Here is a 57,671-nt window from a genome sequence, read left to right as displayed (position 1 = left end):
TTCACAAGTGGTTAGAAGAATATCAGGAGAAATTAAATTATTGATCCCCAGATAGTTTTAAGTTAGTGTGTAAAAAAAAATAACCCTGTTTCTACTATATTTATAGTTAATAATTTATAGCTTAAGGGAATATTTAATCAGATATCTAAAAACGGAAAACGAAATTATTATGGCACAAAAAGAATACACGCTGAACGAACTCATAAAGGAATCAGCAGAAAACCCGGCAGAAAACGATTTTTTTGAATTGGAAAAACCCGCCATGCTCGAAGTTAACCTGAAAAACCAAAAGATTTTGGCCAAAGCAGGCTCAATGGTGGCATATATTGGTAATATCGATTTTAAAAGAGAAGGTTTATTAAGCAAGGGCTTGGGCGGCTTATTAAAGAAAGCCATCTCTGGTGAAGGAACATCACTGATGCACGCAACCGGAACCGGTAAATTGTACCTGGCTGATGAAGGCAAAAAGGTTAAAATCATTAAACTTCAAAACGAATCGGTTTTTGTAAACGGAAATGATGTTTTAGCATTGGAAGAAAACATAAAAAACGAAATTAAAATGCTCAAAAGCATCGCCGGAATGATGAGCGGCGGTCTATTTCAGGTGAAATTATCTGGAAGCGGTTATATTGCCATTACCACGCATGGCGAACCGATTTTATTGAGGGTTACAGCTAATCAACCGGTTTATACCGATCCTAACGCTACGGTGGCCTGGTCTGAAAACCTTACCCCAAACATTAAAACCAATTTAACTTTCGGTTCTTTTATTGGCAGGGGAAGCGGCGAATCGTTCCAACTGGAATTTTTTGGAGAGGGCTGGGTGCTGGTGCAGCCTTATGAAGAAGTGAAATACGCTGCGAAATCTTAATTACCGAATCGTCATCTCGACCGAAACACAGTGGAGCGGAGAGATCTTTATAGTAAGGTCTCTCTGCATGTGTTAATTATGTATTGCGCTTCTTTCAGTAAAAAAATATTTATCCGCTTTTTTGGAAAGCACATACAGAAGCATTTAGACAACGACAGTCCTGCCATTCGCTTTACCTCTTTGCGTTCGGTGTTCGCTGCTGTCAGGTTTAAGTGGCACGGGCCGTACAACTATTGAGGGTTGCAGGGCGCAGCACAGCGGTTAAATGGCCAGGAGCCATACACATCAATTCCTAAACCCGGTAGTAACGAAAATCCTTTTTATTGCCTGAGTAATATTAAAATAAACCCTTTGCCTGGTAGCAATATTAGCAATAAAAAGATTGGAGTGAATAACGGGACTACAGCACCTACGGAGCTTTAAATGATCATTTTCTAATATAAATGCGCAGCTTTAACTACCTTTATTAGGAAATTTTCGAATGTTTTACCCTACTGTTAGATTTCTCCGTTTCGCTGCGCTTCAATCGAAATAACATTCAAGCAGGAAGGAAACAAAAAATCCCAACATTATCAATGCCGGGATTTTAATATGTTGATTAAATAACTTCTGATTATACACCGCCCATTACGGTTAATTTATCCATGGTTGGGTTAACGCTTCCGCCCATAGGCTCTAAGGTTACGGCAAAGGCCTGTGCCTCCTCAATGGTCTGCATTTTTACAAGTGCTTCGTTATTGGTCGAATCAGTTTTACCGAATACGCCTAAACTTACCGGTTTTCCATTTACCAAAGCCCATAACTGATATTCGTGTTCTGCATCGGTTTTAGGTAAATCCATCGCCACATAATTAATCAGTACACTTTTATCTTTTTTGTTCCAGTACACCTTCATTTTAGAAGTTGGGCTAAAAGCCTGTCCTGCCATTCTGATGGTTGCCCATTCTTTGCTATCGGCCATGGCAGCCATATTATCTAAGCCCTGGTTTTCAAACTCCAGTTTGCTTACTACGCCGGCAAACTTTTGCTTATCCAGGTTTAAACTTGCAATCTGATCATGAGCAGCATTCAGCTTGTTATAAGTAATAAACAATGCCGCTGTACTTACTACCAATAAAGTTATACAAGCAACTAAGGCGTAACGTAAAGTTCTCACTTTGGCATCACTTCCATCTAAACGTATAATTCTTGGTTCTTCTGTATAAATTGGTTCGGGTTGAACATTCACATTCTCTTCAACTTCACTTAATCCCAACTTTTCGAATAATCTTGTTTCTACATCTGCAGATGGTTCTACAGCATTTTGCATAGCATATTGCTCCATAGCCTGCTCAATGGCAGCTATTTCATCTCTTACCTCGGAGCTTTGAGATGCCATTTCCTCAACCTGCAACGCTTCTTCAGGTGATAAATCACCTAAAACGTACAGTTCAAGTACTCCAGATTCGATATATGCTTTTAAATTTTCCACGCTCAATTAAAATTCCTTCTCAATTCAATAATAGCCAACCGGATCCGGGTTTTCACCGTACCTAATGGCAGATCTAACTTTTCTGCGGCTTCCACATGAGTGAAACCCTTGTAATAAACTAAATCAAGAACTGCTTGTAAATCCGGTTTAAGGTTGTCTACAAGTTGCTTAACACCAAGAACATCAGGATTAAACGTAACCTTGTTTTGTTCATCAACGAAACTTACGTTATTTTCTATATCTTGGTTTTTGAGTGAATTCTTAAAATCTTTAGAACGGAGTTTGTCGATCGATAAATTGCGGGCAATATTCATCATCCACGTAAACAAACGTCCTTTTGTATGATCATAGTGTGTTGCAGACTGCCAGATTTTTACAAAAGTTTCTTGTAATACATCCTCTGCAAGCTCTGTGTGGGTAATAATGCGTGAAATAACGCCATAAAGTGCTGACGAATACATGCTGTACAGTGTTTTTAGTACCGCCGGATCTTTCGATTGCAGTGCTTGAACAAGTTCAGGCTCAGATAGGGTTAATTTTTTTAATGCAGTCACTATTGGTCACTAAGATACAATACAGAACACCAAAAGCAAAAAAATGTTTTAAAAATGCATTCCGTCTGAGAGTGCGATTTTTAAAACATTGCAGATCTATTTCTAAGAAATAGAATTATGCTATCCCTTCAATCGGGAAAAGGTGTTTTTCGGCATGGTAAGATGAACGTACCAGCGGACCACTTTCTACATATTTTAATCCTTTTGCCAAACCAGCTTCTTTGTACATGGCAAAAGTATCAGGGTGGATCCAGTCTACCACAGGGTGGTGGTTGCGGGTTGGCTGTAAATATTGACCTAAGGTTAGGATGTGCACGCCATTGGCCACTAAATCGTCCATGGCTTCGAAAATATCTTCTTCAGTTTCGCCAAGGCCAAGCATAATACCTGTTTTGGTTCTTAAACCAAATTCTGAAATTCTTTTTAAAGCCTCTAAACTTCTGTCGTATTTAGCCTGGATACGTACCTGTCTGGTTAAACGCTTAACGGTTTCCATATTATGCGATACCACCTCAGGGCGTTCTTCTAAAACGCGGTATAAATTATCCCACTGACCTTTAAAATCGGGAATTAAAGTTTCTAAAGTAGTTATCGGGCTTTCTCTGCGGATGGCCTGTAGGGTTTCAGCCCAGATAATTGAACCGCCATCTTTTAAATCATCGCGGTCTACCGAAGTAATTACGCAGTGTTTTACACCCATTAACCTTACCGAATCGGCAATGCGGTTAGGCTCGTCAACATCAACTGCTAAGGGGCGCCCCGTTGCCACGGCACAGAAAGAGCAGCTGCGGGTACAGATGTTCCCTAAAATCATGAAAGTTGCCGTACCTGCACCCCAACACTCGCCCATATTCGGGCAGTTTCCGCTTTCGCAGATGGTATGCAGCTTATGCGTGTCTACTAAACTGCGAACTTGTGCATATTCTTTACCAACGGGCAATTTTACGCGTAACCAATCTGGTTTGCGTTTAACTTCAGTTACAGCAGGTACTACCGGTAAATCAATCATGGTACAAAGTTAATGAATAGGATTGAATTGTTGCAATGCCGAAATGTTTGAGGGTTGTAATAATAGTTGGGTTCGTCAGGTTAACTGTAACTATATATGAGGTCTAAATCAGATCCATTTCAAATGCAATCTGCCGTTTGTTCTCTGTAAAACCAATTCGCTCGTAAAACTGATGGCTTTCGGTGCGTTTGGTATTGCACCTCACTTTTAATTTTTTTACTTGTTGCTGTTTTGCCCAAAGTTTTACACGATCAATTAACTGTTTCCCGATTTTTAGGTTGCGGTATTCAGCATCAACAACTAATCCTCCGATTTCGACAAAAGGATCTGATTCTATCCTTAAAGTATAAAAGCCATGGATCCAGCCCACCACTTTACTATTGTGCAGGGCAACATAACCGCAATTTTCGTTATTGTTACTGATTTGCCTGATCCTGAGCAGTGTTTGTTCGATATTGCTTTGGTAACCCAATTGTGTGGATAGCCCGGCCACACTTTCTGCATCTTTTTCGGTTATTGCCCTGAATTCGACCATTGTTGAAAATTTATTATGTTAAGCTAAATTAGGATTAAAAAATTATTCATCCCTCAGATGGTAACATCTGACGGCACGGATGCTTGCTGGTTATCTTCCTAAAAGCACCAGCCCGTGCCACCTAAACCCTATTGGAGCGGCAGCCTGAGCCTCTTCGGCGAAGCTACAGCGGAAAGAGGGACTGCTGTAACCGATGAGCACTAAAGCAGCTTTCCGAATAATAAACTGGCAATAAAACAATATAGCAATCAAACAATCCAACAGTATCAAATAATCATTCTGCCCAGTGGATAAATGTTAGCTAAAAATCATAAGCCAAACATTACCATTTTAAAGGTTTTAACTTTCTAACTAAATCTTACATTTGCAATATGGATACTGGCTTACAGCTTTACAATACGCTTTCACGCAAAAAAGAACTTTTTCAACCCTTAAATGCACCCAATGTTGGGATGTATGTTTGCGGTCCGACCGTTTATAGCGATGTGCACCTGGGCAACTGTCGCACTTTCATCTCTTTCGATTTAATTTTCAGATACCTTAAATATGCTGGTTATAAGGTGCGGTATGTGCGCAATATTACCGATGCCGGCCATTTGGAGGGCGACAGGGATGAAGGTGATGATAAATTTGCAAAGCGTGCAAAATTGGAACAGCTGGAGCCGATGGAAATTGTACAGAAATATACTTTGGGTTTCCATGATGTATTACGCATGTTCAATACGCAACCACCCAGTATCGAACCTACGGCTACCGGTCACATCATCGAACAGATAGAAATGATCAAGGTGATTATTGCGAATGGTTATGGTTATGAGGTGGACGGTAACGTATATTTTGATGTAGAAAAATACAGTAAGGAATATAATTACACCATTTTAACCAACCGCAACCTCGAAGACATGCTGAACAATACCCGAGAACTGGGTGGACAGGATGAGAAACGCGGCAGGCTGGATTTTGCCCTTTGGATAAAAGCCAAACCTGAAACTTTAATGCAATGGCAATCGCCATGGGGTATGGGCTTTCCGGGCTGGCATATTGAATGTTCGGCCATGAGCGCTAAATATTTAGGTGCAGAGTTTGATATCCACGGCGGTGGAATGGATTTAGCGGCAACACATCATACCAACGAAATTGCACAATCGGAAGCCTGCAGCCACAAACAGCCTGCGCGCTACTGGATGCATACCAATATGCTTACGGTAAATGGTACACGCATGTCTAAATCGGCAGGAAATGGCTTTCTTCCTTTAGAGTTGTTTACGGGCGACCACCCTTTACTGAAAAAAGGTTATAGCCCGATGACGGTGAAATTTTTCATGTTGCAGGCACATTACCGCAGTACTTTAGATTTTTCTAACGATGCTCTGGATGCTTCGGAAAAAGGATTTCGCCGTTTAATGTCGGCAATTGGCCTTTTAAATAAACTATCGGTTTCTGAGCAAAACGATTTTGATATTGATGCATTGAAAGGGAAATGCATTGCAGCCATGAATGACGATTTTAACAGTCCGATTTTAGTTGCAGAGCTTTTTGAAGCCGTTCGCATTATCAATACCGTTTACGATGGTAAAGGGAAAATCTCAGCCGAAGCTTTAGCAAAATTAAAACAACTGATTAACGATTTCGTATTCGATATTTTAGGTTTGAAGGATGAAGATGCCGGAGGAAACGATTTAAACGGCGTTTTAGATATGGTGATTAACTTAAGGACTGAAGCAAAAGCCAATAAAGATTATGCAACTTCAGACCGTATCCGTATCGGATTGCAGGAATTGGGTATTCAGCTTAAAGATGGTAAAGAAGGAACAACCTGGAGTAAGGCTTAATCAGTTTGCAGTTGTGAGTTTGCAGTTTTGAGCTGTTATTAAATAAATAATGATAAAAAATTGTTAGCTGGCATTAACTGGATAGCGACAATAGATATTACCGATTCATAAATGAAGGTGTAAAAAAAGGTCCTGATGAAATTTCATCAGGACCTTTTTTAGTTATTGATTTTATGCTGTTTCCGCTACCCTTGCAACGTTGCGGTAAGGAAATTCGTTAAAAATATGTCTGCGGGCGAAACGTCCCGGAGAATCGGCATTTACCAGTTTCACATAAATTGCTTTTGGCACATCGAAATATTCGTAAGCACTTCCATCAAAAAACTGGATATTTAATACCTGTTGTTTGTATTCGAAATCCTGAATGTTAGATAAAGTAGTGGTTTGTGTGTACGTTTCGATATTTTGCTCACGGGTTTCAGGCGCAATACTTACTAAGAAATGGTAAGCTTCGATAATTTCTTTACTTCTTGCTTCTGCATCCAATTTCTCTTCTTCCTGCTGAAATTTATCAGGGTGACAATCTTTCATCAATGTACGGTACACCGATTTAAGCTCTTTTAACTCAGCATTTTTATCTACGTTCAAAAGCTTTCTGTAATCAACTATTTTTTTCATTTGGGCTAACCTCTTTTTTAATTTTGGTAAAACGACCTTAGCAATTCTATCCGCCAAACCGTTTCAAGGCCGCAAAGATACGATTTATAATCATTTGATTTTGAGAAAGTTTTGTTTTTTCAAATATTAACAATAACCTAACCTAATGGTAAAATTGGGTACAAAAAAAGTTTTGCAGCATTTACACTGCAAAACTTCATATTATAAAACGCAATAAGCGGTTAATATTTAGCTTGTAAAGAGTTTTCTATTACTTCTTTATAATAATTGATATATTCCGGAAGGATTTTTTTCAGATCGAAATCCTGTGCTCTTGTAAAAGCATTTTCTTTAAAACGGTTCAATGTTTCATCATCTTTCAGTATTTCCATGGCATGGGCGGCCATGGCGTCAACATCACCAACATTGCTCATGTAACCGCAAAAACCATCTACATTAAGTTCCGGTAAACCACCGGCATTGGTGGTAATTATCGGTACTTTGCAAGCCATGGCTTCCAGTGCAGCTAATCCGAAACTTTCTGATTCTGAAGGCATTAAGAACAGATCTGATACTGATAAAATTTCCTCTACGGCATCCTGTTTACCTAAAAAGCGCACATTTTCGCAGATGTTAAGCGACCGGCAAAGTTGTTCGTTATACACACGTTCTGGTCCATCGCCAACCATTAACAGTTTTGATGGAATTACCGCCTGTACCTTTTCGAAAATTTTGATTACATCTTCTGTACGTTTTACCTTTCTGAAATTGCTGGTGTGGATTAGAATCCGTTCGTTATTTGGGGCAATTGCTTTTTTAAAGTGATCTTTTGCCTGTAAACTGAACCGACTAAAATCTATAAAGTTAGGGATGACTTTAATTTCTTTTGTAATTTCGAAGTGGCGATAGGTATCTTCTTTTAAATCTTCCGAAACGGTGGTTACGCCATCGCTTTGGTTAATAGAGAAAGTTACCACAGGTTTATAGGTTGGATCTTTACCCACCAAAGTAATATCAGTACCGTGCAATGTGGTTACCACCGGGATATGAAGGCCATAACTGGCTAAAATCTGCTTCGCCATAAAAGCAGCAGAAGCATGTGGAATGGCATAATGAACATGCAATACATCCAGTTGCTCAAAACGGACAACATCTACCAGTTTGCTGGCCAATGCCGATTCGTAAGGAGCATAATCAAAAAGCGGGTAATTCCTTACCGAAACCTCGTGATAAAAAAGGTTTGCAGAAAAGAAATCGAGCCTGGCCGGCTGACTATATGTGATAAAGTGAACCTGATGACCCTCGTTAGCAAGCGCCTTACCAAGTTCTGTTGCAACTACTCCACTACCGCCAAAAGTGGGGTAGCAAACAATTCCTATCTTCATTATAAACGTATTGTTGTTACCGCAAATGTACCCGATTTTAATCTATAATGCGTGTCGGCCTATTGCAATAATAAAGACTAGATAATAAGTAGAGATTTTACCAATAAAAAGAGATTGACTATTTGAGGTTTCTCATTTCCTCTTTGATCACCAAAAACAGTTCATTAGGACGTTGTGTGCCTATGAAATATTCTAAACCATCACGATCGGTTAATACAACCGCATCTTTACCCGATGAGTAAAAACGGATAGTGCCTTTGGTATGGAGGTTATAAACAGGATTGTTAAAAAAATAACGGCTATAGGTTGCCTTGCGCACATCAACAATGCTGTTTAAATCTATTTTAACGCGTTTTGTTGTCCAGAGCCCATCCAGTACCATGCTGCCATTATCTACAACAATTTTATACTGGATCAGAAATAACAGGAGCATAGAAACACCAATAATCCCGAAGCCTACCACCAGAAAAAGGTCCTGAGTATTATCGCGGTCGCGCTCATATACGTAGGCCGCAAAACAGAAAGCAGCCATAATTAACCGAATAAAAATGCGGACATAATCGCGGCCGATGTATTGTTTTTCGATATAGGCGTATCTGCTTTCCACTTATTTAATTTTGAGTTCGAATATAGCAACTTTTTTTGTTGCAGTAGTTAATTTATATCGGTTATCCTGTCGCATACCTGCAATCCAAACAATTTCGCCGTTTCCATTTACCAAAATTGGAGTTGTGCTTTTCAAATGTAGCGGAACTTTCCCGTCAATAAAATAATCACTTACTTTTTTCAGGCTTCTCATACCCAGTGGGATAAATTTATCCCCGTTTTGCCAGTTCCTCAATACCAATGGAAAAATTAACTTACCGGCATTTATATAGGCTTTATTCGGGTTCGATTCGAATTTTATTTCTTCTGTAAATTTTAATACTATTTCGTGATCTCCGAAAACAATGCCTTCGGTAGCCGGGTGGATAAACTGATTGGCATTAACCGAAGCACTTTTTTCAACAATTACCAGGTCATTTCTATTGATAATGGCCTGATGGGTTGAACTAAAAAAATGTGTTCCGCTAAGTGCCTTTAAACTATCCAGAATTTCCTGTATTACATTCTCACCAAAGCCAAAAGGCTTAAGCAATTCGTAAAGTAATAGCTTTTGAGGTTTTAATCGTGTAATTTCTGCTAAAGGAATATAAATGCCATCAATCCTTTTGTTTAAAATTTTATCTGCCAGTTTTTGAACCTGAACATTTAACAAAGTCTCCATCTCAGCAAAACGGGCAATATTTTCGGCAAAGGTTTTTTCCAGGTTTGGGTTAATTTCCTTTAAATGTGGTACAACCTGTAACCTGATCTTATTCCGCGTATAATGGGTGCTGGCGTTCGAGCTATCCTCCACAAAATCGATGTTGTTGTCGGTCACCAATTCTTCAATCTGTTGCCGGTTTAAGAACAGCAAAGGCCTGATCAACCGGTCGCGCTTAGGCAAAATGCCATGCAATCCGCTAATTCCTGTGCCACGGGTAAGGTTAATCAATACGGTTTCAACCGCATCATTCTGGTGCTGTGCTAAGGCAATGTAATCGTACTGCTCTGAAAGCCTGATTTTTTCAAACCATTGGTAGCGGAGATCACGGGCGGCCATCTGCGTCGAAATTTTATTTTCAGCTGCATATTTTTTGGTGTCAAAATGCGTTACATAAAAAGGTAACCCTAAATTTTTGGCCAGTAATGCAACAAAACTTTCATCACGTTGTGCCTCACCGGCTCTTAAATTAAAATTACAATGTGCAACACCAACATCAACGCCTATCGCTTTAAATAAATGCAACATTAATACCGAATCTTTGCCTCCGCTAACGGCCAAAAGAATCCTGTTACCCTGAACAAATAATTGCTGCTGTTCAATAAAATCCTGAAATTGCTGTACGGGTAACATCCATCAAAAATATTTAATTTTAACTGGTATTCCGAACGTTCGGAACAAAAAACTAACTTTGTAGTGTGCAAAAACTATTTGTCTTTTTATTTCTTTTAATCAGTCCGGTATTTTTATTTGGTCAGCAACCCGCTTCGAAGATCAAGATTGTTTCTTACCGGCATATCTCAGGTGACACTAAAAAGAAAGCGACGTATCTGAATTTTGTTGTTTTCCAGCAAGATAACGCCACTTTAGCCTGCGATAGTGCTGTGTTTTACAGCGAGCGGAATTATTTTGAAGCTTATAAAAACGTGCACATCAACCAGCTTACCACCGATATTTATTCAGACCAGCTGGAATACGACGGAAATAAAAAGCAGGCGCATTTAACGGGAAATGTGAGGATGATCGATCCAACATCAGTTTTAACCACCAATATTTTAGATTACAATACACTCAGCAAAATAGGCACTTATACCAGCGGCGGTAAAATTGTAAACAAAGAAGTAACACTCACCAGTAAAAACGGCTATTACTTTAGTAATTCAAACGATGCTTATTTTAGGTACGATGTGGTGGTGGTTACGCCGCAATCGGTAATTAAATCAGATACAATGAGTTACAACACTCAAAGTAAATGGACTTTCTTTTATGGCCCAACCAACATCAAAGGAAAAGACGATAACCTCTACACAGAAAATGGCCAGTATAATACCATGACGGAAGATGCTTTTTTCGGCAAGAAAAATCTTTACACACAGGGTACACGATCGTTAAAAGGGGATAGTTTATATTATTACGGCAAAAAAGGAATTGGCAAGGCAGTTAAAAACATCGTTTTTTCTGACACAAAGGATAAGATGAAAATGTTCGGCGATTTAGGTTATTATTATAAGCTTGATCAGCGTACGCTTGTAACCCGGAATGCCTATCTGGGTATTGGTACTGAAGATTCGGTAATGGTGAAAAATAAAAAAAGGCCTGATAGTTTATGGATGGGTGCCGATACCTTAGAAACACAAATGGTATTGCAAAAAACTTTAAAACTGATTCCCAAAATTTCGATTAAAGCCGATAACCAGGTTGGAGAGGACGATGAAGATGGCGGTGGGAAAAAGGAAAAGGGAGAACCAAAAGTGAAACCGGAAATCCAGCCTACCCAAAAAGAAGACAGGAGTAAACGAAGGGCAGACAAAAAGAAAAAAGGTAAAGGCGATGCTGAAACGGAAGATTTGCTCAACCTGAAAGATAAAAGTACCGATAGTTTAAAATCGAAAGTAGATTCACTCAACAGAGGGCTATCCACCATTAACCCCGATAGCCTGCAAAAGAGTAATGTGTTAAAAAACAAGGCCGATTCTTTGATTAAAAACCTGCCTAAGCTTAAAACAGATAGCCTGCAAAAGAAAATAACGGATAAAACCGGCTTAAATGTAAAAGATCTTTCAAAAACGAAGATCGACAGCATGCAGAAAAAGATTACAAACAAATCAGCGCTGATTACTAAGGATGTTTCAAAAACAAAAATTGATAGTCTGCAAAATAAGGTAACTAAATCTGGCATTAAAGACAGTTTAACAAAAGCGATTGGAAATCTAAAGCCTGGCAAAGCGACCGATACTGCTAAGTTTAACCCTGCTGATACTGTTCAGGCGCGTATTATTAAGGCTTACCATGGTGTTAAAATCTTTAAAACAAATATTCAGGCCAAAACCGATAGTCTTTTTTATACCAGTGCCGATTCTACCTTACGCTGTTACAGTAACCCGATTATCTGGTCGGAAGGCTCGCAACAGGTAGGCGATACCATTTATGTGCAGTTCAAAAACAAAAAGCTGAATAATTTACAGGCTATTAAAAATGCATTTCTGGTTAATACACCAAAAGATTCGTTAAGATTTAACCAAATAAAAGGAAGGTTAATGACTGGTTTCTTTTATAACGGAAAATTGAAGAATCTTTATGTAGATGGAAACGCCGAAAGTATTTATTATACCCAGGATGACAGTACAAAAGTGTACAAAGAAATGAACCAAACGCTAAGCAGCAGGATCAAGTTTATTTTTAAGAATACGGAAAATGCAATTGAAGATATCGTGTACATCAAAGGGGTTGAAGGTGCACTAAACCCTGAAAATACCATAGCAAAAGATCATGCTTTAAAGGGTTTTTCGTGGAAACCTAGCGAGCGGCCAAAATCAAAGAAAGATGCCATTGGTTCGTCAGGGAAGCCTAAGCCCAAGGCAAAAGCAAAAACCGTGGCAGGTAAACCTGTTGTTGCAGGTGCAAAAACAGCTGTTCCGGCAGGTAAATCTGCCAGTAACGTGCCTATTGCTAAACCAAAAATTGTACCGGGAAAAGACAGTTTAAATGTGGATAAGAAACTGCCGGTTAGCAAGCAGGCAGATACCGCTAACTTTGGTATTAAACCCATTTTACCAAAAAAGGATAGTGTTCAGGTGAAAAAAGATACTTTACAGGTAAAAAAGCCAGCTGGTAAAATGTAATTAGTATTGTCGTCATTTCGACTGGAACGCAGTGAAATGGAGAAATCTAAAAGAAAAATTTAAGTATGCAGATTTCTCCCCAACTGGTAAAATGTAGTTGTTATTCGGCAAATTAATGTTTAAATTTATTTATGGATTTACAATCAGAAAAATTAAATGTACTTCAGCAGATTATCAACTCTGATGATGAGAGTTTGATCAGAGATATCAAATCTTTAATCACTGCAAGAGATTTTGATTGGTTTGATGGATTAAATAGCAGCCAGCAAAATGATGTTATGGAAGGAATTAATCAACTGGATCGTGGAGAAAGTTTTAGCCATGAAGAGGCGAAAAGCAGATTTGAGATGTAATGGATATTATATGGTCTAAAAGGGCGGGTGAAACTTTTCAGAAAAATATTGATTATCTAAAAGAAAATTGGACAGATGTTGAGGTGAAAAAGTTTGTTACAAGGGTATTTAACTACCTCGAAACACTGTCTAAAGAACCTTTTATTTCTAGAAAAACATATAAAACAAAGAATACCCATATAGGTGTCATTATTCCCCATATATCTGTTGTTTACAGGATTAAACCGAGAACAAAAATTTTAGAAATTGTAACTTTTATCGACAATCGACAAAGTGGAAAAAAGAAAAAAAAATTTCTATAATATTCTATCCCCTTAAAAAATCAATCATTTTCTTTAGTGCAATGGCCCTGTGGCTGATTTTGTTTTTCTCTGCCATATCCATTTCAGCAAAGGTGATATCATAGCCGTCCGGTTGAAAAATTGGATCATAACCAAAACCCTTCGAACCAGATAATGTGGTTCTGATGGTTCCTTCAATAACACCTTCAAAAATATGATTCTCGCCATTCTGCATCAGTGAAATTACCGTTTTAAACCTGGCTCTCCTGTTGCTGTTTCCTTCAAGTTTTTTTAAAACAAGCTGAATGTTTTCTGCGCTGTCGCGACTTCCCGAATACCTTGCAGAGTACACACCCGGTTCGTTATTTAAGGCCGCTACTTCCAAACCGCTATCATCTGCAAAACAGTCTAAATTGAAATTTTCTACCACGTAACCGCTTTTTAAACTTGCATTACCTTCAAAAGTATCTGCCGTTTCAGGTATGTCAACAAAACAGCCAATGTCTTCCAGGTTCAGTACTTCATATTTACCTTCAAGTGCAGCGCGTATTTCTTCTGTTTTGTGTTGATTGTTGGTGGCAAAAACGAGTTTTTTCATTTTAAAATGTTGGATGGTTGGAAGGTTAAAAAGTTGAAATGTTGAAAAGTTGGAATGTTGAAAGGTTAGGTTTCCACGTAAAGGCTATGATACCACATCTTGATACTTGATGCTAATAGACTGGTAATAATGACTTTATACTACTTTATACTCCATTCCCAAGCTATTTAATTTTCTGCAGGTGGCCCCAAAGCGTTTTCTTCGCAGTTAAATCACTATCCAGATGATGAAGGTTTGGTGCAAAGATGATTTTGGTGCTTTCGTGTATGATAATTTCGTTCTGCCAGGTGAGGTTTAATTTTAGTTCTGCAATTTCTACCCCGAACGATAACATGATAACGGGTTTAAAAAAGCGGTGCAGTTCTACATATTCTGTTCCTTTGTAATTTGCATAGTTTAGTACTGCAAAATCAGGTGTACCCAGATCAACCGCTTTTACAATTTTACGAAGCAGTTCCCTGCCTTGTTCCGTACTTACATCATGCTGCTGATCATTTACCAATATCAGTACCGATTTTTTATTTCCACCTAAAAATTTAAACGTTTTTTCAGGTAGTGGTTCGGCCACAATAGGCGGAATTTCAGGAGCTTGTGGATAAACTTTTGGTGTTTCTGTAGGTTTAATTGCCGGAATTTGAATGGTTTCTGCCTTTAAAACCGTTTCTTTTTCTTCAACAACAGAAACTTTTTCCGAAAAAAAAACTGGCTCAGGATTGCGCAAAGGCCGAATTTCTACACTTTCATCCTTCACCACGAAAACTTCGTCAGTAAAAAATAAACGTAAAGCGTTTGCATTGTTGGTAACCTGGTTTTCCATTCGTATTTTTGTAGGATAATAATTTCTGTTAAAATTAGTTAAATATCTTATAATAGCGTCGCTAATTGTTACTTTTATCCCTTAAAATTTATAGAGTGCTCTGTGTGAGGAAAGCTTACTGCCTATTTATTTTTAGCTTTATTTATAGCCTGTCGTTTGCACAAAACGTGGCTGTTGTAAATGGTAAATCAATCAGTGCCAGGGAGTTTATGTGGGCATACAAAAAAAGCCACAATGGAAACATCAGTGCTGCTTACGATACCTTACAAGCTTATTTAAACCTGTATATAAATTTTAAACTCAAAGTTTTGGATGCCCGCGATATGGGACTGGATAAAAGTGCCAGCTATCAGGAAGAAGTTAAAACATATGAGGACGCATTAATAACGCATAAAAAAGTTGGTGGTAGTAATAAAGACCGCGATTTTTTATTAAATGAATACCGCGAAGGTGTTTTAATGTTTAACGTTTCGGAACAAAAAATCTGGAACAAGGCACAGGAAGATGACCAGGCGATAAATGATTTTTACAATAAAAACCAACAAAACTATAACAAACCCCTGAGCGAAGTTAGGGGCGAGGTAATTGCCGATTATCAGCTGAGTTTAGAGGATAAATGGCTGAAAAGCCTTAAACAAAAATATCAGGTTAAGATTAACGATAATGAGCTTAAAAAGCTTGCTAAGCCATAACCAGAATTGATTTAGAGTGAGCATAAATATTAAATTTGCAAAATATAACAAATAGAATGAAGAAAGTTTTTTTAGTAGCAACCGCTTTAATTTGCCTGTTTTTAAACAGTTATGCGCAAAAGCATACTGTAGATAAAGTTGCTGCTGTGGTAGGAAATAACATTATCCTGCTATCGGATTTAAACCAACAATACACCCAATACCTTTATCAGGGTAACCCGGCCAATGATGAGATTAAATGTAAAATTTTACAGCAAACCTTAACCCAGAAACTCCTTAAACAACAGGCCGAAATCGATTCGGTAATGGTAGAAGATGGCGCGGTTGATGATGAGGTAAATAAACGCATGCGTTACAGTATGCAGCGTGCGGGTGGACAAGAGCGTTTAGAACAGTTTTTGAACAAATCGGTTCTGCAATATAAGGATGAAATCAGACCATCGGTAAAAGATGAATTGATTGCACAGAAAATGCAGCAAAAAATTACCGAAAACATCAACGTTACCCCAATGGAGGTTGAAAAATATTTCAAATCATTGGGCGATAGCATTCCCGAATTTAACACTGAAGTAGAAGTTGGTGAGGTGATTTTAAATCCTCAGTTAACCAGGGCCGAGAAACAAAAATTCCGCGATAAAATCGAAGCGCTGCGTTTAAGGGTTAAAGCAGGCGAAGATATGGGCGTATTGGCTAAAACCTATTCGGAAGATCCGGGTTCTGCTGCCGACGGTGGTGATTATGGTTTTATCGATAGAAACACCATGGTTAAAGAATTTACCGCATGGGCTTTTAAATTGAAGGCTGGTGAAATTTCACCGGTTTTCGAAACAGATTACGGTTTTCACTTTTTACAGGTATTAGAGCGCAGGGGCGAGCAGGTGCACGTAAGGCACATTTTAATTATGCCTAAAACCACACCAGAAAGTTTAACACGTTTAAAACTTCACGCAGATAGTATCTACAATAACATTATCGGTAAAAAAATAAGTTTTGCGGCTGCTGCTAACCTGTATTCAGATAATAAAGAAACCAAATACAATGGTGGTATGATGCTTAATGCCGAAAACGTTCAGGCAAGAAGTACTTTTATTCCGGTTGATAAATTAGATCCATCTGTGTTTTTGGTAATCGATAGCATGAAAATTGGAGGTGTTTCTAAACCTGATTTATTTACAGCTCCTGATGGAAAACAAGGTTACCGCATTCTTTATTTAAAATCTAAAATTCCGCCACACAAAGCAAACCTGAAACAGGATTTTCCAAAAATCAGGGATGCTGCACAAAGTGATAAAATTAATCGTACTTTAAGCGAATGGTTTGAGAAACGTCGCGAAAGCACTTATATCAAAATCGACGACGAATTTAATACCTGTGATGAATTAAAAATCTGGACTAAAACCACAGCCGCAAAATAACACCAATGCAGTATAAGAACGAAGTAGAAGCTGTTGATGCACTTCACCAATCTTTCAACAACATTAAAGCCGAAATAAGTAAGGTAGTAGTTGGACAGGATGACATCATAAAATCTGTTTTAATCGCCATTTTCAGTAACGGACATTGTCTGTTGGTCGGCGTACCCGGATTAGCCAAAACTTTACTTGTACAAACTGTGGCTTCTGTTTTAGACCTCGATTTCAACAGAATCCAGTTTACACCCGATTTAATGCCGAGCGATATTATCGGTGCAGAGATTTTAGGAGAAGACAGGCACTTTAAATTTATTAAAGGGCCTGTTTTTTCTAATATTATCCTCGCTGATGAGATTAACCGTACTCCTCCAAAAACACAGGCTGCATTGTTAGAAGCCATGCAGGAGAAATCGGTAACCGCCGCCGGCCAAACCCATACTTTGCCAAAACCATTTTTTGTTCTGGCTACACAAAACCCGATTGAGCAGGAAGGGACTTACCCTTTACCCGAGGCTCAACTGGATCGTTTCATGTTCAATATTCAGTTAAATTATCCTGCTTTTGCAGATGAACTGAACATTGTTAAAAATACCACCAGTAACAAAACTACGCAGCTGCAGAAAATTATCCATGCAGATGATATCCAATATTTCCAGAAACTGATCCGCGATATTCCCATTACAGATAATGTTTTGGAATATGCCGTTAAGCTGGCTGCTAAAACCCGTCCAAATAGCGAATTTGCTACCGATGCTGTGAATAAATACATTAGCTGGGGTGCAGGTCCGCGTGCTTCGCAATTTTTAGTGCTGGGCGCAAAATGCCACGCAGCAGTTACCGGAAAATATTCTCCTGATATTGAAGATGTAAAAGCCGTAGCAGAACCTATCTTACGTCACCGTATTGTGCGTAATTACAGGGCCGAAGCCGAAGGTTTATCAATCGAAAAAATCATTAAAGATTTATTGTAATAGAATCGTCATCTCGACTGAAACGCAATGAAACGGAGAGATCTATCAAGATAGATTTCTCGACTTCGCTGTGCTCCGCTCGAAATGACGGTAACTTTTAGGAGTTATTTACGTTAACGTGTCTGTCGCTCATATTGATTTTTATGCGAATAAATTATTCCGTTAGTCGGGATTTGTAATCCCGTCTAACGAACTAAGGATTTGAAATCCTTTTATACACCGGTCGGGATTACAAATCCCGACCAACATAAAAGTCTCAGGCAAACAATTACATTTGTTTAACGATGGAAGCCAATAACTTTACTGGTGCAATTGCTGCACTTATGGATGAATATAAAAAAGCGGTTGATGAGCTGATTGAAATAATTAAGCCAATCAGCCAGCAGCAGCTAATACAAACTATCGAGCCAAAGAGTTCAAATCCTGATTGCACCTCAATCCAGACCATTTTAACGCATGTTAACGCTTCAATGTTCAGTTATGCGGTTTACATCGAAAACTCCATTGGATTGGAAACTATCAGGCCAGAGCGCCTACAATTTGATCAGGTGGCGCCTTATATTGCAAGACTTCGGGAAGCATATAAATATAATGAGGATTTTTTTATCAGAAATCCCAATATTACAATGGAGGAGTTCGATCAATCCAAAAAAATCAATACCAGGTGGGGGCAACAGTATGATGTAGAACAGATGCTCGAACATGCCATTGTTCATATTTTAAGGCACCGGCGGCAGATTAAAAATGCGCTTGTTAATATGAAAAGCTGATTGGTTGAAAAAAAAATAATTTGCAATTTGTTGAAAATAAATATCTTTGCATCAAATTTACAGCAATGCTACGTCAATTACATATCCAAAAATCGCACTTTAGCCCGTCCTGTGGCATAAAGGGTTTGGGTATTAATTTAAATTTCCTTCCCAACCCTTAGCGTTTTTGCCATCATAGCATAAAACCAAAATTTAAAAAATCAATTAATTACCCATTTGCTAAGCAAAATACCGCTTAACAAATTAATGATATCCGTTATGGACATTTATACTACTGCAGAAGAAAAATATCTGCAGGCCATTGAAGAATTGCATTGGGGCGAGCTGCCTAAAGCACTTCAGTATTTTAATGAGCTCATTGCCTTCGATCCTGATTACGCCAGGGGTTATTTTCAATTGGGAGATATTTATCATGAGCGTTTTAAAGATTACAAAACTGCTGGTTATTATTACAAACGCTGCACCGAACTCGATGCGGATTTTCCGGATGTGTACGAGCCTTATTTGAAGCTGGTAATTACCCTCAAAATGCATAAACTGGTAAAACAAATCGCTGATAAAGCTTTAAGTGTTGCAGGTGTTTGCGAAGCCCATATTTATGAAAGTCTAGGTTTACATGCCGAGCAGCAACAGAATTTTACAGAAGCCGCGAACTATTTTAAAAAAGCAGAACTCTTTAATGCCGTTCAGGATGAACACAGTGCTTTACTTGAACATCAGAACCGCATTAAAAGCAAAATGAACAGCACCAAAAAAATGATTTATGATTTACAGGGATAAAGGGCTAAGCCTTTTATCCTTTTGCATTAATCGGCATTTTATCTTTTTATTTTAATTTTGTTATTATCTTTACCACACAATTACAAAGCATAAATTCTTAAATCAAAAATATTCGATATGTCAGCTCACGATTCACACGCGCCAGTTCAGCAAACTAAAGGCATTTGGGCATTACCATTAACGGCCTGGATTATTGTTTTAATCCTGCTTGTGGCTTTCACAAGACCAATTTTTCACCATGGTGAAGAAACTTCTTCACACGAAAAAACTGAAGCACACCATACAGAAGCGCCTGAATCGCACCACTAGGCATTAGTAAAGATCAAACAAAAAAAGCGCTGATTTTCAGCGCTTTTTTTGTTTATTATGTTTTCTTTCTTTTCATTTCGGTCGGTGAGACACCAGCCGATAGGTTAAATTTGAGTTGCTCACGCTCGTTTCCAAACGAGCGTGTAATAGCACGGCATTTTAAATGCTGTTTTATTTCGGTCGATGAGACACCAGTGATTAGCTTAGTTATCCAACTGGCTCATAATATTAGGGTAATCGGTAAGCACGCCATCTACACCTAAATCCATAAAATATTTAAGCTCTTTAACCGTATTCACCGTCCATGGAATAATTTTAATCCCCATGTCATGGCAGCGGTCTACCAGCCCTTTACCAACAAGAACGGAATAAGGACTATAAATGGTTGGTTTAAAACCTAATTTTTCAATATAATCTTCAAAAGGCTCTTTCTCATCAATCAGTAAAGAAGTTTGTACTTTAGGGTATTTCTCATGCAGATATTGAAGCGTACGCATATCAAACGATTCGATTATGACCCTTTTACTTAACTTTTTAGCATTAATTACCTCCATAATCAGATCTACAAACTCTGCGGGCTCAGGATGGAATTCATTATCGCCATTTTTAATCGTTTTGGTTTCAATACTGTACATCGGCTTAGCCAGTTTGTGTTCTTTCACATAAGCTTCGGCAGCATCTATGGTTTCCGAAAGCAGGGGTTTATAAGCCTTAAATTTCATCTGTCCCGGAAAACGACTGTGCACTTTACTGCCTACATCGAACTTTTTCACCTGCTCGTAGTCCATTTTATAAATGTTGAAATTTTTCTGGTCTTTCAGGGTTATCGCTTTACCATTCGGCTGCAGCGAAATTTCGTTGTTAAAATAAGGCTCCTGCGAAAGTACCACCTGTTTATCTTTTGATATCACGGCGTCCATTTCCAGGGTAGTAACGCCTAAATCTAAGGCTTTCAGCATACCTTCGATGGTATTTTCGGGCATGATTCCCCTTGCGCCGGCTTTCCCTTGTATATCGAATTTTTTCTTTTGGGCCGAAACATTAAAAAAGAATAAAGCGAGCGTAACGGATAGAAGTAATTTTTTATGCATGGGTTTTAAATGTGAAATAGGCTGTGTTATTTGTCATTATTTTTTTTGAAGCGCAAAAATTGTGCTGTTTTTAATGTTTGTTCCCGCTTTGCGCTATATCTTTTTGCTGCGCTGCAAGGATACCGCTTCAATCGGGGCTAAACCCGAATGGTTGTGCAGGTAAATGCAAAATGCCGACATAAAAAAAGGGCCTCTTTTTATCGATAGCCCTCTTTAATTCACATTGTTGCTTTATCTTTCCGCAGGTACAAAAGCCTGTACTATTAAGTTCCAGCTGGCATCTGCTGCTTTTTCGTAAACAAAAACGTAGTTAAAACTTTCGCGCAAATCAGCTTTATAATCGATAGTTGCTACACCATAGGTATAAGCTAAATCGCTACCGATAGCTTTATCAACGCCAGTAGTTTTTAAATTAATTTTGCTGATCATACCGTTATAAAACGCAATAATTTTTCCTTTTCCATCAATGGCTTCATTACCCGGGAAAAGCAAACGTGCATCACTGGTTAAAAAACCACCAAATGCTGCAATTCCGTGCGTTTTAAGTAAAGTGTTTAATGTTTTTTCGGTTGTTAAGATAATATCTTTACCCGCTTTAATTTCTCTTTCGTTTAAGAATTTTGGCGCAACATGATCTTTTGGCTCCACAAACGATGGCGTAACACTGGCCAAAGGTTTATTGCTTTCCGTACCTAAATCAATTGCTAATTTCCATCTTCCGTTTTCCGGTTTCCAGATCGAAAGGTACTGACCATATTTTTTTTCCGAAGTTCCGATTTCGTACGGACCTGTAGTAAAACCTAAATCACCGCTGCGAGATACTTTTGCCAGATTTGGCGTCCAGGTTACATCTTTTTCAGCACCTGACTTTCCAGTGTAAAAAGTTTTTGAATTAACAGGATTTGGTCTGAATACTAATGTATTAGGGGATGAATAATCCAGATATGCTTCTTTATCTCCATTTTTGGCAATCGACTTAGCGAAATCCTTTTCAGCATTTACTAAAGATTTGGTTGTCCCGTCACTCTTTTGGGCAAAAGCACCTAAGGCTAAAAGCGAAGCTATTGCAGTTGAAAATAATTGTTTCATTATTAGTTTAGATAATATTATTTGGCGAATATAAAAGTTTCTTTGTTGTATGGTCTTAAAAATAATTAACAATTACACATTATTGCCATTTATTTTTCTCTGTAAATGGTTTCTAAAACCGTTTGTCCTGTGGCTTTTAATGTATTTTTGTCAATATTTGCTAAATTATCCAGTTGGGTGTGCCAGTTGATGTAAAAGCCACTGTTGTCGTTATAATGAATAATATCGATAGAAGGAACGCCTGCCTTATTCATCCAGAAATGATCATCTACCAGTTTTCCGCTCGGAATTTTGGTGAAATAAGAAGAGTAACCAATCTCATTCCCGATATCCCAAACCTTATCGGCCACCGTTAGGGCAGCCTGGCGCGAAATTTCATCCTGGGTAAATTGGGCATTGCCACCACCAACCATGTCCAGGTTAATGCCGTACAAAGCTTTATAGCCTGAAGCAATTGCCTTTCTGGCCCAATATTGAGAACCTAAACACCAGGTGGTTTCGTCGGGTGTTTCATCATTTGCCTTGCCATAATCTTCTAAATCCCAGAGTACGAAATCTACCCCAACATTGGGCTGTTTTTGCTGAATCTGGCGCGCCATTTCTAAAATAACCGCTACACCGCTGGCGCCATCGTTGGCTGCATCAAATGCTTTGGTATGATTTGCCGGATCGGCATCCTGATCAGAAAAAGGGCGCGCATCCCAATGGGCTGTAATTAAAACCCTGTCTTTTTTACCCGGATTAAAAGCGGCAACAATATTTTTTAACTGAAAACTTTTACCATCATAAGTTTTTGTTTGCACTCCCTGTACACTCACTTCAGCACCGAAGGATTTTAATTTGGCAACCAGATAATCTGCGCATTTCTGATGTGCAGCAGTACCCGGAATCCGTGGACCGAAATCAACTTGTGTTTTAGTATAGGCATAGGCACTATCCGCATTAAAATCGGGGGATGATAATTTTACGCTAGTCTGTTCTCCATTTTCAGCATCACTTTGTTTTGTTTTATTTTGGCAGGCCTCCAGTCCGATTAATGCCAGGAGCGGGAGTATCAATAATTTTTTATTCATTGTTATTCTAACGGAAAATTATTTAAAGTAGTCTAAGGAATATCAATAGCTAATATTCCGAATTATTATTATGCTTTAATTATTCAGCATCGGCTTAAACCGGTTATCTTTATTTCTTAAATCTAAACCGCCTTCGTAAACAGATTTTAAATTAATCAGATAAAAACTCCAGCCGTTGTGGCAGCCTAAGCGGATATTTTTTTTTGAATCATCATCTTCAGGAATATTCTTTTGGGTCAGTTCTACAACGGTGTATTCAAATTCTTCACTAAGTTTGATCTCAACCAGGCAATTTCCGGCAAAAGTAAACTGAAAATAATCTGTACCATTTGCTTCGGTTACTGTTCCGTTTTCGATGTCATCATACAAATACCAGATCCATTTGTATCGGTCTCCTTTGAGTGCATTCTGGTTTTTACTGAGCAATACATGATTCTCATCATTGAAAAACGCATCGCTTAAAAACCATTTTTCAATTTCATTAGGCTTTGTCCAGGCGTTGTAAATGTCCTCAAGCTTTGCTTTAATGGCGATCCTGAGGGTGAATTTGGTCCAATCGAAGTTTTCCATTGGCTTTCTGATTAGTTAAACACTAAACAAACGGGTGCACCGACATCGATTCTTTTACCACTATCGGTTAGTTTGCCTGTAGTTTTGTTGCGGTTAAAAATAACAATGTTGTTGGTGTACTGATGGCCGATTAATAAGAATTTTCCGGTCGGGTCAATTGTGAAATTTCTTGGTCCTTTGCCTAATGTACTTACGGTTTCAATAAATTTCAGCTTTCCGGTAGGTAAGATAGAGAATGCAGAAATGCTATTGGCATCGCCGCGGTTGGTTTCGTATAGGAATTTTCCATCTGCCGAAACGTGGATATCTGCTCCATCAACCTTGCCTGTAAAATCTTTTGGCGTAGTGCCAATCTCCTGGATTTTGGTTAGCGTTCCGTTTGCATAGGTAAAAGCTGTAATGCTGCCGTTAAATTCGTGCGCCAGATAAGCAAATTTTCCATTCGGACTAAAAGTAATGTGCCTCGGACCGGTACCTGCATTGGTTTTTAGTACCGATTTTACCGTTAATATTTTTTCTTTCGAAGTTGGGTTGTAGTTGTAAATATAAGTTTGATCTTCACCCAGGTCGTTAACAATTAAATATTTATGATCCGGCGTAAATTTTGTCATGTGTACATGAGCGCTTTCCTGTCTGCCTTTCGGATCAATGCTTTTTCCAGCGTGTTTAATCACTTGTAAAGCTTCCGTTAAAGAACCATCAGCTTTTCGTGCAAATACGGCTAAACTGCCACCACTATAATTGGCAACAATTACATTTTTTGCATCAACCGTAATAAAACAAGGATCAGCACCATGACTGTCAACTTTGTTTAAAAAGGTTAATTCACCTGTTTTTGCATCATATTTAAATGAACTTACGGTACTGGTAGCCCCGGTTTCATTTACTGCATAAATAAACTTGTTATCGGACGAAACAGCAACATAACTAGGATTTGCCGTGTTTTTTGCAATACTTTTTATGCTTGTAGCGGCAGTTAATGCATCAAAGTTATAAGTGTAAATTCCTTCACTTTTCCCTGGTGCGGTGTAGGTGCCTATAATAAGATTGTAATTTGTTTTCTGGGCAAAAGTAAGAATCGAAAATATAGAAAGTATAAGCAATGAACTAAGTTTTTTCATGAAATATGGTATTGATTTTAACAAATATAAAGAAAGTTGGCTACGGAGGCACAGAAAACACGGAAAGATGTTTCTTAATTATTAGAGACTGATTCAATGGATGCCTATGCGGTAACCTTTGTGCTTTTTCTCTGTGCACTTGGTGGTAAAAAACAATAACAACAAAAAAGGCAGCCAATTGGCTGCCTTCAAATACTATTTTATTAAATGTTTAATCTGAACCAATTCATGTTCTTCAAGATAACGCCATCTGCCACGAGGGAGGTCTTTCTTGGTTAAATTGCCATACACTACGCGGTCTAATTTTTCTACATTATAACCTAAGTGTTCAAAAATACGGCGAACAATCCTGTTTTTTCCACTGTGGATCTGGATACCGATTTCTTTTTTGGTTCCGCCTGTAACGTAAGAAATGTTATCAGGTTTAATTAAGCCATCTTCTAATTCTAAACCAAAAGCAATCTTATTTAAATCGCCCTGTGATAAAGATTTATCCAGTTCTACATTGTAAATTTTAGTGATGCCGTTTTTAGGATGAGATAATTTATCTGCTAAATCACCATCATTTGTCATTAATAATAAACCGGTGGTATTGCGGTCTAAACGACCAACCGGGTAAATGCGCTCGCGGCTCGCTTTATCAACCAGTTGCATTACTGTACGGCGTTCCTGTGGATCGTCGGTAGTGGTGATGTAATCTTTTGGCTTGTTTAGTAAAACGTAAACTTTTTTCTCACGTTTTAGTAATTCTCCGTTGTAACGAACCAAATCCTTTGAAGGATCAACTTTATGTCCCAATTCGGTAATGGCTTCGCCGTTTACGGTAATAATACCGGCAATAATTAACTCATCGGCTTTACGACGAGAGCAGATGCCTGCATTTGAAATATATCTGTTCAGGCGGATTAAGCCTTTATCTTCATTTGTTTTGCGGCCCTGGGTAATTACAGTGCGCTCGGGGCGGTTAAATTCTGTATCTCTTGGCTGTGCCTCCTCGCGTTTTCTGAACGGACGGGTGTCGCCTTCCCTTGGCTCTCTTGGTTTTACATCTCTAGAACTTCCGGCACTTGGCTTAAAATCGTCTGATTTACCTCTCGATTTGTAATCTTTGTAGCCACCCTCTCTGGGTTTGAAATCTCTCGATCCACCATCTTTCGATTTGAAATCGCGTTCTCCTGTTCTTGGTTTGTAATCTCTCGATCCGCCTTCTCTTGGTTTAAAGTCGCGGTCGCCAGTTCTCGGTTTAAAATCTCTCGAATCTCCATCCTTAGATTTGAAATCACGCTCTCCTGTTCTTGGCTTATAATCTCTTGCACCACCTTCTCTTGGTTTAAAATCCCTGTCTCCTGTTCTTGGTTTGTAATCTCTTGAACCACCTTTGAAATCGCGGTCGCCGGTTCTTGGCTTGTAATCTCTTGATTTACCTTCTCTCGGTTTAAAACCGCGGTCTTCTGATGCTGCATCTTTTGATTTAAACTCGCGATCGCCGAATTTGAAACTTTGTGGCTCCGAATCTTTCGATTTGAAATCACGTCCGCCTGATCTTGGTTTGAAATCTTTTTTGTCTCCGAAAGATTTTGATTTGAAATCTTTGCCGTCTGCGCTTCTGGGTCTGAAGCCTTCTTTAGAATCGGATGATTTTTTGAATTTGCTGTCTTTGTCGTCTGATCTCTTTCTGTCAGACCCGGCCGAACTACTTCTGCCTTCTGTTCTCCGACTGCCTGGTTTGGACTTGTCATCCCGACTGTTCCTGTTGTTTTTATTTATCATGATACGCTTTTAACGCATTAAAAATGCGGGCTGCAAATTTATGAAAAAATGATGAACATAACAATTTTAAGAGCTGAAAAATCAGATAAAAAAATAGCCTCTAATATAGGGAAATTTGTCTGAAAATCAAAATTTAAAATCCACGTTTAAAGCACTTTAGAGGCCGATTTTCGGGCTTATTTCTGTAACTGTTTGATAATGTGCTTATTATTTTTTACCTTTGCCAACGTTTTTATATAAGTTCACCAAAAAAAGGAGGAAAATGTTAAAGAAACACATCGTACCATTTGCGGTAGTGGCAACACTATTTATCTTGGCAAAAGTGTTCGCTTACCAAATGCCCTTAGCACAAAAAAGTCTTTTAAAAGAAGAAAAATTAAACACTACAATACCCAAATCTGATAGCGTTAAAGTAGAAAACGAGGAAACCCCTCAATCTTTAATGGCACAGTTGAATTTCGCGGAAGAAACCCTGCCATTAGGCGATAAAAAGGTAGAACGCAAAATGAAAAAAATTCTTGCAGCACACACTTACGGAAATACCCAAACCAATCGCCTGCATGCAAAAGCAGCAAAATGGTTTCCTGTAATTGAACCCATTCTCGCTGCTTACGGAATCCCTAATGATTTTAAGTATTTGGCTTTGGTCGAATCTGGAATGACTCAGGGTGTTTCTCCAAAAGGTGCAGCCGGAATCTGGCAGTTTATGCCCGGCACAGCCCGTAATTATGGTTTGAGGGTAAATGGGAATGTTGATGAGCGCTATAACCTGCGCAAATCGACCATTGCAGCCTGTAAATACATTAAAGAAATGTATAAAGGTTTAGAAAGCTGGACGTTGGTAGCTGCGGCTTATAATGTTGGCGACGGACGCTTACGCAAGCAGATCGATAATCAAAATCAGGATAATTACTACAAAATGAGGCTTAACCGCGAAACCGGTGGCTATGTTTATAAGGTGATTTCTATGAAACAGATTATGGAACATCCGAAACGTTACGGTTACGCAAAACCGCGCGTATTATTGGCCTACAACGCCGAATAATATAATTAAGATAAAGACAAGCATTTGGTAAGGCGTCCCGGTTTTTAATCGGGACGCTTTTTATTTACGGTGCTTTGATAGATTGTTGGATTACACCGATTTGTTTGCTGATGGATATTGTTTACCACAAGGTTACTAAGGCACGGAGTTATTTTATGCGTCATGCTAACCAATAAACCAGTGGCCGATTAACTAATGAACATTTAGCCACGGATGCACGGATTGACACGGAAATATTTTCTGCATTATGCTAACCAACAAACCATTAACAGTTTTCAGTTGGAAATTTGCAGTTAGAAGTTTGCAATTCACAATTAACCAATTAACCAATTGAAACAATTAACCCATTTTCAGTTACCAATAAACTAATGACCAATGAACGATTGAACTATTGAAACCAATTTCCTTTCTTTGCAATATGTTCAAACTGCGCATCAATAAGATCATCAATCAACCGGGTGATAATATTACCTTTCAATTTGAGGAAGTAGATCAATACCCGAAATATTTGGCAGGACAGTTTTTATCACTGGTTTTTCAGGGGCAGCATAAAGAGGTGAGAAGATCTTATTCTTTTAACAGTTCGCCGGATGTGAACGAGCCTTTAGCTATTACCGTAAAAAGAGTAGAGAATGGAGAGATCTCGAGGTTTTTGCATCATAAAACTTCGGTAAACGATGTTCTTTTTGCTCAGGAACCGCAGGGTTTGTTCAGTTATTTGCCTGAAGAAAATCTGGAACGGGATATTTTTCTTTTTGCCGCTGGTGTGGGTATTACGCCATTGTTCTCGATTATGAAAACAGCTTTGGTACGCGAGAAAAAATCTTTAATTACATTAATATATAGTAACCGGTCGAAAGAGGAAACTTTGTTTTATGATGAACTGATCGGATGGGAGCAAAAATATCCTGACAGGTTGAAAATTGTCTGGATTTTTAGCAACAGTAAAAACTTAATGACAGCCAGGCTGAATAAATTCTATATTGAGAAATTAATCAAAGAACATTTACATTTCGATCGGGATAATGCGCTGTTTTATAGCTGCGGACCCATCATTTACATGGATTTATGCCGGATTACCTTATTGGGCATGGGTTTCGATATTAAACAGATTAAAAGAGAGACTTTTGTGCTGCCAGAAGATGAGGTTGATGAAGACGATAGTTCTGAAAAAGTGGTCGATAAAAATACCTATTCGGTTATTTTAAACTTCAAAGGAGAATCATATAACCTCGAAGTGCCCTGGCCAAAACGGATTTTAGATGTAGCACTCGAAAATAAAATTAAACTTCCTTATAGTTGTCGGGGTGGTGTATGCAGTACCTGTGTGGCAAATTGCACCAAAGGGGCGGTTAGGATGGATTATAATGAAGTGCTTACCGATGATGAACTGGAAAGAGGCCGGGTGTTGGTTTGTACGGGGCATCCCACAGAAAATGGAACGACGATAGAGTGGTAGGGTTAAGAAAATTATATTATTTATTAACGCTGCTAACGGTTGTTATGTAAAAAGTTTTGCAGGCAGAGCTTTGAGTAATATGTATTATGTCGTTTTGCATTCATGTTTTTTTTTGCATTTCTCGAATGCCAGAGCATTGGTGATCGGTCTTTTTTGTTTGGTTATATCTTTGTGCACTAAATCTTTTTATTAACTATTTTTTTAATCTTTTGGCAGCAATATCTATTTGGTTAATAAAATCTTTTTCTGCTTTTGAAAGATCATTTTTTGTTTGTTCCTTGTATTTTTCATACTCTTTGTGAGCTTTATCTAATGCTTTTTGATGGCTAATACTTCCTGCATTGGTTAGAATGTCATTACCTGTCATTGTTAAAAAATCGTCTAAACGGTTTATCCAATCAATCATATACATTGGCTTTCTGTTTAGTGCCTGCAATTCGGCTAGTTCTAAATAAGCAGTTACCATTCTATTGAGTAATTCCAGTTCTTTTTCATTCAAATAGTTTTTGGCAACTTCTATTTCTTTTTTTGTTGGCTGTTCACCTTTAAAATTGGTTAAGCCTAAATTAGGCTTCCCAGCATCAATTCGTTTGTAAATAGTTTCGGCTGCAGTTTCTCCATGTGCTGCCCAATGCATTTTATTTTGAACCGTTTTAAAAAACAGCAAAGACACTTCTGCATTACCATCATAATCTATGCTGGTTGCATAAATATCGAGAACCTTACGCCAAAATATTTTTTCAGATGAACGTATATCCCTGATACGAGCTAATAGTTCATCAAAATAATTACCTCCACCTGCTTCTTTTAAAAGCTCATCATTCATAGTAAAGCCTTTTACTATGTATTCTTTTAGTCGAGCAGTTGCCCATTGCCTAAACTTAGTCCCCTGTAAACTTTTTACCCTATAGCCTACCGAAATGATCACGTCTAAATTGTAATAATTGGTAGGTTTGGTAGAAAAATCGGAATTTCCGATTTTTCTCGAAGAAGCATTTTTTTCCAGTTCTCCTTCTTTGTAAATATTTAGAATATGCTCGTTAATGGTTGATTTTGCTTTTTGAAATAACTCTGCCATTTGCTCAATTGTCAACCAAACAGTTTCATTCTCTAAGCGGGTTTGAATTTTGGTTTGCCCGTCTTCTGTTTGATATATGATTAATTCAGAATTCATTTTAGTTGTTTTTGCTTATTTAAATTTATACGTTTCAATTTTCGTTCGGTTTGGAACATACGGTATGTAACGTCTGTGGAATTTGCGAAGATGGCGATTTTTAGTATAAAGTTGAAGTGGAGAATTGATGTTAATTACCCGCAAAACCATTTCTCTAAAAATACAAAACCGTCGCCTCATTATCAGCGTTTATCTGATATGACGAAAACTTTTTTTACGCTTATTATCTGCCTCATCTGTTTACAATCCTTTGCTCAAGATTCAATAGCCGTAAAAAGAGAGTTTGCCAATAGAGAATATATTCATCTGTACAAAGAAAATGCTGATTTAGCCTATACGGCACCTGGTGGAGAATTAGGTGCACCTTCAAAATATGTCATTAACGGACGGCTCACCACCACTTATATGCTTTTGGGTAGTTATAAATCGCCAGTTGCCTTTGCCATTATTCCTGATTTTACGGTACGTGTGCGAACAGAATTTTCGGCTGCGGTGCGAACGCCGAGTTACCGTTTGGGCGGAGCACTTTATGCGAGGTTAAATCCTGATGCCGATCATTATAAATATGCCGAGCTGGCTTTTACCCACCATTCAAACGGTCAGGATCAGTCTGCTTTTAATCCCGATGGAACAATTAACACCCGTACCGGAAATTTTAATGCAAATTATTTAACACTTTCTTATCGCTTTGGAGATTTTACACCTGTAAATACCGATCAAAGCTATTATTCTTTCAATCATCGCGTCGGTTTGCAATGGTATAAATTTTTCAGGTATGAGCCTGCGCTAAATGAAGGTTTTGGATTTACAAGAGTGCTGTACGGATTCTCCTGGCGAAGGTATGATGAAATCGAAAAAAATGCCCAGAATAAGCAAAAAGTAAAAACCGAAAAAGAAACCTGGCGTTTAAATACCGAGTTATCTTATGCCGTAAATAAAATTCCATCGAAAAATTTTGCCAATATTCAGAAGAGGCTTAATGCTGAAATCAATTTCAATTATAGCTTCCCTTTTATGAACAATGTGTTTCTAATGGCGGCGGTAGGCTATTATGGTGAAGATAATTACAATATCTATTTTCAGGATCATTACAGTTATGTGCGCTTTGGCTTATCATCTGGTTTCCTTAGAAATAGAAGCCGACATTATGACAATTAATAGGTAATACAGATTGGTTTTGACTTTCTTTTTGATAAAATTTTTAGCATTTTTGCGGATTGAATCCGGTCTTTTTAAAGGCCTGGTTTTGGCCCCAACTTTAAATAAAATATGAGCAATAAATCTATCGACCTCGGCGAGCAAAAAGATGTAGAAGTATATGGTGCGAGGGTACATAATTTAAAGAATATAGATGTTAGTTTTCCGCGCAACGAGCTTGTGGTAATCACGGGTTTAAGTGGCAGCGGTAAATCTTCACTGGCTTTCGATACCATTTATGCCGAAGGTCAGCGCCGTTATATGGAAACATTTAGCGCTTACAGCCGCCAGTTTATGGGAGGTATGGAGCGACCGGATGTAGATAAAGTTTCAGGATTAAGTCCGGTTATTGCCATTGAGCAGAAAACCACCAGCAAAAATCCACGCTCAACCGTGGGTACCATCACCGAAATTTACGATTTTATGCGTTTGCTCTACGCCCGTGTAGCCGATGCTTACTCGTACAATACCGGCGAAAAAATGGAACGCATGAGTGAAGATCAGATTCTGCAGAATATCTTTAATAAATTCGATGGTTTGGCCGTAAATATCCTCGCACCGGTTGTTAAAGGTAGAAAAGGACATTACCGCGAGCTTTTTGAGCAGATCCGTAAGCAGGGTTATGTAAAAGTGCGTGTAGATGGAGAAATAAAAGATATTACCGCTAAAATGCAGGTAGATCGTTATAAAATCCACGATATTGAAGTGGTGATTGACCGGCTGATCATTGACGTAAAAGATAAAAAACGCCTGCTCGATTCTTTACAAACCGCAATGAAAATGGGTAAAGGCGTAATCAAAATCAGCGATAAGGATAATAACGTAGCACACTTTAGTAAATTTTTGATGTGCCCAACCACGGGTATTTCCTACGATGAGCCACAACCAAACAGCTTTTCGTTCAACTCGCCTTATGGCGCCTGCGAACGTTGCGATGGTTTGGGCTATATTTTCGTAGTGGATAAAGAATCAGTGATCCCGAATCCGAAACTGAGCATTTTAAACGGTGGTTTGGCACCTCTTGGCGAATACCGCGATATCTGGATGTTTCAGGTATTAAAAGCTTTGGCCAAAAAATACAGTTTCTCGCTCTCTACGCCGATTGAAAAATTAAGCGACGAGGTCATTAACATCATTTTAAACGGTTCGCCCGACCTGATCAAGGTTGAGGTAGAATACAATAAATGGAACGTTCAGAATTATAACATCACCTTCGATGGTATTATTAAAATGCTCGAAGAGCAAAACGAAAAAAGAAGCGAATCAGCATCTGATGATATGGACGAATTCAGGAAACTGAAAACCTGCCCCGAGTGTCATGGTGCCCGTTTGAAAAAAGAAAGCCTGCATTTTAAAGTGGATGGTAAAAACATCTTCGAGCTTTCATCGATGGATATCAATAACCTTCATCAGTGGTTTGAAAAAGTTGATGAACGTTTGTCTGACCGCCAGAATATTATTGCCAAAGAAATTTTAAAGGAGATTAAAGCGAGGATCGGCTTTTTAACCGATGTAGGTTTAACTTATTTAACTTTAGACCGTACTGCCCGCACACTTTCGGGTGGCGAGGCACAGCGTATCCGTTTGGCCACACAGATTGGTTCGCAGTTGATGAATGTAATGTACATCCTCGATGAGCCAAGTATCGGTTTGCATCAGCGTGATAACGAACGGTTAATCAATGCACTTAAAAATCTCCGCGATCTTGGAAATACCGTTTTGGTGGTAGAACACGATAAGGATATGATTTTAGAGGCCGATTGGGTAATTGATGTTGGTCCGGGTGCAGGTATCCACGGGGGTACGGTTGTAGCCGAAGGAACTGCTGCACAGATCCTGAAATCAAATACTTTAACTGCCGATTATTTAAATGGCAAAAAACAGATTGAAACCCCAAAAGTCCGCAGGAAAGGCAACGGACATAAATTATCACTTATTAAAGCAACCGGACATAACCTGAAAGAGGTTTCGGTAGATTTTCCTTTAGGTAAATTTATTGCGGTAACCGGTGTTTCGGGTAGTGGTAAGTCGAGTTTGATTACCGAAACTTTATACCCGATTTTAAACCATCATTTTTTCAGGGCCAAAAAAACACCTTTGCCTTACGAAAAAATCAATGGTTTAAAAGAAATCGATAAGGTAATCGAAATTGATCAGGCGCCGATTGGTAGAACGCCACGGTCCAATCCTTCTACTTATACCGGCGTTTTCTCCGATATCAGGAATTTGTTTGTGCAGTTGCCCGAAGCAAAGATTCGTGGCTACAAACCAGGCCGTTTTTCTTTCAATGTAAAAGGTGGCCGTTGCGAAACCTGTCAGGGTGCGGGTTTAAAGGTTATCGAGATGAACTTTTTGCCTGATGTGCAGGTACCTTGCGAAGAGTGCGGCGGAAGAAGATACAACAGAGAGACTTTAGAAGTGCGTTTTCGTGGAAAGTCGATTAGTGATGTATTGGACATGAGTATTGAAGATGCCTGTACTTTCTTTGAAAATATTCCGATCATTTATAGAAAAATCAAAACCTTAAAAGATGTTGGTTTGGGTTATATCACTTTAGGGCAATCGTCGGTTACCTTATCGGGAGGCGAGGCGCAACGTGTAAAACTGGCCACCGAACTTTCGAAAAAAGATACCGGAAAAACTTTTTATATTTTAGATGAGCCAACCACCGGACTTCATTTCGAAGATATTAATGTGCTTTTAGGTGTACTGCAGGAGCTGGTTGATAAAGGAAATACCATTTTAGTGATTGAACATAATTTAGACGTAGTTAAAGTTGCCGATTGGGTGATCGATTTAGGTGAAGAAGGCGGCGCTGGCGGCGGAAGAATCTTGTTTGAAGGTACACCGGAAGGTTTGATCCAGAACCCGATTAGTTTAACCGGAAAATTTTTGAAAAAGGAAATGGAATGGATTCCACAAAACGGAAAGTCCGAGGTCGGGAGTCGGGAGTCAGAAGTTAAAGTGCCGAAGAAAAGCACAGCTAAAAAGAAAAAGTAGTTTGAAGTCGGAGGCCCGAAAGACCGAAGTCGGAGGTTTGATTGTCTAATCCATTATCCATTTTACATCACCCATTTTACATTATAACCATGCTTTTCACCGATACCCACACCCATTTATATTACGAGCAGGATGCCGAAAAACAGGCCCAGTTAATGGAGCGCTGTTTTGAAAGTGACGTGAACCGTTTGTTTTTGCCTAATGTTGATGTAAAATCGATAGCGATGATTGATGACCTCGTGGCGAAATATCCTCAAAACTGTTTTGCAATGGCTGGCCTGCATCCCTGCGATGTAAAAGAAGATTATCTGACGCTGCTGGATGAAATTTACGCAAGTATTGCCGGACGAAAAATTTATGCCATTGGCGAAATCGGTATCGATCTGTATTGGGATAAAACCACACTGGCTATTCAGCAGGATGCTTTCAGGAAACAGATTGCCTGGGCAAAAGATTTAGGTCTGCCAATCGTAATCCATTGCAGGGAGGCTTTTGACGAAGTTTTTGAAGTACTGGAAAGCGAACGCGGTGAAAAACTCCGTGGTATATTCCATTGCTTTACCGGAAATTTGGCTCAGGCCAGGCAGGCGATTGATCTTAATTTTTATTTAGGCATTGGTGGGGTAGTAACCTATAAAAAGGCAGGTTTGGATCTGGTATTGGCAGATATCCCTTTAAATAACCTGGTTTTAGAAACCGATTCGCCTTATTTAGCGCCTGTTCCATTCCGTGGCAAGCCGAACGAGAGCAGTTATCTGGTTTACATCGCCCAAAAGCTGGCCGATATTTATGGCGTTTCTGTTGAAGAAATTGCAAATGTAACCACTGAAAATTCGAAAAAAATTTTTGGAGTATAGAATTTAGTCCGGAGTCATTAGTCTGAAGTCTTTAGTCAATCCAGCCACTTCGTCATTTCGACCGAAGAGAAGCGTAGTGGAGAAATCTGCTGAGTATCTATAATGCAGGATAATAATATTGTTGATTTCTTGTATTGCAAAATATCGGCTATAATTTTATTATTTTGGTAAAAAATTAACGTTTTTTAGCTTTTTTATTGCTATTTTGAAAATCATTCCTGATCATTTCTAAATTTTTAGTTTCTTTGTGGTGAGCAACCTTCACTAAACCAAATGACCAAAATACTTATTATCTATACCGGTGGCACCATCGGTATGGTTAACGACCCTACAAACGGAATGTTAATTCCGTTTGATTTCGAGCAGATCAAAGAAAACGTACCCGAACTGGGCCGTTTAGATTACCAGTTAGATGTCCATTCTTTTAATCCGGTGCTGGATTCATCAAATATGGATCCTGAAATATGGAAAACACTGGCCGAACTGGTTTATAACAAATATGACCAATACGATGGCTTTGTGATCCTCCACGGATCTGATACCATGGCCTTTACCGCTTCGGCACTGAGCTTTATGCTCGAAAACCTGGATAAACCTGTTGTATTAACCGGATCACAATTGCCAATCGGCGAAATCAGAACCGATGCAAAAGAAAATTTAATTACTGCTTTAGAAATTGCTGCTACCAAAGAAGATGGCAAAGCATTATTCCCGGAGGTTTGCATTTATTTTGACGCACAATTGTTCAGGGGTAATCGTTCCATTAAGTACAACAGCGAAAAATTTGAGGCTTTCCGCTCGCCAAATTACCCTGTACTTGCAGAGGCCGGAGTACATTTACAGTTTCACAGAAATTATATTTTAAAAGCTACCGGCGGTGAGTTAAAATTACATACCAATTTTAATTCGAACATTGGTGTGCTTAAACTATACCCGGGAATCACCCCGCAGGCTGTTCAGGCCATTACCGATTCGAAAGTAGATGCCATTATTTTAGAAACCTTTGGCTCAGGCAATACCTCCACCGCACAATGGTTTCTGGATAGTTTGCGCCAGGCCATTTTAAATGGAAAAATCATTATAGACATTTCTCAGTGTAAAAAAGGTTCAGTGCAGCTTGGCCGTTACGAAACCAGCAGGGAATTGTTAAAAATGGGTATTGTAAGCGGCTACGATTTAACTTTCGAAGCTACCGTAACCAAACTGATGTTCGTAATGGGCTTAGGTTTATCAGTTGAAGAAAGCCGTAAACTGATGGATGAATCGTTGAGAGGGGAGCTGACAAAGGATTAAACGCTGGTCGGGATTTGTAATCCCGTCTCCTGAACTAAGGATTTCAAATCCTTAAAACCAGTAAGGTCGAGATTGCAAATCTCGACCAACGAAGTGAATCGTTGCGGGGAGAGCTGACGAGGATTAATGTTTCCAGCGTTTATAATATTTTTAAGGAAATGAGCAGTTCCACTCTTTTGGAGGTTTTCAGTCCCGCTCACGCTTCTGCCGATGAAGAATCGGCATCTCGCTTCGATCGGGTTTAGAGACAAAGGATAAGTACAATTGGCTAAACCTGGCAAAGTGCAGTATTTGGCGTGATGTAAGGAACAGGCCTTTCGGTTATAAACCTGAAAGCAGCGGTAGCTCCCGATTTTTTTATCGGGACTAAAGCGAATGGCAGGGCTTCACTGGCCAGGAACAACAAAAGGTTCGTTTTCAAATAAAAAGGATTCAGATTTAGCACTACTAATTTAATATCTGGATAAGCTGTTTCATGCACTCCAATAAGTAAAACTTCTGCAATTATGACCAACATCATTTCGGTTATAAGTATTTAGCCCTATTTTTGCTAGGGAAGGGTATATGGCGAAAGGTTTAAGGCGTAAGGTTATATCTTGATACTCACTTCTCCATACTTGATACTTATTAAACATGAAAATAGAACAGATATATACAGGTTGCCTGGCAGAAGCCGCTTATTACATCGAAAGTGATGGCGAAGCTGCAATTATTGATCCTTTAAGAGAAGTTGCTACCTATTTAAAAAAAGCTGAAAAAGCCGGCGCCACCATTAAATATATTTTCGAAACGCATTTTCATGCCGATTTTGTTTCGGGCCATGTAGACCTTGCAGAAAAATCGGGTGCTGAAATTATCTACGGACCAACCGCCAAAACTGGATTTAAATCGTACATGGCCAAAGATGGCGAGCAGTTTAAAATTGGTAATATCACGATAACCGCATTACACACCCCGGGCCATACTTTAGAATCGACCACTTATCTGTTAACCGATGAAAATGGGAAAGACCATTGCATTTTTAGTGGCGATACCTTATTTATCGGTGATGTAGGCCGACCAGATTTGGCACAAAAAGGACATTTAACGATGGATGATTTGGCCGGAATGCTCTACGATTCGTTAAATGAAAAGATAAAGCCGTTGGCTGATGATATAATTGTTTACCCGGCGCATGGTGCTGGTTCTGCCTGTGGTAAAAGCATGAGTAAAGAAACTTTCGATACGCTTGGGCATCAGAAACAGGTAAATTATGCTTTAAAGGCCGAAACAAAAGAACAGTTTATTGCCGAAGTAACAGATGGTATTTTGCCTCCGCCACAATATTTTGCTAAAAATGCTGCCATTAATAAAGGAGGGGTAGAAAGTATTGATGAAGTGTATGAAAAAGGTTTAAATGCCTTAACGCCACAACAGTTTGAAGATCTGGCGAACCAGACCGGTGCCATTATGCTCGATACCCGCGATCCGCAGGTTTTTGCAAAAGGTTTTATCCCAAATTCGATCAATGTTGGGTTAAACGGGCAGTTTGCACCCTGGGTTGGAGCTTTAATTACCGACCTGCAACAGCCGATTTTATTGATTACTGATCAGGGAAAAGAAGAAGAAACGATTACACGCTTAACGCGTGTGGGTTACGATAGTACGATTGGTTACCTGGATGGCGGTTTCGAAAACTGGACGGCAACAGGCAAAGAAATCGATACCATCGAGTCTATTTCTGCAGAAGCTTTTGAACAGGCTGCATCAAATGAAGAAATAACCGCATTAGATGTTCGTAAACCAGGCGAGTACGAATCAGAACACCTTGAATTTACCCTGAGCCGTCCGTTGGATTTTATTAACGACTGGACTACTGAAATTAATCCAAAAGCTACCTATTATATTCATTGCGCGGGTGGTTACCGCTCCATGATTGCAGCTTCGATTTTAAAATCGCGTGGGGTAGAAAATGTAATTGATGTAGCCGGCGGTTATGGTGCCATAAAAAATACCGGTTTAAAAAGAACCGATTTCGCTTGCCCTAGTAAAGCAATGAAAGTATAATTATTATAAGAGACCGTCCTTTCGAGCGTAGCCGAGAAATCTATCTAGGCAGATCTTTCTCCCGACTTAACGTCGGGACGATGCTTCGATCGAGATGACGACTATTCTTTTAGATAAAACATTTAGATGCCTGAAAATCAAAATCATTACGACGTATTAATTATAGGTGCCGGCCCCATAGGGATGGCCTGTGCAATCGAAGCCCAAAAAGCTAACCTAAGCTATGTGATTATAGAAAAAGGTGCATTAGTGAATAGTTTATTCAATTACCCGGTATTTATGACATTCTTTTCTACTTCGCAAAAGTTAGAAATTGGAGGTGTACCTTTTGTAACCATCAGCCCGAAGCCAAACCGAAATGAAGCCGTAGAATATTATCGTCGTGTGGCCGAAAAATTTGATTTAAACATCAATCTTTTCGAAAGGGTACAACAAGTGGTTAAAAATGATGAGGGTGTTTTTGAAATTAATACTTCTAAAACCAATTATACGGCTGGCAATGTGATTGTAGCCACAGGATTTTACGATGTACCATTATTAATGAATGTACCAGGCGAGGATTTGCCAAAGGTGACACATTATTATAAAGATCCACATTTATATGCTTTCCAGAATGTAGTGGTGGTTGGCGCCAATAATTCGGGTGTTGATGCCGCATTGGAAACTTACCGCAAAGGGGCAAATGTAACCATGGTAGTGAGGAGTGGCGAACTTGGTCCGCATGTTAAATACTGGGTTCGCCCCGATATACAGAACAGGATTAAAGAAGGCGAAGTTAAAGCCCTTTTTAATTCGGAATTGGTTGAAATAAGGGAAGGTGAAGTGGATATTAAAACACCTGATGGAGTTAAAACCATTCCTAATGATTTTGTAATCGCGATGACGGGCTATCAGCCGGATTTTTCGATGTTAAGAAAATTTGGTATCGACTTACCCGAAACACTATGCCCGGTTTATAACGAAGAAACCATGGAAACCAACGTGAAAGGTTTGTACCTGGCCGGCGTAGTTTGTGGTGGTTTAGATACCCACAAACTTTTTATCGAAAATTCGAGGGTGCACGCCGAAATTATCGTGAAGAATATTTTAGGTTAATCGAGATGGGCTGTCTTACGAGGTTTTGGAGGGGCGGTGTGGATTAACCTAGTAATTTTGGGTTTCCGTCATTTCGAGCGGAGCGCAGCGAAGTCGAAAACCTGGAGGCTCTGCGAAGCAAAATCTGCCTAGATGTTAAATCTCTCCAAAATATCGTCACCCTGAACTTGTTTCAGGGTCTTTCATTAATATAGATCTCTCCATTTCTCTGCGTTTCAGTCGAGATGACGATCGTTTTATTTGAAATTTCTATTTTAAAACTTTACGTTTTCCATATTTGTAAGCTGCACGCAACATTAATGCGATTACCAAAATTTGGATTGCCAGTAGCGCATTTGTAGGCGTAAAAACAGTTGCAGCAAATTCTTTTATTACGTTAACTTCAGTTGGTTTGGCTTTTACCGATAACGGTGGGTAGACTGTCCACCCACTTTTCCATGGATTAAAAAAAGTTGCAATTAAACTCATCTTAACCAGTAATACATTAAAGCACAAACCTAAAATTAAAAAGATCCTTAAAGGTAATTTCCGATTGAAGCCGTATCTGTTTTCTTTGATAAAATAGAATACAAAGGAAAAAAAGATAAAGAAACAGATAAAAAAGTGCTGATTCGCAATAACGAAATAAGTGTCGTGAAGGTTAATGTCTATATCCTTTTCGAAAATTGCTTTTCCAAAAAAGAGTATTCCGACAATGATGGTAAATGCGATACAGCCTGTAAGCCATAAAGTTTCCTGTAATATTGGTTTGATTTTCATGAAGCGGGTTTTAGATTAATTTTTAGTAAAGATAAACTGAGTATCGTCATTTCGAGCGGAGTGCAACGCAGTCGAGAAATCTGTTTGGATAGATCTCTCTACTTCGCTATGCTCCGGTCGAGATGACGCTTTTTATTGAACCGGAACTTTCAACATGCTTCCTACAAAACTCTCAATCGCCTTCTCTACACCGGGCAAATCTTTTGAGGTAATATATGATCCCATTACGTGGTTACCCGCATTAGGAATGGCTACTTTTTGTTTTAAATTATCTGGTGTACCCAGTTCATCATACATTTTCAGCATGGCATCTACCTTAACTACCGGATCCTGCTCCAGTTCATTTTTATAATAATAAAGCAATAGTACGGGCTGTTTCACTTTTTGGAAAGTGGGTTTGAGCATGCTGCTTTCGATAAATTCTTCCAGCTCAACCAGCGATTCGAGGCGATAATTAGTGTACCAGTATTTTTTGTACTCGTCGGTACGGTCGTCTACCTTTCGTTCATCGCCGCCTACCACTTTTCGGGCAATCTGTAAACCCCATGGATTATTTAAAAGCCAGGCATTTTTATCGTTAATGGCCACATTTGGCGACATTAAAATCAAGCTGTTAATTTCGGGATAAGTTGCCGCTAATTTTAAAGCTACCGTTCCGCCGGTAGAAGTACCCACTAAGATTACTTTTTTACCCAGTTTTTTACCAATGGCATAGGCCTGCTTGCTGGTTTCCCAAAGGCGGTCGGCCGTAAAATATTGCATAGGCGCCAGGGTATCAATACCGTGATCGGCCAGGCGGGCAAGGTATAAATTAGCGTGCAGCTCTTTTGCTAAATTGAGATGTACCGGATTACCTTCTGTTTTTGATGCCGAAAAACCATGTAAATAAACAATGGCGTATTCTGTTTGCTGATGGAGGCTATCGGCCCACACAATTTCGGCCTCGTTACCGGGTTTTATTTTGTGCATGGATTCGATGCTGGCCACATAATGGTCAAGGTCTTCCAGATCGGGGACTTTTGTAAGCTCCTCATTAAACACCGGTTTTTTTGGCTTTGGTCCCAATAAATAACCAGCGATAATGAATGCCGAAAGACCAATGATTGCTTTGTAACGTTTTTTCATGCCCGGTAAATATTGGTTTAAATGTAAAATTTGAAATTAAATAAAGCTAATTTTTTCGATGAATTAATTGTCGTTTTGAGGGGCTTTTACCTGCACTACCCCATCATGATAAACCTGATAGCGCCAAATAGCCCACAGCCCGAAGCATGAGGGCGAGGACTATGGGCAATAGCAGGACGAAAGATGTTGTGGATTACTGCTCCCTGGCTTTCCAAATCCTTAATAATAAGATGGCGGATTACCTTTTTATGGGAAATTAGCTTAAGTTTGCAATCAAAATTTTTCGACTTAATGCCGGGAATCGAACAGATAAAAACACCTATAGCTGCTGATATTAAAGCGTTTGAAAAAACCTTTAAGGAATCGATGCATAGCGACGCACCGTTGCTGGATAGGATTACCCATTATATTGTAAAGCAAAAAGGCAAACAAATGCGACCGATGTTCGTATTTTTTGCGGCTAAATTGTGCGGCGGAATTACCGAATCAACCCATCGAGGGGCAGCTTTGGTGGAACTTTTACATACCGCAACTTTGGTCCACGATGATGTGGTGGATAACGCCTACGAGCGCCGTGGCTTCTTCTCTATTAATGCTTTATGGAAAAATAAAATTGCCGTTTTGGTTGGCGATTACCTGCTGGCCAAGGGATTGTTGCTTTCGGTAAACAATAATGAGCACCGTTTGTTACAGATTGTATCGGAAGCGGTAAAACAGATGAGTGAGGGTGAGTTGCTGCAGGTAGAAAAGGTACGGAGGATGGATATTTCGGAAGATTTATATTTCGATGTGATCCGCCAGAAAACTGCTTCTTTAATTGCTTCCTGCTGTGCTGCGGGTGCGGCTTCGGCTGGTGCTGATGATGCAACGATAGAAAAAATGCGTTTGTTTGGAGAAAAAGTGGGGATCGCCTTTCAGATTAAAGACGATACTTTCGATTTTGGAACCGATGATGTTGGCAAGCCTTTGGGTATTGATATTAAAGAAAAGAAAGTAACCTTGCCTTTAATTTATGCCTTAAATAAAGCGGAGAAAACAGAACGTAAAAAAATGATCAACCTGGTGAAAAACCATCAGGACGATCCGGTTAAAATACAACAGATTATTGATTTTGTAAATGCACACAAGGGTGTGTATTATGCCAATGAGAAAATGTTGGAGTACCAGCACTCAGCATTTGAGATTCTGCACAGTTTTGAAGCTGGCGAAGCCAGAACAGGTTTAGAACAGCTTGTACTATATACTACTGAACGTAAAAAATAATGGGTAACGAATTACTTTTTAGCTTAGGTTTTTTGCTTTTTATTGCATTGATCCTGGCATTAGATTTAGGTCTTTTTAGCAGGAAAGAGCATGTGGTGAGTTTAAAACAAGCCGGAGTAATGAGTTTAATTATGGTGGCCCTTGCCATCGGCTTTTATTTTATTCTGTTAACAGAGGGGCACCAGCTTCATGGAATCAGGGATTTTGCCCATCTGCAGGAAATCGTAACCAAACACCAGCACCACATTAAATTAATTCCAGGTGATTTTGAAGGGAGTTTAGCAGTTTATAAACAAAACCTCGGGTTGGAATTTTTAACGGGTTATGTGATCGAATACGCTCTTTCGGTAGATAATATTTTTGTTATTGTGCTCATTTTCTCTGCCTTTGCGGTTGAAGAGAAATATTACCACAGGGTATTGTTCTGGGGGATATTGGGCGCAATCATCATGCGTTTCATTTTCATTTTTGTGGGCGCGGCACTAATTACCAAATTTGCATGGATACTTTACATTTTCGGCGCCTTTTTGGTGTTTACGGGTGTAAAGATGTTTTTCAGCAAGGAAGAAGATGATAAAATTGATCCCGAAAACCACCCGGTGGTGAAATGGGCTTCTAAAATATTCTCGATTCACCCAAAGTACGAGGGTAAAAATTTCTTTGTTAAAATCGATCATAAAACATTTGTTACCCCTTTATTCCTGGTATTGCTGATTGTAGAATTTACCGATCTGTTATTTGCAGTCGATTCTATTCCGGCTATTTTTGCCGTAACCAAAGATCCTTATATTGTATTTTTCTCTAATATTTTTGCCATCATGGGTTTACGTTCCATGTTCTTTTTACTGGTAAATATTATCCATAAATTCCATTATTTAAAAACCGGATTAGCATTTTTACTGGCCTTTATCGGAGTAAAAATGTTGGCGCATACCTATCTTGAAAAGTGGGGTTTCACCACCGAACATTCACTGATTGTGATTCTGAGTATTCTGGTGATCAGTATTGTAGCCTCTTTGGTTTTTCCGAAGAAAAAGGCGCATGTAAAGCCTTAGCTAAAGTTTTGTCATTCTGAGCGTAGCGAAGAATCTTTTTTATTGCGATAAGGCCGCGAAGAGTCGTCATTGCAAGGCACGAAGCAATCTTAATGGTCATGCAATTTAGCGATCGTTTTAAGATTGCTTCGTCGGCTGAAAAAGCCTTCTCGCAATGACGACTTTTTTTATTGAACAAGCTCCTACCCAAAGCAAAATATACGTTACAGCCACAATTATCTGTCTAAAATTTGTACTTTCAGCAGATAAACTAAACCTAATGAAATACCTTTTCTCTACCGCACTGCTTTGTACGGTTTTATTTGCCAATGCTCAGGATAAATTTGGCGATGTTTTCGCAAAAATCAATACCGATGTACAGCAAAACTCAAAAGCTTACCAAACCCTTAAATACGAAACCGAAACCATTGGTCACCGTTTAACAGGCTCGGCAAATGGCGCAAAGGCAGAGCAATATGCATTCGATTTGTTGAAATCTTACGGCTGCGAAGTTAAATTTCAGCCTTTTGAGGTAGAAAGCTGGGCCAGAAAAACCATCAGTGTAGAGATTGGGGCTGATAAAAATAGCCTGACGAAAATGAAAGCCGTTACACTGGCACATTCGCCGGTGAATGCCGATGTTACCGGTGAAATTGTTGATGCAGGTAACGGACTGGAAGCAGATTATCAGGCCAGTCCTGAAAAGTTTAAGGGTAAAATTGCCTTGATTTATCTCGGCGTGTTGCCAGGTTCAGCGGCAGGAACCAAGTCATTGCACCGTTCGGAGAAAACCGCAATTGCCACAAAATATGGTGCCATTGGTGTCATCATTATCAATACAGTAAAAGATGGTGTGCTTTTAACCGGAACGGCTTCGGTAACGGGCAAATTAATCCCGATCCCGGCAGTTTGTATTGGTTTGGAAGATGGAATGGCACTGAAAGAGAAAATTAAATCGCAGCCGCAAACAGCACATATTGCCATGACCAATTTCTCGGGATTGATTAAAGCCCGCAATGTAGTGGCCACCTTTAAAGGAACAGAATTACCTAAAGATAAAATTGTGGTCGGCGGACATTTAGACAGCTGGGATTTAGCGACGGGTGCCATCGACAACGGCATCGGTTCTTTCGCGATTATGGATATGGCACGAACTTTCAAAAAACTGAATTTAAAAACCAAACGTACAGTAGAATTTGTACTGTTTATGGGCGAGGAGCAGGGATTATTAGGATCTAAAGCTTATATCGATCATGCTAAGAAAGACAAAACCTTAAGCCAGGTAAAGTTTATGCTCAATTACGACATGACCAACGATCCGAAAGGTTTTTCTACATCAAGAGCAGAAATGAAGACTCTTTTTACTACTTGGGGAGCTGATATTGTAAAAATTGATACCGGTTTTAAAAACCTGTTTAATGCTGGTGCGGGTTTACATAGCGATCATCAGCCATTTATGTTAGAGGGTATCCCTACAGGTGGTGGCTTTGGAGGTAAACTGCCCAATAATTCAGGCCCGTTTTACCATTCTGATGGTGATAGTTTTAAACTGGTTGATGAACAACAACTTAAAAATACGGTGCGTTATAGCGCTATGTTAACTTATGCTCTGGCCAATACAACGAAAATCCCGGTGGGTGTTCAGGGGAAAGAAGAGTTAAGGGCTTTCTTAGAATCGCAGAACTTGAAAGAACCTTTAACCATTGCAGGCGAGTGGCGGTGGAAGTAATAATTTGATAGTTTTTCCTTTCGGGATGATTATACAGATTTGCTGATTACAGTGATTTTTCATGTAATTAATCATATAGTTATTTCGTCATTTCGACCGTAGTGGAGAAATCTTTGAATTGGAAGAATAACGATTATTCAAAGATTTAGCATGATTGCAATTTGTTCAAAATTAAGATTGTATTATGCTGTTAAAGCAATCAATAAAATTTTGCATGCAAAGAATCCCCGGTATGATGTTATTGCTTTCAGAATTGTATTGATATCGTAAGTTTTAACGATTTCTCAGGTTTTCCCTGCCAATCAATAACAACATTACCCGCTAATATAGCTTTCCAATTGCGAAATGGTTTGTTTTTGGTCTGCAATAATAAATTTTACCACATCACCGATGGATACCATGCCTTTTACCTCGCCGTTTTCTACAACCGGTAAATGGCGGATGTGTTTATCCGTCATCAGTTCCATACAATGATCAATACTGTCGCTAAACTTGATGGTAATGGGGTTCGCCGTCATGGCTTCTTTAATCAGGGTATCTTTTGATGATTTTCCCTGGAGGATGATTTTTCGGGCATAATCGCGTTCGGTAAAAATTCCCTGAAGTTGTTCGTATTCCATGACCAATACCGCACTGATGTTTTTTTCTGTCATTACTTTTAAGGCATCTAAAACAGAAATATTTTCCGGTACCGAAATGATGATGGCCTGTTTGGTATCCAATAAATGTTTTACGCTTTTCATAATTGTTAATTTGGTTATAACAATTTAAGAAATAATAAGCTGTAAATCAAAGTTTTATTTAAGGTTCTTCCTGGCTTTAAAACGTAGCACAGTTTTATGTAATATAAACCTGACGGAAACGGCAGCCTCCAATTCTTCATCGAGCTATAGTGGATGGCAGGGCCGAACCTGACCTCAGAACTGCTGGTTTTGCTTTTCAAAAAAGCTTTTACGTAATCAATACTCATTCTATGGCCAATCCGATAAACCCGCAATCAGAATTTGATCGTATGTTTGGCAGATTTTACAATCCTCCAACCCGCTTACCCTTTAATTATTTGGCTTTCACAAAGGGATGCCGTAACTTTGCATCACATTTAAAAACAAATAATTATGTCATCAGTAGAGACAACTTACATTCCTTACAAAGTTAAGGACATTTCACTGGCAGAATGGGGCCGTAAAGAAATCGAATTAGCCGAAGCAGAGATGCCGGGTTTAATGAGTTTACGTAAAGAATTCGGTCCAACACAACCGTTAAAAGGTGCGCGTATTGCAGGCTGTCTGCACATGACCATCCAAACGGCTGTATTAATCGAAACATTAGTGGCCCTTGGTGCTGAAGTTACCTGGTCATCTTGCAATATTTTCTCTACACAAGATCATGCTGCTGCTGCTATTGCTGCTGCGGGTATTCAGGTTTATGCCTGGAAAGGTTTAAACGAAGAAGAATTCGACTGGTGTATTGAGCAAACTTTACACTTCGGTCCGGAGCAACAACCATTAAACATGATTTTGGATGATGGTGGCGATTTAACCAATATGGTTTTCGATCGTTTCCCTGAATTGATCGCAAACATTAAAGGTTTATCAGAAGAAACCACTACTGGTGTTCACCGTTTATACGAAAGAATGAAAAACGGGACATTGCACTTACCTGCAATTAACGTAAACGATTCGGTTACCAAATCTAAATTTGATAATAAATACGGATGTCGCGAATCATTGGTTGATGCGATCCGTCGTGCTACCGATGTAATGATGGCTGGTAAAGTTGCTGTGGTTTGTGGTTATGGCGATGTGGGTAAAGGTTCTGCAGAATCGTTAAGCTCACAAGGCGTACGTGTTATCGTAACTGAAATTGATCCGATCTGTGCTTTACAGGCTGCAATGGAAGGTTACGAAGTTAAAAAATTAGCTACTGCCATTAAAGAAGCTGATATCGTGGTGACTACCACCGGTAACTGTGATATCGTTCGCGAGCAACATTTCAGGGCATTAAAAGATAAAGCGATTGTTTGTAACATCGGTCACTTCGATAACGAAATCGATATGGCCTGGTTAAACGGTGCTTATGGCGATACCAAAGTAGAGATTAAACCACAGGTTGATAAATATACCATTGATGGTAAAGATGTAATTATTTTAGCCGAAGGTCGTTTGGTTAACTTAGGTTGTGCAACCGGTCACCCAAGTTTTGTAATGAGTAATTCGTTTACCAACCAAACTTTGGCTCAGTTAGAGCTTTGGACCAACACTGCTGCTTACGAAAACAAAGTTTATACTTTACCTAAGCATCTGGATGAAAAAGTAGCACGTTTACACTTAGAAAAAATCGGTGTAGAGTTAGATGTTTTAGATCAACACCAGGCTGATTATATCGGTGTACCGGTAGAAGGTCCGTTTAAAGCAGATACATATAGGTACTAGTCCTGAGTCTTCAGTCGAGAGTCTGGAGTCGATTTTATGAAGAGGGATGTGCAGATTGCATATCCCTTTTTTGATTCCCCTCTCCCAGAGGGGTGTCCGCAGGACGGGGTGGTTTATGACTGTGAAATATTTTTGAAAACGTTGGTTCCTGTTCTCTTCGGGTGCTTCAGTCCTGCTGTCCACTTTATCCCGATAGAAGAATCGGGATGTTCGTTCCCATCAGGTTTATTTTACAGCGGGTTGTAGTCCTTTTGCTATTGAAAACTTACATTTGAAAAAAAATCTTAATGAAATATTTACTCTCTATATTAATTTTGTTATCGGGTTTTGTTGCACATGCACAGGTTAAAGTAGAAAATGATCAGCTTTTTGGAAAAGACTGTTTTTACATGCAAAGCTTACCAGCAGAAGTTAAAATTAAGGGTGTATTATTTTTGGTTCCCGGTTTTTTAGAGTCTGCAACTGCCGTTATGGCCCAATCATCCATTGTACAAGAAGCAAATAAGAATGGATTAGCTGTTATAATGGTTAATCTTACACCCAATAATGAAAGTTTTCCAATCGACAAAAAATCTATTCATACATTAGGTAATATGATTGACGATTTTTATCACAAGAATAAAATTTCATTAGATTTAGACCTTTATCTTGGTGGATTTTCTATCGGGGGTACAACAACATTAAAGTTTTATGCAGAAAAGTATAAAACATTAAAAATAAGTAAGGTTTTTGCCATTGATCCTCCTTTGGATATGGTTAGGTTAAGAAAATCATTATTAAAAGGGCGGGAAAAAAGTTTTGTAGCTAAATTAGATACCTTAAATACTGAGCATAAAACACAAGAAGAAAGTTTAAAAGAGCAATCGGTTTACAATCCGGATTATACCGACTTAAGCATGCTACCCGATTATCGATTAACTGCCTTAAGAATTTACAGCGAGCCCGATATTTTGTGGTGGATTAATAACAGAAGCATGGATTTGTCGGATATGAATGTAACAGATTGCGCAGGATATATCAATAAATTAAAACAAAAGTCAGAAGAAAATAAAGTAGAACTCATTTTAACTAAAGATAGGGGAATAAGAAATAATACACAAAAACATCCGCATTCCTGGAGTATCGCAGAACCAACCGATTTAATCGCCTGGTTGTTGGCAAAATAAGTTAATTTTGAATAAAGAATTAGAAAATTATGAAAAGTATTATATTAACATGCTGTATCGGTTTTTTCGCTTTTATAGCTCAGGCCCAAACCACACCTCAAAAAACTGTAGCAGCAAAAGTGATTACCAAACAGGTGGTAGACATTGCCTGTGGCGAATGCCAATTTAAAATGAAAGGTAAAGATTGTGAATTAGCCGTTAAAATAGATGGCAAACCTTATTTTGTAGATGGCAAAGGCATCGATGATTTTGGAGATGCACATGGCGAACACGGTTTTTGCAACGCCGTAAGCAAAGCAGAAGTTACCGGCGAAATTGTAAATAACCGTTTTAAAGCAAAAGAAATAAAGTTATTGCCTGTTAAGAAATAGATTTACCGCAAAGGAAGCAAAGTTTTTTGCAAAGAGGCGCTAATGTTAGACTTCAATAAAGTGATCGTCATCTCTGCTGAAACGTCCCGAATATTAGAGAGAGAGATCTGTTTAGATAGATCGCTCGACTATGTTGCACTTCGCTCGGGATGACGGTAATTAGATAAAACAATCTTTGCGGTTAAAAATGCAATTACTCAAATTCCTTTTCCAAGCCCTGTCTTAAATCAAAAAGCAGCCATTGTTTGTTCTTTACATCAGCTTGTTTGGTTCTTAACAACTGTATAAAATCCTTCACACCGATTTCTTCGTTCCCGTTACCATGAATCAGAACAATACTGCCTGCGTTAGGTTGCTGTCCTTTGGCTAACCAGGCATCGCTTCCAACCGGGATTAACCCATAAGCTTCAATTTTTTCAACAATTGCTTTATCAGAAACCAAGCCCGGAAAACGGAAAAATACAGAAGGTGTTAAACCATTTATAAGCATCAGTTTTTCATTCTCCAATACTTCTACGTCTAAGTTGGTTCCTGGTGCCAATAGGAAATTTTCAGCCAGAGGCAGTTTATTTACTTCATGGTTGTAGGTATGGTTTACCCAGGTAATGTTCAGTTCCTTTTTATCTACCAGACTTTTCAACCAGTTCAGGTCATCCTGGTGCTTTAACATCCACTTACCAGAAACCGACACTGCAAGCGGGGCAGGTAACTCCGTCTTTTTAAACTCATCAAAAACCGATTGGAAAATAATCCGGTCTAAAGCTTTATGCGAAGGACAAAGATCGATGGTTAAAGTAATCCCTTTTTCATTCGGAATGGCATGATCAATCCCCGCGTTTTGCAACTGGAGATCTTTTGCTGCCGCTGCTTCCAAGGATTTAACATAGGCCGTGTTTTTAAAAATTGCCAGCACATTCTGAAATTTTAAACTGCTTGTGGTATAATTAGTGGCCAGATCAACTTTAGTGTCTAACGTTTCGGGATTAACCAGTAAAAGATATTTTTGGTTATTCGAAGAAAAACTTCTCAGTGCAATCAGCTTTTCATCAATGCGGTTCGCCAGGGCAAAATTCACTTTGTAACGTTTAACATCATCAAAATTTTGTGCAAAAATTTGAATACAAAAAAAGCAGATGTAAACAATAGTGAGGAGTAAAGACCTGGATAACTTCATATTTCCTTATTTAAAATCTTTCTAATTTAATTCAAATCGTTTATCTTTACAAACCATCCCAATGAACAAAGAAAAAGTAAAATTATGGTTTAAAAGAGTAGGCCTCGTTGGCTTCCTGTTTTTCCTGATTAAAGGATTAATCTGGCTTGTTGTATTTTACTTTGTCGGTAAAAACGTTTCTTAATAAGGTTCATTAGTTCAGTGGGCATTGGTTTATTGGGCTGTGCCAATCGTATAACATATCCAGGCTTTCTTAATGTTCTTAATTTCTTAATGGTCAGATTTACCTAAATGTAAACAGCATATTCGCTAAGAAATTCCACACAAAAACAATTACGATCGCGAAAAACTTAGCTACGTAAAAGTTTGTCCCGTTTTTCCGCTGGTGAAAAAGATAAATGATAAAAGTGTTTAACCCAAGGCCGATTAAGCTCACCACCAAAAACTTACTAAATTCAGTTGCCCAATGCACATTGGTGCTTTCGAATGTCCACACCCGGTTAATGAGGTAATTATTGGTTACTGCTAAAGTAAAACCAATGGCGTTAGCAATGTATTTATTGATTTTAATTTTTTCTTTACACAGCCAGGTTGCACCAAAATCGATCGCCATTCCGATGAAACCTGTTAATCCAAATTTTAAGATGCGGAAGAATAAATCCATGCTAATGTATTTTAACCAAATAAAATTGTTCTAATAACTGAGGACGTGTTTTGGCGTTAATAAACTTTCCGGTGAGCTTGGTAATGTGATAGTATTCAAAAGATTTTAACACTTCGGCATGGTATTCAGTTTTTAATCGCTCCAATTCAGCTGCCGGCGTGTAAATGATCAGATCCTTTTTATCTTTAGTGTTGTTTAGTGCATCATAACTCCAGAAATATTTCGGCTCGCCATTGGCATAGAAATCGAATGAATAAGCATCAGGATACATCAAAACAGAAGCTTTAGCATCCGGATAGTTTTCTTTGAGCCATTTACCGGCTTCCATACCCGATTCATATTTGAGAACGGATGGATAGAAAAATACAGATAGAAAAATCATTAAGCCAACGGAAATTATCGTACTTCTTGCCAGTAGATTTTCAGCCTTTAATCCTTTAAAAATTAAAAAGGAAACAGCCAATAAACTAACTAAAACTGCAATCGCTAAATAATTATTCGTAAAACCAAAAAAGACAGCAACAGCAGACAGTACCAAAACAATTAAAACCGCCAGCACATTTTGAATAGTGAAAAATATTTTTAAACTTTTACCCTCTATTTTTTGCAAGTATAATGCAATAATAATGGCAAATTGAGGCAAAATGATCAAAATATAATGTGGCAGCTGGAACTTAGAAAGTGAAAATAACAAGAATGTAATCGCTGCACTCGTCCAGATGATGATGCTTTCTGCAGGTAAATTGACCCTGTTTTTCTTTTTAAATAGATTAACCACAGCAGTATAAAACAGTATCGACCAGGGTAAAAATGCCCAAAGCGTGGTATGTAAAAAGAAAGAAATATCGCCTTTACCTTTTATCGGTCCATTATTAAAAAAGCGGCCAAACTGACTATCCCAAAAGAAAAATTTCAGACCAGAAACCCCGGTTTTTCCGAAAACTACTTTCTCCGGGTGTAAATCGAACTGGATGTATAAAGTGTAAAGTTCAGGAATGATGAAAATAAAAATCAATATAATGGCCAGCCACCATTTTGGTTTTAATAACTGCTTAAACTGTTTGGTTAACAGCCAGTAAATGATAAATCCTCCGAAAACCGGAATCAACACAAATATGCCTTTAATCATGATGGCGCAGGCAGCGAAAAACGAACCCGCAACAGTATGCCAAAACGAACTTTGATGTGCCTTGTAATAATGATAAATGGCGGCTAGTGTAAAAGTGGTAATATAAACCTCTGCGCGCACATCGAAAGTAGAAATGAGGATATGCAGCGAACTTAAAAAAATCAGGGCGCTGATTAAACCTGTTTTTTCGCTATAAATATCCTTTGCCAGTTTATAAAGGTACCCTGCACCCAATAATCCGAACAGAAAGGAAGGAAGTTTGTAGGCAAAAGCCGTAATTCCGAAAAATTTAAATGAGGCAGCGGCCAGCCAGAAAGTTAAATGAGGTTTATCCAGCCAATCTGCACCGCGAACATAAATATTGATCCAGTCGTTCCGCAGCACCATATTTTTGGCGATAGATGCATAAAGTGCAGAATCAGGTTCCATTACTCCACCAAAAAGTGCCAACACACTAACCAGTGCAACCAGGGCGATTAAAATTTTATATAGCGTGGTCTCTTTTAAGTTCATTTACAGGAAGCAAATATGAGCAAAAAAAAGTCAAATTTTTTGAAGGTTTAAGATTAACAGGGGCAAAGCCGTATCTTTGCGTTATGACAAAGTTATCGGTTAACATCAATAAAATTGCTACGCTCCGCAACAGTCGCGGGGGTAATAATCCTGATTTAGTTAAGGTTGCATTAGATTGCGAACGTTTCGGCGCGCAGGGAATTACGGTGCACCCACGCCCGGATGAACGCCATATCCGCTACCAGGACGTGTACGATTTAAAGGCTGTTATCGCTACCGAATTCAATATAGAAGGAAATTGTAAGGAAGATAAATTTGTTGACCTGGTTTTGGCCAACAAACCTGCCCAGGTAACTTTGGTGCCTGATGCCGAAGGACAGATTACCTCAAACCATGGTTGGGACACTATCAAACATAAAGATTACCTGAAAGAAATGGTTGCCGTTTTCCAGAAAGAAGGTATCCGCGTTTCTATTTTTGTAGATCCTGTGGTAGGCATGGTAGAAGGTGCAGCGGAAATAGGAACCGATCGCATTGAACTGTACACCGAAGCTTACGCTCATAATTATTATGCCGATCGCGAAAAAGCAATTGTAAATTATATTGCTGCGGCACATCATGCCAATACTTTAGGTTTAGGTATTAACGCCGGTCACGATCTGGATCTGCACAACCTGCATTATTTTGCACAGAGCATTCCGGGGTTACTGGAAGTTTCTATCGGTCACGCCTTAATCAGCGATGCGCTTTACTTAGGTTTGGAAACAACCGTTCAGAAATATTTACAACAACTGGCTTAAGTCAGGTCAGTCTTGATCCCCGATATTAATACCTTATAATTTATAAATGTTAAAAGGAATTCTCCTTGTTTTTTTGGGTGCCTGTAGTTTTGGTATCCTGTCTACTTTTGTTAAACTCGCTTACCACGAAGGTTATACTTTAGGTGATGTTACCGGCGCCCAGGCTTTTTTCGGAGCTGTAATTTTATGGGTTTTATTTTTCTTCCAAAGCAGAACAGCAGGTTATAAAGCTAAAGCTGTACCTGCCATAACACCCTGGTGGAAAATGGTAATTGCCGGAACCTGTACAGGCTTGGTGAGTATTTTCTATTATCAATGTGTAAAACTGGTGCCCAATTCGGTTGCCATTATTTTACTGATGCAGTTTATCTGGATGAGTATTTTAATGGAATACCTCATTTTTAAAAAGAAACCTACCGGTTTACAGTTGCTGGCCATTGTGCTGGTTTTAGGTGGTACGGTTTTAGCGAGCGGAATGGTAGAAACCAGCATCCAAAGCATGGATTTAAAAGGGATTGGTTTCGGTTTACTTGCTGCACTTTGTTATGCAGGCTTTTTATTGTTAAGCGGCCGGATTGGTAATGAATATGCTCCGTTAAAGAAAAGTGCACTCATGATCACCGGAGCTTGTATATTGATTTTCATTATTTTCCCGCCAGCATTTTTATTTAATGGTGCTTTGGGTGGTAGCTTACTGAAATGGGGTTTAATTATCTCTGTTTTCGGTACGGTTATCCCACCTCTGTTTTATGCAGAAGGCGTACCGAGAATTGGTACTGCTGTGAGTTCTATTTTAAGCGCGGCAGAATTACCCGTTGCCGTAATGATGGCTGGATTTGTATTGCAGGAACAGGTTTCATTTTTAAGGTGGATTGGGGTTGTGGTGATTTTATCGGCGATGGTTTTACCAAACCTGAAATATCTGAAAAAAGGCAGAGGGCAGGAAGGTTGATATACACGATAAATAATCTTCAGACTTTCGGACCCCGGACATCCGACTTATTAAAAAATTAAATACCTTTAAAAAGGAAAAACATTTACATATGAAAAATTTGACCATTTATATATTATCGTTTATTGTTCTCGGCTTAACCGCTTGTAAAACCAAAACCACCATCAATCAGGATGAAGCAGCAGAAGTGATTACGAGCTACTTAAAAGCCAATCCCGAGTATAAAACCACCAGGTTTAAGTTTGGCGAGATGAAATTTAACAGTACAAACGATATGTTCGAACTGGGAAAATATAAATCGTTAGCCAGCAAAGGTTTGGTTACCTTAAGTTTAAAAGAAGCCAAAAAGAAATTCCTTTCGAAAGATAGCAGCTTTGTATATCAGATAACCTTAACCGATAAAGCAAGTCCGCTGGTGTTGAAACAGGATGGCGACAGGGCCACGGTAAAGGTGGTAGAATATGTTTTATCGGACGAAAAACCAGTTGATTTTGCACAGGTAAACTCAAGCACGGCAAAAGTTACCGTATCACTTAAAATGACAAGTACCGATTTCGAACCCTTCGATAAGGACGCCAATAAAAACAGCAACTTCATTACCAAAACCTATAAATTAAAGTTAAGTAAAGATGAAGGCTGGAAAGTGCAGAAGTAGGTTGAAAGACTAAAACTGAAAGACCAAAGTAAAAAGACTAAAAAGCGCCGTCATCTCAACTGAAACGTAGTGGAATGGAGAGATCTATCTCGAGATAGATTTCTCGACTTCGCTGCTCTCCGCTCGAAATGACGGTAACTTTTAGGAGTTATTTACTTTAACCTCTTTGTTAGTAATATTGATTTTTATGCAATAAATTATGCCTCGAAATAACAGCGGCTTTTTAAGGGCTGAATAATCAAAATCTCAAAAAGACTGAAACGTACGGCCCGAACAAACTTAAATTTTAGTACAGCCACTGCTTTCCAAATAATCAAAATATTTACTAAAAACTGAACAAACGTTTGTCTTGATTTTTAGCAGATAATCTACCAATTTTGTCGCTTTTAAGCATAAATAAGACACCTTTTTTACACTGATTGATAGTGAAATACAGCGCTGTTTTTGCTACCTTTGCACGCAAATTTATTATTCATACCGCATGAGCTTAAATATCCATTACAAGGAAGATTTTCAAAATCGTCATATTGCGCCAAATGAGGCAGATACAGCCGAAATGTTGCAAACTGTTGGCGTAAATTCTATTGATGAGCTGATAGAACAAACTGTTCCGACGGCAATCAGGTTAAAACAGCCTTTAGACTTGCCTGCAGCGAAATCAGAAACTGAATATCTTGGTGCTTTAAAACAAACTTCATTGTTGAATAAAGTTTTCAAAAGCTTTATCGGACAAGGTTATTATGATACCATTACCCCGGGTGTAATTTTACGTAACGTATTCGAAAACCCAGGATGGTATACGCAATATACACCATATCAGGCAGAAATTGCTCAAGGTCGTTTACAGGCTTTATTAAATTTCCAAACGATGGTTATCGATTTAACCGGAATGGAAATTGCCAATGCATCTTTATTGGATGAAGGTACGGCGGCTGCTGAGGCGATGTTTATGCAATATAGTTTGCGTAAAAACCAGGCCGCTAAAAAGTTCTTCGTGTCGGAACTTGTTTTTCCTCAAACGATTGATATTTTAAAAACACGTGCCAATCCTTACGGTATTGAGCTGGTTATCGGAAGTCATGTGGATTTTAATGCTACCGAAGAATTTTTCGGTGCAATAGTTCAGTATCCAGCCGGAAATGGTGAAGTTTTCGATTATAAAAACTTTGCGGCTGAATTGCATAGCAAAAATATTAAATTAACCGTAGCTGCCGATATTTTAAGCTTAACTCTATTAACGCCTCCTGGCGAGTGGGGTGCTGATGTGGTTGTGGGTACTACACAGCGTTTAGGCATCCCGATGGGCTTTGGTGGTCCGCATGCGGCATTTTTTGCCACCAAAGAAGAATATAAACGTAACATCCCGGGTCGTATTATCGGTGTAACTATCGATAGCCATGGCGATTACGCTTTACGTATGGCTTTGCAAACCCGCGAGCAACACATCCGTAGAGATAAAGCAACATCAAACATTTGTACAGCACAGGCATTATTGGCCATTATGGCCGGTTTCTATGCTGCGTATCACGGTCCGAAGGGATTAAAAGCCATTGCAGAACGTACACATGGTTTGGCCATCAGTTTGGCCTCAACTTTAAAAGGTTTAGGTTTTGAGCAGTTAAACTCAGCTTATTTCGATACCATCCGTTTCGATTTAGGCGATTTAAAAGGCGGTATCCATTCAGGATGTATCGATAACGAAATCAACTTAAACTATGTTGGTAATGTAGCAACCATTTCGTTTGACGAAACCAGCACTTTCGAAGATGTAGCTTTAATTGCTAAAATCTTTGCAAAGGTTAAAGCAATCGCTGCAGATCAGGTTGAGGTGGCAGAAAATGTAGAAACGGTTATTCCGGCTGCTTTACAACGTACTTCGGCTTATTTAACACACCCGATTTTTAATTCGCACCACTCAGAGCACGAGATGTTGCGTTACATTAAATCCCTAGAAGCAAAAGATTTATCGCTTTGCCACTCGATGATTGCTTTGGGTAGCTGTACCATGAAATTAAATGCTACAGCAGAAATGATTCCGGTTACCTGGTCTCACTTTGGGCGTGTGCATCCATTTGCTCCTGCCGATCAGGTATTGGGTTACTATTCTGTTTTTAACGAACTGGATAAATGGTTAAGCGAAATTACCGGTTTTGCAGCCATGAGTTTACAGCCAAACGCTGGTGCTCAGGGTGAATATGCGGGTTTAATGGTTATACGCGCTTATCACCAGGATAGAGGCGATTTTCACCGTAACGTAGCGTTAATTCCTGCGTCGGCTCACGGAACTAATCCTGCTTCTGCAGCAATGGCCGATATGAAAATTGTTGTAGTTAAATCTTTAGAAAACGGTAACATCGATG

The 57,671-nt window shown here is 38.9% G+C and carries 55 protein-coding genes (2 of these 55 only partly in view); 31 read left to right on the top strand and 24 right to left on the bottom strand.

Features of this window, described 5'->3' with window-relative positions:
* On the top strand, positions 1 to 55 hold the 3' end of the coding sequence (locus ABD769_RS21970) for an NAD(P)H-hydrate dehydratase (protein WP_344853503.1). The gene continues 1,442 nt to the left of window position 1, outside the view; only the last 55 of its 1,497 coding nucleotides appear in the window; the start codon falls outside the window, past its left edge; its stop codon occupies positions 53 to 55.
* A 114-nt stretch (positions 56 to 169) separates the two neighbouring features.
* Entirely contained in the window at positions 170 to 871 is a 702-nt protein-coding gene (locus ABD769_RS21965) for an AIM24 family protein (RefSeq protein WP_121287726.1), read from the top strand.
* 613 nt (positions 872 to 1,484) lie between these two features.
* Here the strand turns inward: ABD769_RS21965 and ABD769_RS21960 are convergent.
* From ABD769_RS21960 to ABD769_RS21945, 4 genes are all read right to left on the bottom strand, one after another.
* Positions 1,485 to 2,342 (bottom strand): anti-sigma factor, encoded by an 858-nt coding sequence (locus ABD769_RS21960; protein WP_344853502.1) that lies wholly within the window; start codon positions 2,340 to 2,342, stop codon positions 1,485 to 1,487.
* A gap of 2 nt (positions 2,343 to 2,344) precedes the next feature.
* Positions 2,345 to 2,896 (bottom strand): RNA polymerase sigma factor, encoded by a 552-nt coding sequence (locus ABD769_RS21955; RefSeq protein WP_344853501.1) that lies wholly within the window; start codon positions 2,894 to 2,896, stop codon positions 2,345 to 2,347.
* A 115-nt stretch (positions 2,897 to 3,011) separates the two neighbouring features.
* Complete coding sequence (gene lipA / locus ABD769_RS21950) at positions 3,012 to 3,905, bottom strand: lipoyl synthase (protein WP_025144173.1); 894 nt, start codon at positions 3,903 to 3,905, stop codon at positions 3,012 to 3,014.
* A gap of 103 nt (positions 3,906 to 4,008) precedes the next feature.
* The gene (locus tag ABD769_RS21945; RefSeq protein ID WP_344853500.1) at positions 4,009 to 4,440 is read right to left on the bottom strand and encodes a GNAT family N-acetyltransferase; all 432 of its coding nucleotides are present in this window, start codon (positions 4,438 to 4,440) and stop codon (positions 4,009 to 4,011) included.
* A 371-nt stretch (positions 4,441 to 4,811) separates the two neighbouring features.
* On the opposite strand from ABD769_RS21945, the gene cysS reads away from it, so the two are divergent.
* On the top strand, positions 4,812 to 6,272 hold the full coding sequence (gene cysS / locus ABD769_RS21940; RefSeq protein ID WP_344853499.1) for a cysteine--tRNA ligase: 1,461 nt from the start codon (positions 4,812 to 4,814) through the stop codon (positions 6,270 to 6,272).
* 171 nt (positions 6,273 to 6,443) lie between these two features.
* Here the strand turns inward: cysS and ABD769_RS21935 are convergent, their stop codons facing one another.
* The 4 genes from ABD769_RS21935 to tilS form a co-directional block, all read right to left on the bottom strand.
* A complete protein-coding gene (locus ABD769_RS21935; RefSeq protein WP_344853498.1) occupies positions 6,444 to 6,890 on the bottom strand; it encodes a KTSC domain-containing protein in 447 nt (148 codons plus the stop codon).
* 221 nt (positions 6,891 to 7,111) lie between these two features.
* Entirely contained in the window at positions 7,112 to 8,254 is a 1,143-nt protein-coding gene (gene bshA, locus ABD769_RS21930; RefSeq protein ID WP_344853497.1) for an N-acetyl-alpha-D-glucosaminyl L-malate synthase BshA, read from the bottom strand.
* Between the two features lie 118 nt (positions 8,255 to 8,372).
* Positions 8,373 to 8,861, bottom strand: coding sequence for a hypothetical protein (locus ABD769_RS21925; protein ID WP_344853496.1), 489 nt, complete (start codon positions 8,859 to 8,861; stop codon positions 8,373 to 8,375).
* Positions 8,862 to 10,193, bottom strand: a complete 1,332-nt coding sequence (gene tilS, locus ABD769_RS21920) for a tRNA lysidine(34) synthetase TilS (protein ID WP_344853495.1) — start codon at positions 10,191 to 10,193, stop codon at positions 8,862 to 8,864.
* A 65-nt stretch (positions 10,194 to 10,258) separates the two neighbouring features.
* Here tilS and ABD769_RS21915 point away from each other — a divergent pair, with 65 nt between their 5' ends.
* The 3 genes from ABD769_RS21915 to ABD769_RS21905 all read left to right on the top strand — a co-directional run bounded on the left by ABD769_RS21915 (position 10,259) and on the right by ABD769_RS21905 (position 13,337).
* Positions 10,259 to 12,682 (top strand): OstA-like protein, encoded by a 2,424-nt coding sequence (locus ABD769_RS21915; protein WP_344853493.1) that lies wholly within the window; start codon positions 10,259 to 10,261, stop codon positions 12,680 to 12,682.
* Positions 12,683 to 12,813: 131 nt separating this feature from the next.
* Positions 12,814 to 13,035 (top strand): hypothetical protein, encoded by a 222-nt coding sequence (locus ABD769_RS21910; RefSeq protein WP_344853492.1) that lies wholly within the window; start codon positions 12,814 to 12,816, stop codon positions 13,033 to 13,035.
* Positions 13,035 to 13,337 carry a type II toxin-antitoxin system RelE/ParE family toxin gene (locus ABD769_RS21905; protein WP_344853491.1) on the top strand — a complete coding sequence of 101 codons (303 nt, stop codon included), beginning with the start codon at positions 13,035 to 13,037 and terminating at the stop codon, positions 13,335 to 13,337. Before ABD769_RS21910 ends, ABD769_RS21905 begins: the two co-directional genes overlap by 1 nt.
* 4 nt (positions 13,338 to 13,341) lie before the next feature.
* On the opposite strand, the gene ABD769_RS21900 is transcribed toward ABD769_RS21905, so the two are convergent.
* Both ABD769_RS21900 and ABD769_RS21895 read right to left on the bottom strand, forming a co-directional pair.
* On the bottom strand, positions 13,342 to 13,914 hold the full coding sequence (locus ABD769_RS21900; protein WP_344853490.1) for a non-canonical purine NTP diphosphatase: 573 nt from the start codon (positions 13,912 to 13,914) through the stop codon (positions 13,342 to 13,344).
* A gap of 163 nt (positions 13,915 to 14,077) precedes the next feature.
* The gene (locus ABD769_RS21895; RefSeq protein WP_344853489.1) at positions 14,078 to 14,731 is read right to left on the bottom strand and encodes a hypothetical protein; all 654 of its coding nucleotides are present in this window, start codon (positions 14,729 to 14,731) and stop codon (positions 14,078 to 14,080) included.
* 167 nt (positions 14,732 to 14,898) lie between these two features.
* Between ABD769_RS21895 and ABD769_RS21890 the strand changes: the two genes are divergently transcribed.
* The 6 genes from ABD769_RS21890 (at position 14,899) to ABD769_RS21865 (ending at position 19,665) form a co-directional block, all read left to right on the top strand.
* Positions 14,899 to 15,423 carry a hypothetical protein gene (locus ABD769_RS21890; RefSeq protein ID WP_344853488.1) on the top strand — a complete coding sequence of 175 codons (525 nt, stop codon included), beginning with the start codon at positions 14,899 to 14,901 and terminating at the stop codon, positions 15,421 to 15,423.
* 56 nt (positions 15,424 to 15,479) lie between these two features.
* Complete coding sequence (locus ABD769_RS21885; protein ID WP_344853487.1) at positions 15,480 to 16,838, top strand: peptidylprolyl isomerase; 1,359 nt, start codon at positions 15,480 to 15,482, stop codon at positions 16,836 to 16,838.
* 5 nt (positions 16,839 to 16,843) lie between these two features.
* Positions 16,844 to 17,806, top strand: a complete 963-nt coding sequence (locus tag ABD769_RS21880; RefSeq protein ID WP_315422465.1) for an AAA family ATPase — start codon at positions 16,844 to 16,846, stop codon at positions 17,804 to 17,806.
* 284 nt (positions 17,807 to 18,090) lie between these two features.
* A complete protein-coding gene (locus tag ABD769_RS21875; RefSeq protein ID WP_344853486.1) occupies positions 18,091 to 18,576 on the top strand; it encodes a DinB family protein in 486 nt (161 codons plus the stop codon).
* Positions 18,577 to 18,834: 258 nt separating this feature from the next.
* Positions 18,835 to 19,356, top strand: a complete 522-nt coding sequence (locus ABD769_RS21870; RefSeq protein ID WP_344853485.1) for a tetratricopeptide repeat protein — start codon at positions 18,835 to 18,837, stop codon at positions 19,354 to 19,356.
* Positions 19,357 to 19,473: 117 nt separating this feature from the next.
* Positions 19,474 to 19,665, top strand: a complete 192-nt coding sequence (locus ABD769_RS21865; protein WP_025144195.1) for a hypothetical protein — start codon at positions 19,474 to 19,476, stop codon at positions 19,663 to 19,665.
* A gap of 203 nt (positions 19,666 to 19,868) precedes the next feature.
* On the opposite strand, the gene ABD769_RS21860 is transcribed toward ABD769_RS21865, so the two are convergent.
* The 6 genes from ABD769_RS21860 to ABD769_RS21835 all read right to left on the bottom strand — a co-directional run bounded on the left by ABD769_RS21860 (position 19,869) and on the right by ABD769_RS21835 (position 26,379).
* Complete coding sequence (locus tag ABD769_RS21860; RefSeq protein WP_344853484.1) at positions 19,869 to 20,756, bottom strand: glycerophosphodiester phosphodiesterase family protein; 888 nt, start codon at positions 20,754 to 20,756, stop codon at positions 19,869 to 19,871.
* Positions 20,757 to 20,987: 231 nt separating this feature from the next.
* On the bottom strand, positions 20,988 to 21,845 hold the full coding sequence (locus tag ABD769_RS21855) for a nuclear transport factor 2 family protein (RefSeq protein WP_344853483.1): 858 nt from the start codon (positions 21,843 to 21,845) through the stop codon (positions 20,988 to 20,990).
* Positions 21,846 to 21,934: 89 nt separating this feature from the next.
* Entirely contained in the window at positions 21,935 to 22,918 is a 984-nt protein-coding gene (locus tag ABD769_RS21850; RefSeq protein WP_344853482.1) for a M28 family peptidase, read from the bottom strand.
* A 75-nt stretch (positions 22,919 to 22,993) separates the two neighbouring features.
* Positions 22,994 to 23,488, bottom strand: a complete 495-nt coding sequence (locus tag ABD769_RS21845; RefSeq protein ID WP_344853481.1) for an SRPBCC family protein — start codon at positions 23,486 to 23,488, stop codon at positions 22,994 to 22,996.
* An 11-nt stretch (positions 23,489 to 23,499) separates the two neighbouring features.
* Complete coding sequence (locus tag ABD769_RS21840; protein ID WP_344853480.1) at positions 23,500 to 24,609, bottom strand: lactonase family protein; 1,110 nt, start codon at positions 24,607 to 24,609, stop codon at positions 23,500 to 23,502.
* Between the two features lie 195 nt (positions 24,610 to 24,804).
* Positions 24,805 to 26,379, bottom strand: coding sequence for a pseudouridine synthase (locus ABD769_RS21835; protein WP_344853479.1), 1,575 nt, complete (start codon positions 26,377 to 26,379; stop codon positions 24,805 to 24,807).
* 262 nt (positions 26,380 to 26,641) lie between these two features.
* Here ABD769_RS21835 and ABD769_RS21830 point away from each other — a divergent pair, with 262 nt between their 5' ends.
* Positions 26,642 to 27,424 carry a lytic transglycosylase domain-containing protein gene (locus tag ABD769_RS21830; RefSeq protein ID WP_344853478.1) on the top strand — a complete coding sequence of 261 codons (783 nt, stop codon included), beginning with the start codon at positions 26,642 to 26,644 and terminating at the stop codon, positions 27,422 to 27,424.
* 418 nt (positions 27,425 to 27,842) lie between these two features.
* Complete coding sequence (locus ABD769_RS21825; RefSeq protein WP_344853477.1) at positions 27,843 to 28,883, top strand: 2Fe-2S iron-sulfur cluster-binding protein; 1,041 nt, start codon at positions 27,843 to 27,845, stop codon at positions 28,881 to 28,883.
* A gap of 193 nt (positions 28,884 to 29,076) precedes the next feature.
* Here the strand turns inward: ABD769_RS21825 and rhuM are convergent, their stop codons facing one another.
* Positions 29,077 to 30,057, bottom strand: a complete 981-nt coding sequence (gene rhuM / locus ABD769_RS21820; protein WP_344853476.1) for a virulence RhuM family protein — start codon at positions 30,055 to 30,057, stop codon at positions 29,077 to 29,079.
* Between the two features lie 198 nt (positions 30,058 to 30,255).
* On the opposite strand from rhuM, the gene ABD769_RS21815 reads away from it, so the two are divergent.
* From ABD769_RS21815 to ABD769_RS21800, 4 genes are all read left to right on the top strand, one after another.
* The gene (locus tag ABD769_RS21815) at positions 30,256 to 31,215 is read left to right on the top strand and encodes a hypothetical protein (protein ID WP_344853475.1); all 960 of its coding nucleotides are present in this window, start codon (positions 30,256 to 30,258) and stop codon (positions 31,213 to 31,215) included.
* 111 nt (positions 31,216 to 31,326) lie between these two features.
* Positions 31,327 to 34,254 carry an excinuclease ABC subunit UvrA gene (uvrA, locus tag ABD769_RS21810; RefSeq protein ID WP_344853474.1) on the top strand — a complete coding sequence of 976 codons (2,928 nt, stop codon included), beginning with the start codon at positions 31,327 to 31,329 and terminating at the stop codon, positions 34,252 to 34,254.
* Between the two features lie 89 nt (positions 34,255 to 34,343).
* Positions 34,344 to 35,111: a TatD family hydrolase gene (locus tag ABD769_RS21805; RefSeq protein WP_344853473.1), complete on the top strand. Its 768-nt coding sequence runs from the start codon at positions 34,344 to 34,346 to the stop codon at positions 35,109 to 35,111.
* 273 nt (positions 35,112 to 35,384) lie between these two features.
* Positions 35,385 to 36,404, top strand: coding sequence for an asparaginase (locus ABD769_RS21800; protein ID WP_344853472.1), 1,020 nt, complete (start codon positions 35,385 to 35,387; stop codon positions 36,402 to 36,404).
* A 268-nt stretch (positions 36,405 to 36,672) separates the two neighbouring features.
* Here the strand turns inward: ABD769_RS21800 and ABD769_RS21795 are convergent, their stop codons facing one another.
* A complete protein-coding gene (locus ABD769_RS21795) occupies positions 36,673 to 36,825 on the bottom strand; it encodes a hypothetical protein (RefSeq protein WP_344853471.1) in 153 nt (50 codons plus the stop codon).
* Between the two features lie 212 nt (positions 36,826 to 37,037).
* Between ABD769_RS21795 and ABD769_RS21790 the strand changes: the two genes are divergently transcribed.
* Positions 37,038 to 38,450, top strand: coding sequence for an MBL fold metallo-hydrolase (locus tag ABD769_RS21790; protein WP_344853470.1), 1,413 nt, complete (start codon positions 37,038 to 37,040; stop codon positions 38,448 to 38,450).
* Between the two features lie 126 nt (positions 38,451 to 38,576).
* Positions 38,577 to 39,545, top strand: a complete 969-nt coding sequence (locus ABD769_RS21785; RefSeq protein WP_344853469.1) for a YpdA family putative bacillithiol disulfide reductase — start codon at positions 38,577 to 38,579, stop codon at positions 39,543 to 39,545.
* Between the two features lie 249 nt (positions 39,546 to 39,794).
* Here ABD769_RS21785 and ABD769_RS21780 read toward each other — a convergent pair whose 3' ends face one another.
* Both ABD769_RS21780 and ABD769_RS21775 read right to left on the bottom strand, forming a co-directional pair.
* Positions 39,795 to 40,304: a hypothetical protein gene (locus ABD769_RS21780; protein WP_344853468.1), complete on the bottom strand. Its 510-nt coding sequence runs from the start codon at positions 40,302 to 40,304 to the stop codon at positions 39,795 to 39,797.
* Between the two features lie 132 nt (positions 40,305 to 40,436).
* Entirely contained in the window at positions 40,437 to 41,429 is a 993-nt protein-coding gene (locus ABD769_RS21775) for an alpha/beta hydrolase (RefSeq protein WP_344853467.1), read from the bottom strand.
* A 291-nt stretch (positions 41,430 to 41,720) separates the two neighbouring features.
* Here ABD769_RS21775 and ABD769_RS21770 point away from each other — a divergent pair, with 291 nt between their 5' ends.
* The 3 genes from ABD769_RS21770 (at position 41,721) to ABD769_RS21760 (ending at position 45,455) form a co-directional block, all read left to right on the top strand.
* Positions 41,721 to 42,692, top strand: a complete 972-nt coding sequence (locus ABD769_RS21770) for a polyprenyl synthetase family protein (RefSeq protein WP_344853466.1) — start codon at positions 41,721 to 41,723, stop codon at positions 42,690 to 42,692.
* A complete protein-coding gene (locus tag ABD769_RS21765) occupies positions 42,692 to 43,747 on the top strand; it encodes a TerC family protein (RefSeq protein ID WP_344853465.1) in 1,056 nt (351 codons plus the stop codon). Before ABD769_RS21770 ends, ABD769_RS21765 begins: the two co-directional genes overlap by 1 nt.
* A gap of 259 nt (positions 43,748 to 44,006) precedes the next feature.
* On the top strand, positions 44,007 to 45,455 hold the full coding sequence (locus ABD769_RS21760) for a M20/M25/M40 family metallo-hydrolase (protein WP_344853464.1): 1,449 nt from the start codon (positions 44,007 to 44,009) through the stop codon (positions 45,453 to 45,455).
* A 314-nt stretch (positions 45,456 to 45,769) separates the two neighbouring features.
* Here the strand turns inward: ABD769_RS21760 and ABD769_RS21755 are convergent, their stop codons facing one another.
* On the bottom strand, positions 45,770 to 46,198 hold the full coding sequence (locus tag ABD769_RS21755; protein WP_344853463.1) for a CBS domain-containing protein: 429 nt from the start codon (positions 46,196 to 46,198) through the stop codon (positions 45,770 to 45,772).
* A gap of 372 nt (positions 46,199 to 46,570) precedes the next feature.
* Between ABD769_RS21755 and ahcY the strand changes: the two genes are divergently transcribed.
* The 3 genes from ahcY to ABD769_RS21740 all read left to right on the top strand — a co-directional run bounded on the left by ahcY (position 46,571) and on the right by ABD769_RS21740 (position 49,424).
* Positions 46,571 to 47,887: an adenosylhomocysteinase gene (gene ahcY / locus ABD769_RS21750; protein ID WP_344853462.1), complete on the top strand. Its 1,317-nt coding sequence runs from the start codon at positions 46,571 to 46,573 to the stop codon at positions 47,885 to 47,887.
* A 287-nt stretch (positions 47,888 to 48,174) separates the two neighbouring features.
* Positions 48,175 to 49,053 (top strand): alpha/beta hydrolase family protein, encoded by an 879-nt coding sequence (locus ABD769_RS21745; protein WP_344853461.1) that lies wholly within the window; start codon positions 48,175 to 48,177, stop codon positions 49,051 to 49,053.
* Positions 49,054 to 49,082: 29 nt separating this feature from the next.
* Positions 49,083 to 49,424: a DUF6370 family protein gene (locus ABD769_RS21740; RefSeq protein ID WP_344853460.1), complete on the top strand. Its 342-nt coding sequence runs from the start codon at positions 49,083 to 49,085 to the stop codon at positions 49,422 to 49,424.
* A 193-nt stretch (positions 49,425 to 49,617) separates the two neighbouring features.
* Here ABD769_RS21740 and ABD769_RS21735 read toward each other — a convergent pair whose 3' ends face one another.
* Positions 49,618 to 50,598, bottom strand: a complete 981-nt coding sequence (locus tag ABD769_RS21735) for a polysaccharide deacetylase family protein (protein WP_344853459.1) — start codon at positions 50,596 to 50,598, stop codon at positions 49,618 to 49,620.
* A gap of 61 nt (positions 50,599 to 50,659) precedes the next feature.
* Here ABD769_RS21735 and ABD769_RS21730 point away from each other — a divergent pair, with 61 nt between their 5' ends.
* Positions 50,660 to 50,782 (top strand): hypothetical protein, encoded by a 123-nt coding sequence (locus ABD769_RS21730; RefSeq protein WP_344853458.1) that lies wholly within the window; start codon positions 50,660 to 50,662, stop codon positions 50,780 to 50,782.
* Positions 50,783 to 50,881: 99 nt separating this feature from the next.
* On the opposite strand, the gene ABD769_RS21725 is transcribed toward ABD769_RS21730, so the two are convergent.
* Complete coding sequence (locus ABD769_RS21725; protein WP_344853457.1) at positions 50,882 to 51,262, bottom strand: GtrA family protein; 381 nt, start codon at positions 51,260 to 51,262, stop codon at positions 50,882 to 50,884.
* 1 nt (position 51,263) lies between these two features.
* Positions 51,264 to 52,904 (bottom strand): ArnT family glycosyltransferase, encoded by a 1,641-nt coding sequence (locus ABD769_RS21720; protein WP_344853456.1) that lies wholly within the window; start codon positions 52,902 to 52,904, stop codon positions 51,264 to 51,266.
* Positions 52,905 to 52,987: 83 nt separating this feature from the next.
* Between ABD769_RS21720 and ABD769_RS21715 the strand changes: the two genes are divergently transcribed.
* The 4 genes from ABD769_RS21715 to gcvP form a co-directional block, all read left to right on the top strand.
* Positions 52,988 to 53,704 (top strand): pyridoxine 5'-phosphate synthase, encoded by a 717-nt coding sequence (locus ABD769_RS21715; protein ID WP_344853455.1) that lies wholly within the window; start codon positions 52,988 to 52,990, stop codon positions 53,702 to 53,704.
* 46 nt (positions 53,705 to 53,750) lie between these two features.
* Positions 53,751 to 54,656 carry an EamA family transporter gene (locus ABD769_RS21710; RefSeq protein WP_344853454.1) on the top strand — a complete coding sequence of 302 codons (906 nt, stop codon included), beginning with the start codon at positions 53,751 to 53,753 and terminating at the stop codon, positions 54,654 to 54,656.
* A 91-nt stretch (positions 54,657 to 54,747) separates the two neighbouring features.
* Entirely contained in the window at positions 54,748 to 55,311 is a 564-nt protein-coding gene (locus ABD769_RS21705) for a hypothetical protein (RefSeq protein ID WP_344853453.1), read from the top strand.
* 481 nt (positions 55,312 to 55,792) lie between these two features.
* Positions 55,793 to 57,671, top strand: partial view of an aminomethyl-transferring glycine dehydrogenase gene (gcvP, locus tag ABD769_RS21700; protein ID WP_344853452.1) — the 5' portion only. The gene runs 998 nt beyond the window's last position; only the first 1,879 of its 2,877 coding nucleotides appear in the window; it begins with the start codon at positions 55,793 to 55,795; its stop codon lies beyond the right edge, outside the window.

Source organism: Pedobacter jeongneungensis (assembly GCF_039538295.1).
Classification (GTDB): domain Bacteria; phylum Bacteroidota; class Bacteroidia; order Sphingobacteriales; family Sphingobacteriaceae; genus Pedobacter; species Pedobacter jeongneungensis.
This window is presented reverse-complemented; position numbering and strand designations above follow the sequence as displayed.

Coding starts and splice junctions, on each gene's coding strand:
- ABD769_RS21785 (WP_344853469.1), top strand. CDS start 38,577: ATGCCTGAAAATCAAAATCATTACGACGTATTAATTATAGGTGCCGGC.
- ABD769_RS21870 (WP_344853485.1), top strand. CDS start 18,835: ATGGACATTTATACTACTGCAGAAGAAAAATATCTGCAGGCCATTGAA.
- ABD769_RS21830 (WP_344853478.1), top strand. CDS start 26,642: ATGTTAAAGAAACACATCGTACCATTTGCGGTAGTGGCAACACTATTT.
- ABD769_RS21765 (WP_344853465.1), top strand. CDS start 42,692: ATGGGTAACGAATTACTTTTTAGCTTAGGTTTTTTGCTTTTTATTGCA.
- tilS (WP_344853495.1), bottom strand. CDS start 10,193: ATGTTACCCGTACAGCAATTTCAGGATTTTATTGAACAGCAGCAATTA.
- ABD769_RS21800 (WP_344853472.1), top strand. CDS start 35,385: ATGACCAAAATACTTATTATCTATACCGGTGGCACCATCGGTATGGTT.
- ABD769_RS21815 (WP_344853475.1), top strand. CDS start 30,256: ATGACGAAAACTTTTTTTACGCTTATTATCTGCCTCATCTGTTTACAA.
- ABD769_RS21945 (WP_344853500.1), bottom strand. CDS start 4,440: ATGGTCGAATTCAGGGCAATAACCGAAAAAGATGCAGAAAGTGTGGCC.
- ABD769_RS21855 (WP_344853483.1), bottom strand. CDS start 21,845: ATGAAACAATTATTTTCAACTGCAATAGCTTCGCTTTTAGCCTTAGGT.
- ABD769_RS21755 (WP_344853463.1), bottom strand. CDS start 46,198: ATGAAAAGCGTAAAACATTTATTGGATACCAAACAGGCCATCATCATT.
- ABD769_RS21875 (WP_344853486.1), top strand. CDS start 18,091: ATGGAAGCCAATAACTTTACTGGTGCAATTGCTGCACTTATGGATGAA.
- ABD769_RS21905 (WP_344853491.1), top strand. CDS start 13,035: ATGGATATTATATGGTCTAAAAGGGCGGGTGAAACTTTTCAGAAAAAT.
- ABD769_RS21790 (WP_344853470.1), top strand. CDS start 37,038: ATGAAAATAGAACAGATATATACAGGTTGCCTGGCAGAAGCCGCTTAT.
- ABD769_RS21840 (WP_344853480.1), bottom strand. CDS start 24,609: ATGAAAAAACTTAGTTCATTGCTTATACTTTCTATATTTTCGATTCTT.
- ABD769_RS21745 (WP_344853461.1), top strand. CDS start 48,175: ATGAAATATTTACTCTCTATATTAATTTTGTTATCGGGTTTTGTTGCA.
- ABD769_RS21935 (WP_344853498.1), bottom strand. CDS start 6,890: ATGAAAAAAATAGTTGATTACAGAAAGCTTTTGAACGTAGATAAAAAT.
- rhuM (WP_344853476.1), bottom strand. CDS start 30,057: ATGAATTCTGAATTAATCATATATCAAACAGAAGACGGGCAAACCAAA.
- ABD769_RS21835 (WP_344853479.1), bottom strand. CDS start 26,379: ATGATAAATAAAAACAACAGGAACAGTCGGGATGACAAGTCCAAACCA.
- bshA (WP_344853497.1), bottom strand. CDS start 8,254: ATGAAGATAGGAATTGTTTGCTACCCCACTTTTGGCGGTAGTGGAGTA.
- ABD769_RS21895 (WP_344853489.1), bottom strand. CDS start 14,731: ATGGAAAACCAGGTTACCAACAATGCAAACGCTTTACGTTTATTTTTT.
- ABD769_RS21720 (WP_344853456.1), bottom strand. CDS start 52,904: ATGAACTTAAAAGAGACCACGCTATATAAAATTTTAATCGCCCTGGTT.
- lipA (WP_025144173.1), bottom strand. CDS start 3,905: ATGATTGATTTACCGGTAGTACCTGCTGTAACTGAAGTTAAACGCAAA.
- ABD769_RS21780 (WP_344853468.1), bottom strand. CDS start 40,304: ATGAAAATCAAACCAATATTACAGGAAACTTTATGGCTTACAGGCTGT.
- ABD769_RS21725 (WP_344853457.1), bottom strand. CDS start 51,262: ATGGATTTATTCTTCCGCATCTTAAAATTTGGATTAACAGGTTTCATC.
- ABD769_RS21775 (WP_344853467.1), bottom strand. CDS start 41,429: ATGAAAAAACGTTACAAAGCAATCATTGGTCTTTCGGCATTCATTATC.
- ahcY (WP_344853462.1), top strand. CDS start 46,571: ATGTCATCAGTAGAGACAACTTACATTCCTTACAAAGTTAAGGACATT.
- ABD769_RS21735 (WP_344853459.1), bottom strand. CDS start 50,598: ATGAAGTTATCCAGGTCTTTACTCCTCACTATTGTTTACATCTGCTTT.
- ABD769_RS21965 (WP_121287726.1), top strand. CDS start 170: ATGGCACAAAAAGAATACACGCTGAACGAACTCATAAAGGAATCAGCA.
- ABD769_RS21910 (WP_344853492.1), top strand. CDS start 12,814: ATGGATTTACAATCAGAAAAATTAAATGTACTTCAGCAGATTATCAAC.
- ABD769_RS21805 (WP_344853473.1), top strand. CDS start 34,344: ATGCTTTTCACCGATACCCACACCCATTTATATTACGAGCAGGATGCC.
- ABD769_RS21845 (WP_344853481.1), bottom strand. CDS start 23,488: ATGGAAAACTTCGATTGGACCAAATTCACCCTCAGGATCGCCATTAAA.
- ABD769_RS21860 (WP_344853484.1), bottom strand. CDS start 20,756: ATGCATAAAAAATTACTTCTATCCGTTACGCTCGCTTTATTCTTTTTT.
- ABD769_RS21880 (WP_315422465.1), top strand. CDS start 16,844: ATGCAGTATAAGAACGAAGTAGAAGCTGTTGATGCACTTCACCAATCT.
- ABD769_RS21705 (WP_344853453.1), top strand. CDS start 54,748: ATGAAAAATTTGACCATTTATATATTATCGTTTATTGTTCTCGGCTTA.
- ABD769_RS21730 (WP_344853458.1), top strand. CDS start 50,660: ATGAACAAAGAAAAAGTAAAATTATGGTTTAAAAGAGTAGGCCTCGTT.
- ABD769_RS21885 (WP_344853487.1), top strand. CDS start 15,480: ATGAAGAAAGTTTTTTTAGTAGCAACCGCTTTAATTTGCCTGTTTTTA.
- uvrA (WP_344853474.1), top strand. CDS start 31,327: ATGAGCAATAAATCTATCGACCTCGGCGAGCAAAAAGATGTAGAAGTA.
- ABD769_RS21900 (WP_344853490.1), bottom strand. CDS start 13,914: ATGAAAAAACTCGTTTTTGCCACCAACAATCAACACAAAACAGAAGAA.
- ABD769_RS21740 (WP_344853460.1), top strand. CDS start 49,083: ATGAAAAGTATTATATTAACATGCTGTATCGGTTTTTTCGCTTTTATA.
- ABD769_RS21865 (WP_025144195.1), top strand. CDS start 19,474: ATGTCAGCTCACGATTCACACGCGCCAGTTCAGCAAACTAAAGGCATT.
- ABD769_RS21760 (WP_344853464.1), top strand. CDS start 44,007: ATGAAATACCTTTTCTCTACCGCACTGCTTTGTACGGTTTTATTTGCC.
- ABD769_RS21825 (WP_344853477.1), top strand. CDS start 27,843: ATGTTCAAACTGCGCATCAATAAGATCATCAATCAACCGGGTGATAAT.
- ABD769_RS21770 (WP_344853466.1), top strand. CDS start 41,721: ATGCCGGGAATCGAACAGATAAAAACACCTATAGCTGCTGATATTAAA.
- ABD769_RS21715 (WP_344853455.1), top strand. CDS start 52,988: ATGACAAAGTTATCGGTTAACATCAATAAAATTGCTACGCTCCGCAAC.
- ABD769_RS21850 (WP_344853482.1), bottom strand. CDS start 22,918: ATGAATAAAAAATTATTGATACTCCCGCTCCTGGCATTAATCGGACTG.
- cysS (WP_344853499.1), top strand. CDS start 4,812: ATGGATACTGGCTTACAGCTTTACAATACGCTTTCACGCAAAAAAGAA.
- ABD769_RS21710 (WP_344853454.1), top strand. CDS start 53,751: ATGTTAAAAGGAATTCTCCTTGTTTTTTTGGGTGCCTGTAGTTTTGGT.